Origin of the sequence: Ensifer sp. 22460 (genome assembly GCF_052044935.1) — a bacterium.
Lineage (GTDB): Bacteria > Pseudomonadota > Alphaproteobacteria > Rhizobiales > Rhizobiaceae > Ensifer.
This window is the reverse complement of record NZ_JBQENZ010000029.1, coordinates 1-56,384: the sequence shown is the minus strand read 5'-3', so window position 1 is coordinate 56,384 and position 56,384 is coordinate 1. Positions and strand designations below refer to the sequence as shown.

Here is a 56,384-nt window from a genome sequence, read left to right as displayed (position 1 = left end):
CGAGCACCAGCGGTTGGCCATGGCGCAGGGCGAACTTTCCATCCGAGATCGAGAAGTTACCGCCGGCACTGCGCAGCAGCCATCCGCCTTCGGTCTTCTCGGTGGCGACGTCGATGAAGTTCATGTTCGGCGTGCCGATGAAGCCGGCGACGAAGAGGGTGCGCGGGCGCTCGTAGATTTCGGCGGGTGTGCCGACCTGCTCGATCGCGCCGCCCTTCATCAGGACGATCCGGTCGGCAAGCGTCATCGCCTCCAGCTGGTCGTGGGTTACGTAGATCGTCGTGGTCTTCAGCTTCTGGTGCAGCCGTGCGATCTCAACGCGCATGTGGTTGCGAAGCTTGGCGTCGAGATTGGAAAGCGGTTCGTCGAAGAGGAAGACGCGCGGCGTTTTGATCATGGCGCGGGCGATGGCGACACGTTGCTGCTGGCCGCCCGACAATTCGGTCGGCTTGCGCGCAAGATAGGGATCGAGCCCCAGCGTCGCAGCCACAGCACGGATGCGCGTGTCGATCTCCGCCTTCGGCACCTTCATTCGCTTCAGTCCGAAGGCGATGTTGTCGTAGATCGTCATGTGCGGGTAGAGCGCGTAGTTCTGGAAAACCATGGCGACGCCGCGGTCGCGTGGCGGCAGGTCGTTGACCGTCCGCCCGCCGATCGACACGGTGCCGCCGGATATGTCTTCAAGACCGGCGATCATGCGCAGAAGTGTGGACTTGCCGCAGCCCGAAGGACCGAGAAACACGATGAACTCGTGATCGGCCACATCGAGGTTGAAATCCCTGATGACGTCGACGGCGCCATATTGCTTGTCGACGTTGGAGCAGACGATGTTCGCCATGGCTCAATCCTTCCCGCTGTCCATGAGGATCTGCAGCTTGATGTCGGTCGGCCGGGCTGATGCGGCTCGCTCGAAGGCTTTGATGCTGTCTTCGAACCGGAACGTGTCTGTGATCAGCGGCTTCAAGTCGACCTTGCCCGATGCGATCAGTTGCAGCGCACGGTCGAAGATATTGGCGTAGCGGAACACCGTTTCGATGCGGACCTCCTTCGAGATCGCGCCCGGCACGTCGAACTGGACGGCTTCGACCGGCAGACCGACCAGCACGATGGCGCCGCCCGGTCGAACGAGATCGAAGATCCCCGAAAAGGCTTTGGCACTGCCGCTTGCTTCGAACACGATGTCAGCGCCCCAGCCGCCGGTCTCGGTGGCGATGACGTCGGCAAAGGCGCGATCAGCGATGTTGACCGGGATGATGCCCGGATATTGGGCGGCGATCGCCAGCTTCTCGGCGCTGAAATCGGAGATGAAGACGCGGCTGCAGCCACCGGCAAGGGCTGCAAGCGCCACCATGATGCCGATCGGACCGCAGCCGATGACAGCGGCGATATCGCCGGGCGCGATGCGGGCGCGGGCTGCCGCCTGCATGCCGATGGCGAAAGGTTCGACCATCGCACCTTCGGCAAAGGAGACGTTATCCGGCAGCTTGTAGGTGAAGGCTGCGGGATGGACGACGAAGGGGGCGAGCACGCCGTGCACCGGCGGCGTCGCCCAGAAACGCACCTTGGGGTCGACATTGTAGATGCCGAGCTTTGAGGCGCGAGAGCTGAGATCGGGAACACCCGGCTCCATGCAGACGCGGTCGCCGACTTGAAGCCCTTCGACATTGCTGCCGACCGCGATGACGGTGCCGGCCGCCTCGTGGCCGAGCACCATCGGTTCGCGCACGACATAGGGGCCGATGGCGCCGTGGGTGTAATAGTGCACATCGCTGCCGCAGACGCCGACCGTGTGGATGGCGATCTTGACGTCATCCGGGCCGAGTTCCAGCGGGAGATCGATCTCCCTGAGCGCGAGCTTGCCTTTTTGCTCGAGGACCAACGCTTGCATGAAGGATTTCCTTGTTTTTACTGTGTCTTGCGCTTGAAGGCGCTGTTGAGCATGCCGCTTAGGACCCCGATGAAGAGCAGCGGTGGAATGGAGAGCAGCACGACGGAGGCGTTGAGGATGCCCCAGGGCACGTCACGGCCGAGCTGGGTCAGTTCCGAGGCGACGATCGGCAGCGTCTTGGCGTCCGACGTCGTCAGCATCAGTGCGATCAGGAACTCGTTCCAGACGAGCACGAAGGCAAAGGCGACGGCGCCAATTAGCGAGCGGAGTGCGATCGGCAGCGCAATCAGGAAGAAGATCGCATAGGGACCGTAGCCATCGACGCGGGCCGCTTCCTCGACTTCCTTCGGCACCCGGGCAAAGGCCGGGACGCTGAGCCAGATAATGGTCGCGAGCGTCAGCAGCGAATAGGTGACGATCATCGACAGACGCGTGTCGTAAAGCCCGAAGTCGAGCCAGATGACCATCAGCGGAATGGCGATCGCCACCGGCGGCAGGAAACGCAGGGACAGCACGAAGAACTGGATGTCGCGGGACCAGCGGTTTGGATAACGCGCGATCGCATAGGCAGCGGGTAGGCCGAGCGCGGCACCGATCAGAACCGCAGCGCCCGATATCAGCAGCGAGTTGACGAGGCCGGCAAAGACGCTTTCACGGCCGAGCACATAGGCGAAGTTGTCGAGTGTCGGCTCGAAGATGAAGAGCGGCGTCGGCGTGACGATGTCGACGCGGTTCTTGAAGGCGTTGAGCGCCGTCCAGAACATCGGAAAGACGGCGGAGAAGGCGGCAAGGCCGAGGATCAGCCGACCGATGAGGCGGCCAAGGGTATGTGCGGTCATCACTGGACCCTCTTCCAGATGAAGGTGAAGGCGATCGAGGTGGCGATCATCATCAGCACGGCCATGCTCGAGGCATAGGAAATGCGGCCGGACTCGATGAAGCCTTGCGAAAAGGCGTACATGTCGAGTGTCTCAGTCGCGATGCCGGGGCCGCCGCGGGTCATGACGTAGATCAGGTCGAAGGCGCGCAGCGACTCGATCATCTTGACGAAGGTGAGCGAGATCAGTGGCGCCTTCAGCATCGGCAGGGCGATGAAGGCGTAGATCTCCCAGGTGCGGGCGTGGTCGAGCCTTGCCGCCTCGAACGGCTGTGGCGGCAGCGTCTCCAGCAACTTCAGCACGATGACGGCGAAGAACAGGCCCCATTGCCAGACGTCGACGAGCGCGACGGTCGCAAGTGCGGTTGCGGGATTGGAGAGCAGGTCGAGCGGCTGGCCTGTGATCGCCTTGTAGGGATAGGTTGCTATACCATAGAGCGGATGAAAGGCGAACTTCCAGACGAAGGCGGCCGAAACGCGCGGCAGGATCACCGGCACAAGAAACAAGAGCGCCAGCAGATTGCGTGTGCGCGGCGAGACGCATTCGAACAGAAGGATGCCGAGGCCGACGGCGATCAATAGCGTCATTCCGACGGTCACCGCTTCCCAGGTCAGGGAGACGCCGATGGCGTTGATGAAACGGCGATCCGAGAGCAGGTCGATATAGTTGGCGAAGCCAATGAGGCTGCCGTCGGGGCGGCTAAGCTCGCGGTTCTGGAAGGAGATGTAGATCGCATAGGCCGTCGGCACGAGGGCGAGAACGGCGAGGATCCCCATGGCCGGGGTGAGGAACACCGCCGGCAGACTGTTTTTCTGCTTCATGTCATGACGTCCTACGGCTTGTCGCGCCGATGGTGCAGCGGTCCACCGGCGCGGCTTTTTGCCTGCCGATGGACCCTGGGAGGAACGGTGTTACTGGCTGCGGGCAACCAGGTCCTTGGCAAAGCCGTCGAGCTCGTCGAGGCCTTCCTTGATGTCGCTGCGCGTTCCGGTGATCAGCTCTTCCAGGATGATGCCCCAACGGTCGCCGAGATCAGGCCATTGCGGGCTCTGCCAGAAATTGACGGCAGTGACCTTGCCGGTGTCGGCGAGCGCCTGGCCGAGATCGGGGCCGTAGAGCTCGGCGAATTTCGGGCTGGTCATGATGCTGGTGCGGTTGAGCTCGCTGAACTGATTGGCCTCGAGCCGCCGCGCCTCGTTTTCCTTGGAGGTCGCCCACGCGATGAACAGACCGGCGCATGTCTTGGAGGCCTCGTCCTTGTTGGCCTTAGTGCCGATCGCCAGACCGTGGCCGTAGCCGCCGCCCGTCAGCGGTGCCGGAGGCGGCAGGTAGCCGACCTTGCCCGCCACCTTCGAGGATTTCGGATCGATCGCCATGCCGACGAGCGGGGTGGATTCGATGAGCATCGCCACCTGGCCGGAGGTGAAGGCGCCGACTGCCTCGTCCCAGCCGCCGGTCTGGCTGCCCGGTGCCGAGTACTTGAACAGTTCGAGATAGGTCTCGGTCGCCTTGACTGCCTGTTCGTCGTCGAAGACCGGCGTCTTGCCGTCGAACCAGTTGCCGCCGAACCCCTTGAAGAATGGCATCCAGCGCCAGACATTGGCGCCCGAGCCGCGCTGGCCGCGCAGTGCCGTGCCATAGATGCCCTGGTCCGGTTGATTGAGCTTCTTCACCGCGGCGATGTATTCGTCGAGCGTCTTCGGCGGCGCGATGCCGGCCGCTTCGAGCAGGTCCTTGCGGTAGACCATGAGGTCGCCGCCGCCGGTGATCGGCGCAAACCAGACCTTGCCGTCATAGGTCGCGACCTTCTGCCGGCCGGGATCGAAATCGGCATAGTCGTAGTCCGCAGGATAGTAGTCCATCAGCGGTGCGACCCAGCCGGCGGACGCAAAGAGCGCAACATTGGCCTCGTCGATGTAGTAGACGTTGTACTTGCCGATGGTCGAGGCGTCGGCCTTTGTCTTGGCGCGCCGGTCGTTTTCGTTGAGATAGTCGATTTCGAAGGATGCGCCGCCGGAGAGCTTCTCGAATTCGGACTTGTAGTCCTCGAGCAGCGTCAGGCCGTCGCGCGGCTGGGCGAGCACCTTGATCGTGCCCGAGCATTCGGCGGCGACCGCGACATTCGTCAGGCCGGTGGAAAGTAGGCATGCGAAGGCGATGCTCGAAACGAGCGTCTTGGTTTTTTTCATGTGAAGGACCTCCCCAAGGTCTTTGCGATACGCGCCGGAAACTCCTCAGTTCCAACGCACTCTTCCGGGTAGCGAACCGTTTCGCTGCCCACGATGATAGGCGCAATGATCCACCGAGCTAGCGCGCTCGATGCGGCCAATCTGTACTTTCTTGCGAGATTCTACCCATGATAAGCTATTTGCAGCGCAGCAAACGCAAGGATTCATCGTCTACATTCGGGAGCTGGCCCTAAAGGCGTGCGGGACGGCGCTGTCCCGTCAGCCGCCGATAAGCTGACGGCGTCATCTTGTGCTGCCGCAGGAAGGTGCGGTTGAAGTTGGAGATGTTGAGGTAGCCGACTTCGAAGCAGATGTCGGTGATCGGCATGTCGGTTTCGGCCAAAAGCTTGCACGCCTGCCAGATGCGCAGCTTGTTGACGTGATCGGTGAAGGTGTTGCCGGTGTTCTTCTTGAAGAAGCGGGAAAAGGCCGTTTCGCTCATGCCGGCGCGCCTGGCGAGATCGGCCAGGTGGATATCGGTCGCAATGTTCTCGTAGATGAAGGCCAGAGCGCCGCGGAGCACGTCGAGCGATTGCTGGTCGAGCTCCGGCGCGAATTCCGGCGAGGAGAGCAGTTCGTATTCCTCGGTGCTGACGAGAAGATTGAGCAGCTGGATGAACAGTGAGAAGCGAGAGAACCCCTGAAGGTTGCCCATGCGCTCGATCAGTTCGGCGCCTTGTGCCCGGGTCTCTCCATGAAACACCAGGCCGCGTTCGGCGCGAGCAAAGAAGGCCTCCAGCTCAGCGAATTCAGGCAAGGCGTCGGTGATCTCGCGCATGCGATCCGGATGGAACTGGATGACGATATCGCGACCTTGGATGATTTCGTCGGGCTCGGTGACCGTCACCCAGTCATGCGGAAGATTGCTGCCGATGACGGTGACGTAGCCGGGGCCGAACTGGCCGATGTGATCGCCCACGAAGGCGAGGCCCGAGGCTTTCCGGATGAGATGGATCTCGATCTCCGGATGGAAATTCCAGACGTTGCGCTCCCAGGGGTAATCGTCGAGACGCCAGAGAAACGTCTCGTTGACGCCGGTCACGATGTGCTCGAAGGTCGGCGGGTTGGTCGCAAGCGAAGCGGGCTTGGCCGGCGCGCGCCGGGAGCTTCGCGCCGTACTCATTGCCCGGTCCTCGTTCGCCCGGTCCTTCTTGGAACAGTACCGATCGTTCGTCTCCCCTTGGAGAGGTCTTTCCTAGGCGCGCTCCGCCCAGATCTTCGCCAGTTCGACGAGCGTTTTCACGCTCCGCTCCATGTCCTGCCGGCTCACCCATTCGAGCGGCGAGTGGAAGGCGTGACCGCCGGCAAAAAGGTTGGCCGAAGGCAGGCCCATGAACGACAGCCGCGAGCCGTCCGTGCCGCCGCGGATGCTGCCGCGCACCGGCTGCATGCCGGCGCGCCGGATCGCCTCGACGGCGTTCTCGACGATTTCCGGATGGCGATCGAGCACGGCCTTCATGTTGCGATACTGTTCCTTGACCTCCAAGCTGTAGGTCGAACCGGGATAGGACGTCATGACGTCCCTGACGATCGCTTCGAGCATCGCCTCCTTCTTGGCCAGCCCAGCCTCGTCGAAATCGCGCACGATGAAGCCAAGCTGCGCCTTGTCCATCGAGCCGGTCACACCGGTCGGATGCACGAAGCCCTCACGGCCCTCGGTGCCTTCGGGAGACAAGTCTCGTGGCAGCCGGATAATGATGTTGCCGGCGATCTTGATGGCGTTCTCCATCTTGTCCTTCGCGAAACCGGGATGGATGGCAACGCCGTGGATGATAATCTCGACGCCATCGGCGGAAAAGGTCTCATCCTCGATATGCCCGGCTGTCTCACCGTCGACGGTATAGGCAATTTCGGCACCGAGCTTTTTAAGGTCGACCTTGTCGACGCCGCGGCCGATCTCCTCGTCGGTGGTGAACAGCAGCTTGATCGTGCCGTGCTTGATATCGGGGTTGTCGACGAGCATCTGCGCCGCCGTGACGATCTCGGCAAGGCCGGCCTTGTCGTCGGCGCCGAGCAGCGTCGTGCCGTCTGTCGTGACGATGTCGTTGCCGATCTGGTCGTTCAGAGCCGGATGATCGGCGACGCGGATGACCTGCTGCGGGTCGCCCTTTAGCCGGATGTCACCGCCCTGGTAATTGCTGAGGATCTGCGGTTTGACGTTGGTGCCGGTGAAGTCAGGGGCCGTGTCCATATGCGAGCACCAGCAGATGACCGGCACAGGCTTGTCCACATTCGAAGGAATGGTGGCGTAGACATAACCGTTTTCGTCGAGATGCGCGTCGGAAAGACCGATCGCGAGCAATTCCTCGACAAGCACGCGGCCGAGGTTCTTCTGCTTCTCCGTGGAAGGCTGGGTCTTCGACTTCGGGTCGGATTGAGTGTCGATGACGACATAACGGAGGAAGCGGTCGAGAACGGTATCGGTCATGAGCGGGATCCAATGCTGGTGGGCGTGGATTCGCTATACTCCCAGACCGGGACGAGGGCCAGACCGGGAGTAGGGAAAGTGCGTGGCCGCCCATCCTTGAGGACGGCCACGTCTGCTCGCCGGATATCAGCCTCTTGAAGCACGCGCATTAGCAGCGCTACATCAGTACGTCTTGCCGGCCTGTCCCTCGGGTGCTGCCTCGTTCTTGGTTCCTTTAAACTCCGCGGCCAGCTTGGATGTCGCAGCGACCAGCAGGCTGACGTCGTTACCGACCGCGACGAAGGTTGCGCCAAGTTCAAGGTAGCGGCGTGCGAGCGCCTGGTCGGAGGTGAGAATGCCGGCCGCTTTTCCGCGCGACTGGATGCGCAGCAGCGCCGCTTCGACTGCCTCTTGTACTTCCGGCGCGCCGGGCTTGCCGAGGAAACCCATATCGGCAGCAAGGTCGGCCGGGCCGATGAAGATACCGTCGACGCCATCGATCGTGGCGATCTCGTCGAGGGCGGCAAGGCCGGCGCGGCTTTCGATCTGCAGCAGCAGGCAGATCTCGTCATTGGCCGTCTGCAGGTAATCCGGGATGCGGTTGAAGGCGGACGCCCGCGCAAGGGCCGCGCCGACACCGCGCACACCGTGGGGCGGATAGCGCACGGCGCGCACCAGCGCGCGAGCCTGTTCGGCGCTTTCGACCATCGGTATCAGCAGCGTCTGTGCGCCGATATCGAGGATCTGCTTGATCATCCAGGTTTCGCCGATCGGCGGCCGGACGATGGCGTGGCTTGGCGAGGCTGCGAGCGCCTGAAGCTGTGCCGCCAGAAGCGGCACGTCGTTCGGGGCGTGCTCGGCATCGAGCAGCAGCCAGTCGAAGCCGGCGCCGCCACAGACCTCCGCGGTATAGGGATTGGCGAGCGCCAGCCAGAGCCCGATCTGCGTGCGTTTCTCGGCGAGAGCCTGTTTGAACGGATTGCGGGGAGCGGGCATGGTCGTTCCTATTCGAAGAAGCAGCTGACCGTGCCGGATGGTCCGAAATCGGCGACGATGGTATCGCCATGGCGGGCCTCGACCGGGCGGATGAAGGAGCCGGCAAGCACGATCTGGCCGGCCTCGAGCCGGTCCCCGTAAAGCGAGAGACGATTGGCGAGCCAGGCGATGCCGCGGGCCGGATGGTTGAGCACGCCAGCGCCGAGCCCCGTCTCCTCCACCTCGGCGTTGCGCGAGACGATTGCGCCCATCCAGCGCATGTCGACAGCGTCGGGCCGCATCTGCCGGCCGCCGAGCACGATGCCGGCATTGGCGGCGTTATCGGAGATGGTATCGACGATAGTGCGTGCCTTCTTGGTTTGCGGATCGACGCGCAGGATGCGGGTGTCGAGGATTTCGAGCGCCGGCGTCACGTAATCCGTCGCATTCAGCACGTCGAAAACCGTGACGTTGGGGCCGGTAAGCGGCGCCTTCATCACGAACGCGATCTCGGCCTCGATGCGCGGCTGGATGAAGCGGGTGCCGGGGATGCGCGCACCGTCCTCGAATAGCATGTCGTCGAACAGCACGCCGGAATCGGGAATGTCGATGTTGAGCGCATATTGCATCGCCTTCGAGGTGAGGCCGATCTTCCAGCCGATCACCCGGCGCCCTGCGGCAATCTTATGCTTCACCCAGGCGGCCTGCACCGCATAGGCGTCATCCATGGTCATCTCAGGGTGCTTGAGCGAGAGCAGGCCGGTCTGGACACGCTCTCGTTCGGCGCTGTCGAGCGCGGTAGCCGCTGCCTCGATGTCGGTCTTGTTGAGCATAGGTCAGGCCTCGTCTGCGATCGGGTTGATGAGCGTGCCGATGCCTTCGGCCTCGACCTCGACAATATCGCCGGGCTTCAGCCAGATCGGCGGGTCGAAGCGGGCGCCCGCGCCGGTCGGCGTGCCGGTGACGATGACATCACCGGGAATCAGCGTCGTGAAGGTCGAGACGTAGTTGATGATCTTGCGGAAGGAGAAGATCATCCGGCTGGTGCGGTCCTGCTGCCGCACCTCGCCGTTCACCCGCGTTTCGAGCTTGATATCGGCAAGCTGGGCTTCATCGGTGAAGGGCACCAGCCAGGGGCCGATCGAGCCGGTTCGGTCGAAGTTCTTGCCCTGCGTGACGTTGAACTTGGCGTGGCGCACCCAGTCGCGGATCGTGCCCTCATTGCAGAGCGAAAGAGCCGCGATGTGGTCGAGTGCTGACGCCTCCGAAATACGACGGCCGCCCTTGCCGATGACGATGACGATCTCGCCTTCATAATCGAGCTGCGGGCTTTCCGGCGGGCGGATCAGCGGCTGCCCGTGCCCGGTAAACGAGCGCGGGAAGCGGATGAACAGCGACGGGTTGGAGGGGGCCGCCTGGCCGTCTTTGTACTCTTCGTTGCGGTCGGGGAAGTTGACGCCGACGCAGATGATTTTTTCCGGCGCCGGCACCGGGATCTCAAAGCGGATGTCATCGAGCGAAATGTCTGCCGGCAGCCCGCCTGCCTCGTCGGCAAGGCGAACGAGCGCGCTTGCTTCGATCACCTCGCGCAACGTCGGCCAGGTCGACGCATATCGCTTGGAAAGATCGATCAAACCACTTCCGGAAACGAGGCCGTAGCCCCGTCTTTCGCCGGCTGAAAAGGTGACAAGTCGGGGGTGGGTCATAGGGCGGCTTTCGTTCCGTTCCGATGTTTGTTCAGCGCACCGGCGACTTCGGTGATGACCTGGTAGGCGGTGTCGGCATCCTTTTCCGTCATGTCGAACTGACCAGCCTGGAACCGGATCGCAACGTGGCCGTCGACACGGGTTTGCGTCAGGTAGATGCGGCCATCGTCATTGATCGCATTGACGAGAGCAATGTTGTGGGCGTCCGGATCTCCGGTAGTGCGATGGCGGAAAGAGAACAGCGACAGCATGGGTTGAGTGACGATCTCGAAGTCCCTGTGTTCGGCGAGCCGCTCCGCGAGCTGCTCGGACCAGCGCACGTGATTGCGGATCATCGTCTGCAGACCGGCGAGCCCGTGGAACCGCAAGAGGAACCAGAGTTTCAGCGCCCGGAAGCGCCGGCCAAGCGGGATCGTCCATTCCGAATAGTTGATGATGCCGTCGCGGCCATGGGTCTTCAGATATTCCGGCTGGATCGCCAGCGTCTTCACCAGATCATCGGGGCTGCGGATGAAATGCGCCGAGCAGTCGAACTGGGCGCCCAGCCATTTGTGCGGGTTGAAGACGATCGAATCCGCCGTCTCGACGCCGGCCCAGAGTTCGCGAAACTCTTCACAGATCATCGCGGCCCCGGCCCAGGCGGCGTCGACATGGACGTAAAGACCATGGGCATGCGCCACCCGCACCACCTCGGCGATGTCGTCGCAGGCGCCCGTACTCGTCCCGCCGGTGCAGGCGATCACGCCCGCCGGCAACAGGCCCGCCGCCTTGTCCCTGAGGATGGCTGCTTCCAGCGCGCTCACATCCATCGTGCGTCGCGACCCCTTGGCCGGGATGCGTACGAGATTTTCCTCGCCGATGCCCGACACCCAGATCGCCCGGTCGATCGACGTGTGAACCTGATCGGAGGAATAGATGCGAAGTTGCTTCTGGCCGGGGAGGCCTTTCTTGTTGCCCTGCCAGCCGAGCGCCTTCTCGCGCATGACAAGGACGGCCGAGAGCGTCGCCGAGGAGGCCGAATCCTGGATCACGCCGGAAAAGCCCTCCGGCAGGCCGATCGCCTGTCGCAGCCAGTCGAGCACTTTCGTTTCGAGCTCGGTCGCCGCCGGCGAGGTTTGCCAGAGCATGCACTGCGCCGCCATGGCGGTGACCAGATATTCGGCGACGACCGAGACCGGTGCGGCATTCGCCGGGAAATAGGCGAAGAAGCGCGGATGCTGCCAATGGGTCATGCCGGGCAGGATGATCTTCTCGAAGTCCTCGAAGATCGCTTGCATGTCCTCGCCCGTCTGCGGCGGCCGCGACGGTATCTGGGCGGCAATTGCACCCGGCGCCGTCTGGGCCCGCACCGGCCGGTCGCGCAACGATGCGCGATAGTCGGCACCCCATTGCGCTGCCTTCAGCGACCATTCGCCGAAACTCTTCTGATCCATCTGCTTCCTCCCGTCCTGCTCTCTTGGCCCTACCCGATCCCTGTTGCCAACTGTCAGGGCGCGATGATCGGTTGCGCCTTGAGGATCGAGTCCCGGATATCGGCTCCGGCAAAGACGCTGCCTTCCTCGAACCAGGATTTCGGCGCCGGCGCGCCCCAGAGCGTCTGGCGCTGCGGGTCCTTCAGGTCCCATTTGATCGGCTCGAGATCCGGGTCGACCGTCTGGTAGTCCGAGCAATAGATCTCGATGCGGTGGCCGTCCGGATCGCGCACATAGAGGAAGAAGGCATTGGAGATGCCGTGTCGGCCGGGGCCGCGCTCGATATTGGCGAGCCAGCCGGAGGTCGACATCAGGTCGAGCAGGTCGATGATGTTGAGCGGCGTCGGCACCCAGAAGGCGGTATGATGCAGGCGCGGTCCGCGGCCATTGGTAAAGGCGATGTCGTGCACGCCGCCCTTGCGATGGGTCCAGGCGGCCCAGAGCCGTCCAGTCTCCTCGTCGGCGGTGTATTCCGTCACCCGGAAGCCGATCTCGTTGTAGAAGGCGACGGCCTCGTCGACATCCGGCGAGAAGCAGTTGAAATGATCGATGCGCAACGGCTTCACGCCGCGATAAAGCGCATACTTCTGGTGGATCGGCGGCAGGCGGTCCATCTTCGAATAGAATTCGAGCGGGATGCCCTGGGGGTCGCGGGTGCGGAAGGTCCGCGACTGGTAGGGGCGTTCGATCCACTCGACAGGCAGGCCCTTGGCCCCAAAGAAATGCGCGGCCTTTTCGAGGTCCTCCTCGCCATAGACCTTGAACCCCAGGTCGCGGGCCTCGGCAGTCGCCGCCTTCTTCAGGATAATGCAATGGTGGCCGCGCTCCTCCATGGCGCGCAGATAGATCGTGTCCGCCGTCTCGTCGGTGACCTGCAGGCCAAGCACGTCCACATAGAAGGCGCGCGATTTGGCGAGGTCCGTAACGGCGAGCTCCACATGGCTCAGCCGCACGATGTTGAAGGGCGGGTAGAGGTTCGGTTTCGGCAAGGGCATTGATGTCTCCTCCAGATTTTTCTGCCAGCGCGCTCAGCCGCCGAGCTTGGCGATCGCATGCGCCGAGCTGGCAAAGGCGATGTTCTTGGTTTCCATGTAAAAATCGAACGACCAGTCGCCGCCGTCGCGGCCGATGCCCGAGCTCTTGACGCCGCCGAAGGGCGTCGGCAGGTGGCGCACGTTCTCCGAATTTACCCAGATCATCCCGGCTTCGAGGTGATCGGTAAAGCGGAAGGCGCGGGTGACGTCGGAGGTCCAGAGATAGCCGGTCAGGCCATATTGTACGTCGTTGGCCAGCGCCAGCGCGTCCGCCTCGTCCTTGAACGGGATCGCCGTCAGCACCGGCCCGAAGATCTCTTCCTGCGCAATGCGCATGGTATTGTTGGCGCCGGTGAAAAGCGTCGGGGTGACATAGCAGCCACCGCCCGGACCGACGAACTTCTCGCCGCCAGCTGCAACAGTAGCACCTTCCTCGCGGCCGATGCGAATGTATTCGAGCACCTTCTTCTCGTGCACCGGATGGATGAGCGGGCCGACGACGGTTTCCGGATCGAGCGGATGACCGACCTTGATGCGCTTCGCCTTTTCGGCGACGAGCGCGGTGAAGCGCTCGTAGATGCTGTCCTCGACCAGCAGGCGCGAAGACGAGGTGCAGCGTTCGCCGTTTAGCGAGTAGATCATGAAGACCGCCGCATCGGCGGCGCGTTCGAGATCGGCATCGGCAAAGACGATCACCGGGTTCTTGCCGCCGAGTTCGAAATGAACCCGCTTCAGCGTCTCGGCACCCTGCTTCATGATCATCGAGCCGGTGCGGCTCTCGCCGACGAAGCCGATCGCCTTGATATCGGGGTGCTCGGTGAGCGCCCGTCCGGCATCCTCGCCGAAGCCGTTGACGAGGTTCCATACGCCCTTCGGCAGGCCCGCTTCTTCGGCGATCTCGACCAGCAGCCGCGCCGTCAGCGGCGAGAATTCCGCCGGCTTGTGCACGACCGTGCAGCCGGCGGCAAGCGCAGGCGCAATCTTCCAGGTCGACAGCATGAACGGCGTGTTCCAGGGGGTGATGATACCGACCGGGCCGATAGGCACGCGTGTCGTCATGTTGATCTGATTGCCACCACGCAGCACCTTGCCGTCGCGCGCTTCAGGCGCCCGGTCGGCGAAAAAGCGGAAGTTCTCGGCACCGCGCAACGCCGCCTTGGCCATGAATTTCAGCGATTGTCCGGTGTCCATGCACTCGACAAAGGCGATCTCTTCGGCGCGGGCAACGATCGCGTCGGCAATCTTGTGAAGCAATTTCTTACGCGTTTCGCCGGGCATAGCGGCCCATTCGGCGAAAGCAGCCTTCGCGGCCTTTGCCGCCCGGTCGATGTCCGAGGCCTTGCCGCGGGCGATTTTTGCGAGCGGTTTCAGATCAACCGGCGAGATCGTCTCGAAGGTCTCGCCGTCAAGTGCCGGAACGGCTTCGCCGTTGATATGGTTCAGCACACCATCGCTGCGGAAGCGGGCGAGGTAGTGTTCCGCCTTGGCGAGGTTTTCATCGAGCTTGGACATGGTGTTCTCCGATGCTGGCGCAGACTTTCGCCGCGCGCTGCTGTGCTTTGGGGAGGGGCTGCGCCTAGCCTTTGGTGGCGCGCAGCCGCGGGTGAATGGCGTTCTTTTTCCAGCTCAGATCCGGGTCGATCTCCCGGATCTCCAGGCTGAGAGCGAAATGCGGCGCCTCGAAAAGCATCGCGAGTTCATCGCCGACGGCCTTGAAAATGGCTTCCCCAGTCGCCTTCTTCTCGGCTTCGCTGCGGCCGCGACCGATGCGGAAGGACAGGTCGATGAAGCCATTTTCCGGCAAAAGGTCGGCGATCGCATAATCGGCGCTGCGGATCGTGCGCACCCTGATGGCGCCGAGCTCGAAAAGGCCGGTGCCGAGGATCGTCTTGTGGACGGTCCGGCAAAGCCGGGCGAAGTCGACGCGCTCGTCGAGATTGCCCGAGTATTCGATTGTCAGGTGCGGCATCTTTCCTCCCGATGCGCTCTCATATATTTAACACGTTAACAAAATTGATGGCGGTGTCAAGAAGCTCGAAGTCTCTGTTCGCGCCTGCCAATTGCAGAACGAAAGAAAATGTCCGATAGAACGCTCATGAGCCGCGAGAAAACCACTGCTGACCTTGGCCACGACGCCCTTTTGCCGCACAACACCCGCCGTTCGCTCCCGATTGCCCTGTTGCGGGCACGCGAAGCGGTCATGGCGCATTTCCGGCCGATGCTGGCGCGCCACGACATCACCGAGCAGCAATGGCGGGTGATCCGTATCCTGGCGGAAGCCGGCCGGGTCGATGCGTCGGAAATGGCCGACAAGGCCTTCATCCTGGCGCCGAGCCTCACTCGCATCATCCGCTCGCTCGAGGAGCGCGGCCTGATCACCAAGCACAAGGATGCCGACGACGGCCGGCGCGTCCTGCTGGAGATTGCACCCGAGGGCATGCGGGTGATCGCCGACGTCAGCCCCGAGAGCCGGGCGATCTACGAGGACCTCGAGACCCGCTACGGCCGCGAGCGCGTCGAAGTCCTGCTCGACATGCTTGACGAACTGGCCAGCCTCAACGACTGAGCGTTTTTGGCTCTCGGTCATCATGTGAAGCCCAGCTCCTTTGCGAGTGCTAGTGCCTCGTCGGCATAGCGCAGGACACGCTCGCGGGCGCCCGGCAGTTCCGGCCGCGCCGAGAGCCAGCCGATATAGGTGAGACTGCGAAGCACGAGGAACAGCGGCAGGCTGGACAGCGTCTCGGCGCTGAGTGCGCGCCGACTGCGATAGCCGGCAATCAAGGCCGTCTCTACCATCCCGTAAGCCGGCTCGCGCCGATTCTTCAGCAGGGTGGTGGCAATGTCGAAAAGGCGAAAGCCGTAACCCGCATCGTCGAAATCGATGAATTTGACCCCCGCCTCGCCGACCAGCACATTTTCTCGAACGAGGTCCGCATGGATCAACCCGAAATCCTTAGCCGGAGTCGGTAGAGTTGCGAGGTGTCGCCTGAGGTCGCCGCGCAACGCCGAAAGGGCCGTGGCTTGCGCTGACGACAGGCCCTCGCACTCCCAGAAGCGCCCCCAGAGCGGACGTTCTCCAAGCAAGCTGTCCTCGTCCCAGGCCGGACGCCAAAAGCCACCGGGTGGCGTCCAGCCGTCGGCGAGGTTGTGCATCTCGGCCATGGAGGCGCCGAGCGCCGAGAAGATCTCGACGAGCCTCTCGGGTGAGTGGGACAGCGGTTTACCGCTTTCGCCCAACGGCTCTCCGTCCATCCAGTTGATCACATCGGCATGCTGTGCGGCAAACGCGCCACCTTCAGGCAGGGCGACAAGCAAGCGCCCGTCCGTCGTCGCGATCGGTTGCGGCACCGCGAGACCGCTGTTGCCGAGTGCTGCCATCCATTGCAGTTCCGAGTGCAGTGCCGCCGCACTGTGATAGCCGGCGCGGTGCAGCCGCAGCGCCGCCGGGCGACCATCGGCCAGGTGGACGCGAAACACCGCGTTTTCCCGGTACTTCAGCAACTCCGGCTCTTGGCCAGCAATGCCCCAATGGGCAAGTGCCTGGCGCGCCCGGTTGTCGAGCGCGTCACGAAAGGGTTTGGGCAGGTCCGCAGACATCAGCCGCTCACAGACCGGAAAGCACGTCGTCGAGCGTCGACAGCATGAAATCCGCATTTTCGCGGGTAAACGGCATCGGCGGACGGATCTTGGTCGTGCACTGGTGGATGCCGAGCTTGCCCATCAGCACGCCGCGTTCGCACATGTCGTTGATCACCTTGGTCGCGATTGTACTCGCGGGCGTCTTCTCAGCGCGATCGGTGACGAGCTCCGCACCGAAGAACAGTCCGCTGCCTCTGATGTCGCCGATCATTCCATGTTTGTCCGCAAGCCGCGCGAGGCCGGCCTTGGCATAGGCGCCGACTTGGGCGGCGTTCTCGATGAGGTTTTCGTCTGCGATCACATCGAGCACGGTCATGGCCGCCGCGCAGGAGACCGGATTGCCGCCGAAGGTGTTGAAGTAGCGGAACGCCTTGCGGAAGGCGTTGAGCGTTTCGGCGCCCGCCACGACGCCGCCGATCGGGTGGCCGTTGCCCATCGGCTTTCCGAGCGTGACGACATCGGGAACGATGCCCGCCTTCTGGTGCCCCCACATATGGCCGCCGGTTCGGCCGAAGCCCGGCTGCACTTCGTCGGCGATCAGGAGCCCGCCTGCCTTTCTGACGGCGGCGACGGCGCCGTCGAGAAAGCCGGAGGGCAGTTCCGGAAATCCTTCGTTGGCGAAGAAGGGATCGATGATCAGCGCGGAGAAGCCGTGCGGGCTTTGCTGCAGCGAGGCGATCGCTTCCTCGACCTTGGCGGTGAAGGCCGCGGCAAAGGCGGCGCCCGGCTCGCCGCCAAGCGGCCGGTAGCTGTCGGGCGCCGGCACGTGGCGGACATGGCCGCCGAAGCCGCCGACCGGCGGCATCCGGGTCGAAAGCTGAGAAACGGCGGCGGTATTGCCGTGATAAGTGTGGTCGGTGGCGATCACCCCGGTCTTGCCGGTCACGGCCTGGGCCATGCGCAGCGCCACGTCGTTCGCCTCGCTGCCGGTGCAGGTCAGAATCGCCGTGTCGAGGCTGTTGTCGAAGGTGGCGGTCAGACGCTCGACATATTCGAGAATGCCTTCATGCAGATAGCGGGTGTGGGTGTTGAGGGTTGAGGCCTGCCGGGCGATCGCCTCGGTCACCCGCGGATGGCAATGGCCGACATGCGGTACGTTGTTGTAGCAGTCTAGGTAGCGGCGGCCGTCAGCATCAAAAAGCCAGATGCCTTCGCCACGCACGAGATGCACCGGCTCCTCGTAGAACAGCGACATGTTGCGCCCGAGCAGCCGCTCGCGGCGCGCAATCAGGTCCCGGTTGTCGCCCATCGCGCTAGCCCCGTACTGCGGTCAGGCCGGCGTCGAGGGCCGTGAGGATGCGGGCGACGTCGCCTGCGGTCACGATCAGCGGCGGCGACAGGATGACGTTGGCGCCGGATGTGCGCACCATGACGCCGGCATCATAGGTCACGTCCTGAACCTTCTGGACGACATCCTTTGCGGCACCGGCCTTCTTCTCCCTGTCCGAGACGAGTTCGATCGCGCACATCAGCCCCTTGCCGCGCACGTCGCCAATCAGTTCATGCCGGGCCTTCAGCGCTTCGAGGCCGGCGATCAGCTCATCGCCGCGTGCCCCAGCATTGGCTGCGACGTTGTGCTTACGGGTTTCCTTCAGGGTTGCGAGTGCTGCCGCAGCACCCACCGGATGGCCGGAATAGGTGTAGCCATGGCCGATCGAACCGGCAGCCGTCTTGTTGCTTTCGAAAGCCTCGGCAACCTTGTCCGAGATCATCACGGCGCCGAAGGGATAGTAGCCATTGGTGATCGCCTTGGCGGTCGACATGAAATCCGGCTTCACGCCAAAGAGACGCGAGCCGGTCCAGGCACCGGTGCGGCCGAACGCGGTGATCACCTCGTCGGCGATGAGAAGAATGCCGTGGCGGTCGCAGATCTCGCGCATCAGCGGCATGAAGGTTTCGTGCGGCACGATCACGCCACCCGCACCAAGCACCGGCTCCATGATCAGCGCCGCGATCGTGTCGGCCCCCTGGAAGGCGATCTCGTCTTCGAAGAGCCGCGCGATCGCCTTGGCGATAACGGCGCCATCGGTCGTGTCGAAGGGGTTGCGATAGGTATAGGGCGCTGGCAGATGATAGACGCCCGGCAGCAGCGGCTCGTAGTTGCGGCGGAAATTGGCGTTGCCATTGACCGAGGCGCCGCCGAAATGGGTGCCGTGATAGCCCTTCTTCAGCGCGACGAATTTGGTGCGCTCGGGCTGGCCGTTGAGCTTGTGGTACTGGCGGGCAAGCCGCAGGCAGGTCTCGACGGAATCCGAACCGCCGGAGGTGAAGAAGGAGCGGCTGAGGCCATCCTCGCGGAACCATTCGGCGAGTTCGTAGGAAAGCTCGATCAGCGGCGAATTGGTGGTGCCGCGAAAGGTCGAATAGTAGGGCAGCTCGTCGAGCTGGCGGCGGATCGCCTCCTTCACCGGTTCGCAGGAATAGCCGAGATTGACGTTCCAGAGGCCGCCGACCGCATCGAGCACCTTCTTACCATGGATGTCGACGATCTCGACGCCTTCGCCGGCATTGATGATGCGCGGTGGCGTTGCCTGCATCTCGGCCGGATGCGCCATCGGATGCCAGAGATGGCGGGCGTTGTTCTCGATGAGGAAGTTGGTTTCGCGCATGGTCATGCTCCTGTCAGTTCAAGGCCGAGCATTTGAAGCGCTCTGGCATAGCTTTCTGCGGGTCGGGTGACGTCGAAATGGACGTGAGGCAGGCCGACGGCCCGCGCACCCTCGATGTTCTTCAACTGGTCATCCGCGAAGACGCAGGCTTCGCGCGGCAAATTGAGCTGGCTCAGCACCAGCTCGTAGGCACGCGGGTCCGGTTTCAGGATATTGGTGTAGGTGGCGTCGACGATCGTCTCGAAGAGCTCGATCAGCGGGAAGCGCTTACGGAACGCGACGCCATAGAAGAGGTCGAGTTCATTGGAGAGGATCGCGAGCCGAATGCCGGCCTTATGGGCGGCGACGATCGCGTCGCGCGTCTCGGGCCGGAGCACCAGTTCCGGTTCCGCCCCACGCGCCCGCTGCACGAAGGTTTTCATGTCGCTCCAGTCTTCGCCAAGCAGGCGGCCGACTTCGCGGGTGCGTTCCGTCCAGTAGTCCCGTTCGGTGATTTCGCGCCGCTGCATGGCGGCCCAGAGCGGGTCGGTTGCGGGGTCGAAGGGACCGCGCCACGTAAGAGTGCCGGGCGCGAGCCCGAGCGCACGTTCGGTGATGTCGTGGGTTTCGAACAGCGTGCGGGTGACGACGCCGCCGAAGTCGAGGATCAGCGCCTTGTCGGTCATGGTGTTCGTCATGGCCGGCCCTCGGGCACGATGCCGCGCGCCACCCAGTCGTCGAAGATCGCAAGCGCGGCTTGCGAGAACGCCGGCGCATTGATGTGGCTGTCGACCTCGTGCAGGGCGACGCCTGAGGGGATCTGCCGGCGCATCTCCTCGATGAAAGCATCGAGTGCGTCCGGTTCGTAGAGCGGCTCGTCGGGCTGGTCCCATTCCTGGATCCCCTTGAGCGGCAAGATGAAAGCGACTTCCGCGCTGATGCCGGCAAGCTTGCCGCCGATGACGCGGGCGATCTCGCGCCGCCCCTCCGACGAGGTGGTCACCGAGCCGAGCAGCCGGTTGTGGGCGTGATAGGGGCGGTCGGCAAAGGCTTGCGGAACCGGTTGCCAGGCCGGCAGGTCGACCATGTCGACGGCGCCTGGCGCGACGATCTGTGGGATTCCGGCACGTCCGGCATTCTCCAGCCGGTCGGGCCCTGATGTGACGACAGTTCCGTGGTGATGGTTGCTGACCTCCTGAATGCAGAAGTCGAAAACCGCGGTAAAGCCCTTCTCAGCCGCGATCGCCTCGAAGGCGCGGCCGCCCATGCCGGTCGAATGGAAGACAGCGACGTCATAGCCGCGGCGTTCGAGTTCGGGCTTCAGGTATTTCATGTATTTGAGGCAGCTCGACCCGAGCGAGGTCATGCCAATCAGCGGCCGCGTCTTGTCCGGCCTGGTGCCGAAACGTGCGGCACCAACGACCGCGCCACAGGCCTGGGAGAGAACCGAGCGGCAGATGCCGTTGAGGCCGTAGAGGCCGCCGGCCCACAGGATCATCATCAGGTCGGGCGCAATGCGCTCGGGCGGCAGCAGGTGCGAATAGGCGATGGTCGAGACGATGAATTTCGGCACGCCGAGCGGCAGGGCCGCGGCGACGTCGAGGGCGAGATCCGTGCCCATCGAGCCGCCGAGGATGATGACGCCATCGGCCTGCCCGGCCTCGTAGAGCGAACGGGTGAGGGCGGCCGCCCCCTCTGCCATCAGCGCCATGGCGCTGTGTTCGTCGCCGCTGGCGGCGATTGCCGCGATGGTGACGCCGGCTGCTTTGGCGATGTCGTGACGGGAGTATTCAGGCACATAGGGCGGATCACCGAGAATGCTGACGTCCATCATCACAGGCATGCCGCCGGCTTCGCGGATGACGGACGCCATGAACTGGAGTTCGTCGCATTTGGTGTCTCCCGTACCCACGACCAGGATATTGGGGAGACGGTTCATGGCATTCATCAGCCGGCCCTCCTTGCCAGCGGATCGGCAGCAACCTGCTCCAACCCGAACAGTCTTTCGGAAATGCGTCTCGCCGCCGCCATCGCGGCGCGCCCCATCTTTTCCACCGTCTCCTTGTCGGCCCGCGTTGCGGGGGCTGCGATGGCGATCGCGCCGACCGGTGTGCTGCCTGGCGCGCGGATCGGTGCAGCTACACTGACGACGCCGGTTTCGAGCCCGTGATGGCAGATCGAGTAGCCGCGCCGGAGGGTCTCGCCCAGGGTCTGGCGCAGGACTGCGGGGTCCGTCTGCGTCTGATCGGTAAAGGCCTTGAGCGGCGCCGACAGGGCCGCGTCGATGTCCTTCGGCGGGCAGAAGGCAAGGAAGCCAAGACCGGACGCGGTCGCGTGGAAAGGCAGGATGCTGCCGACATCGACGATGACGCGGTGGGCCCGCTGCGAGTCCTCCACGTGAACAGTCGAAAGGCGGCCGGCGGTGTATTCAGAAAGGTGAACGGTCTCGCCCGCTAGGCTCGCAAGCTCCCGGGCGAAGGGGATCGCCACGCTCAGATAGGGGAAGCGCGCCTCACGGATACGGGCAAGCCGCACAGGCGCTCCGCCCAGACGATAGCGCCGGGTCTCCGCGTCCTGCTCGACAAAGCCGTGCTTTTCCAGTTCGACGAGAAAGCGTCGGGCAGTTGCCTTGTCGAGCCCGCAATGCCGCGCGATATCGCTGAGACCTGCTTCCTTCTCGAGCCGCGAGATCGCGTCAAGCAAAGTCAGGGCCTTACCGATGGTGCTCATCCATTCCTCCGTCGTTGAGCGCCGTCGCAAGTCATCTCTGCCTGTTCCCTTTCATGGGGCGGTGCGTCCGCTCTCGTGGTTTGTCTCTGGCCGAGATACTTAACATGCGAAATAACTTGACAGGGCCGAACGCTTTTTGCAAGTCTATATTTGAAGCTAAGGTTCATATATTGAACCGAAAGACTTGCGCGGCCAAGACAAAAACAAATCCCCGCGCTTCAAGTTCGCTTCAGGGAGCTGCCGCCGGAGAGAAGGACCGGAGGCGAAAAGGCGTTCGCGCCAACCAGGGGAGCCTAGTACTATGGACAATCCATCTTCGCCCGTGACCGGAGCGAACCAGTTGCGCAAGAACGCCCTTGGCGTCGGCGCGGTCACCTTTCTTGTCGTCTCGGCGGCAGCACCTTTGACGGCCGTCGCCGGCGGCGTTCCGTTGTCGATGCTGCTTGGAAACGGTGCCGGCATTCCCGGCACCTTCCTGCTCGTCACGTTGATCCTGCTGTTGTTTTCCATCGGCTACGTCGCCATGGCGCGGCATATCCGCAATGCCGGCGCCTTCTACGCCTATACGGCCCAGGGCCTTGGCGGGTTGATGGGCGGTGCCGCGGCGATGATCGCGATCCTCGCCTATAACGCCATGCAGATCGGCGTATTCGGCCTGTTCGGGGCGGCGACGGCCGGGCTCTTCGCCGGTCTGGGGGTCGATCTACCCTGGTGGGTCTGGACGTTCGTGGGCATCGCCGCCGTCGGCGTTCTCGGCTATCGCCGCGTCGACCTCTCCGCCAAGGTGCTGACGGTTCTGGTCATCCTTGAATATCTCGTGGTGCTGGTCATCGATGTCGCGATCCTCGCCAAGGGCGGCGACAGCGGGCTGACGGCGGTCTCGTTTACGCCCACGGCCATTCTGTCCGGCTCGCCATCGATCGGCATTCTCTTCTGCTTTGCCGCCTTCATCGGCTTCGAGGCGACGACGATTTACAGCGAGGAGGCCCGCGATCCGGCAAGGACGGTGCCGCGCGCGACCTATATCTCGGTGCTGATTATCGGCGTCTTCTACATGTTCACCTCCTGGCTGATGGTGAATGCGGCCGGTGCCGACAAGCTGGTGCCGGAACTGCAGGGCCTTGCCGATCCGACCACCTTCCTCTTCGGCCTTGCCGAGCGTTATGCTGGCGGTTGGTTGCCGCCGCTGATGAACTTGCTCTTCGTCACCAGCCTGTTCGCCGGCGTGCTGGCGTTCCACAACGGTGTTGCCCGTTATCTCTACGTCGCCGGCCGCGAACGGCTGCTGCCCGCCTCGATCGGCGTCACCCACCCGGTCTACCACAGCCCCCATGTCGGCTCGCTGATCCAGACCGTCATCGCCGTCCTCGTCGTGGCACTCTTTGCGGCGACGGGTCAGGATCCGGTTCTGGCGCTGTTCTCGTGGCTGACGAATGTCGGCACGCTCGCCGTCATGACGCTGATGGCCTTCACCGCCTTCGCGATCGTCGCCTTCTTCAGCCGCAATCCCGGCCTCGAACGGAACCCGCTGGTGACTAAGGTTATCCCCGTCGTCACCGGCCTGATCCTCGTTGCCGTTATCATCGCGATCGCGGTCAATTTCGGTGACCTGGCGGGCGCCACCGGCATGCTCGCCGTGTTCCTGCCGGGCCTTGTCGTGATCTTCGGTGTTATCGGTCTGGCGCTTGCGGCATCGCTGAAGTCGGGCAATCCGATCGAGTTCGCCCGCCTTGGCGCAGGCCAGGAGATCTGATCGCTGGCATGCAGTTTCCGGAATGACGCCAAGCGGCTTCCGTCCGGAACTGCGTATCACCTAAGAAGGGATGGCGGACCCTCCGCCGTCCCGGCAATGCAAACGGGACCAGACATCATGCAGGACAAGATCGACCAATTGCGTAGCCTCGCCGTCGAGGGCCAAAAGCTGTTCATCAACGGCCACTGGCAGGAGAGCTTGTCCGGCGAAACGCTCGACGTCGTCTCGCCGATCGACGGCAGCCACCTGACGACGATAGCAGACGCGGGCGCATCCGACGTCGACGCGGCGGTCCGTGCCGCGCGCGCCGTTTTCGAAAAAGGAAGCTGGTCGAAGGCGGCTCCGGCGTTCCGCAAGAAGGTGCTGACGCGCATTGCCGAAATCATCGAAGCGCAGGCGCTGGAGCTTGCGGTCCTTGGCGTGCGCGACAATGGCACCGAAATTTCGATGGCGCTGAAGGCCGAGCCTGGCAGCGCCGCCGGAACCTTCCGCTACTATGCCGAGGCGCTCGACAAGGTCTATGGCGAAATCGCGCCGACCGCCGACAACATTCTCGGCCTCGTGCATCGCGAACCGATCGGCGTGGTCGCCGCGATCGTTCCCTGGAATTTCCCTTTGATGATCGGCGCCTGGAAGATCGCGCCGGCGCTCGCCGCCGGCAATTCCGTGGTGCTGAAGCCGGCGGAGGGCGCCTCGCTCAGCTTGCTCAGGCTCGCCGAAATCTGCGCCGAAGCCGGCCTGCCGGAGGGCGTTCTGAATGTTGTGACCGGCCGGGGTGCGACGACGGGTGAGGCTATCGGGCTGCATGGCGATATCGACGTGCTCGCCTTCACCGGCTCGGGCGGTGTCGGCCGCCGGCTGCTCGAATATTCGGCGCGCTCGAACTTGAAACGCGTCTATCTCGAACTCGGCGGCAAGTCGCCGAACGTCGTCTTCGCCGATGCGCCGGATCTCGATCAGGCCGCGCGCATCTCGGCCTATGGCATCTTCCGCAACTCCGGCCAGGTCTGTGTTGCCGGTTCACGGCTGCTGGTCGAGCGCTCCATTCACGAAGCCTTCGCGGAGAAGGTGGCAGCGATCGCGGCAGGTATGAAGGTTGGCGATCCGCTGCTTCTTTCGACCGAGGCTGGAGCGATTTCGAGCAGCGTCCAGCTGAACAAGAACCTCGATTTCGTCCGTGAAGCGGAAGTGGAAGGCGCGCGCCTGCGTTGGGGCGGCAAGCGCATCCTCGAAGAGACTGGCGGCTATTACATGCAGCCGACCGTCTTCGACATTCAGCCTGAAATGAAGCTGGCGAAGGAAGAGATCTTCGGGCCGGTACTTGCAATCATTCCCTTCGACGACGATGCCGACGCACTCCGGATCGCCAATGCGACGGACTACGGGCTGGCTTCCGCAGTCTGGACCGCAAACCTGTCGCGCGCGCACCGGATGGTGCGCGGCATCCGCGCCGGCGTCGTGCACGTCAATACCTATGGCGGCGCCGACAACACGGTGCCGCTCGGCGGCGTCAGGCAATCGGGCAACGGCCACGACAAGTCGTTGCACGCGCTGGACAAATACACCGATCTGAAGACCGCCTGGATTCAGCTCTGACCGGGCTTGCAGGGACCGGGGCCGGACGACCGCGCGTGTCTGTCGGGACCGTGCTATCCGAAGGCGAGTTCGAGATTTTGCCGGTCTCGCGCCACGACATGGCATTTGGTCTCGAAACCCTCGCCGGCGACGACCAGAACCAGCTCCGGTGGTATGCCGGCCGAATTCGAAACCGTGACCGCAGCGCCATCGGCACCAAGCGACCGGATAGTGCACTCTATCTTTGAATGCCTGTCGTCGAAAAGAATGGTGCCAGCTTTCAGTACGCGCTGACGAGGACCCAGCGGATAGCCGACTTCGAGACTGCTCCACTCGACGCAGCGGTTCCGTCCGCTGGCCTTGGCGAGATACATTGCCGCGTCCGCCTGGGCGAGCAATGTACCGATCTCCCTGCTCTTGAGCGATAGCGCCGATGTGCCGAAGCTCGCGGTGACTGCAAGCTGACCAAAGTCTCCGTGGATTGTTTGAGCGGCAATCGCTGCCCGCAGCTTTTCCGCTGCGGCGAGTGCGCCGTTCGCGTCGACGTGCGGCAGCATGATGGCGAACTCCTCGCCGCCGAGCCGCCCGAACAGATCGCTTGCCCGCAGATTGGACTGGCAGACGGCGCTCACGGCCTTCAAGACCTCGTCTCCTGCCGCATGCCCGTGCGTGTCGTTGACCCGCTTGAAGTGGTCGACGTCGAGGACGATGCACGACACGTCGTGCTGGTGCCTTATGGCGAGCGAAATCAGCTTGTCCGCCTCCTCGCGGAAGGCGCGGCGCGTCAACGTGCCGGTGAGCCCATCCGTCGCGGCCGACCGGAGCAAATCGATCCGGTCCATCGCCACGCCCGCCAGTTCGGTCAGGATCGTCAGGTCTTTGTCGGTGAAGTGTCTCGGCGCGCGGTCGATCGCGCATACGGTCCCGACCGTATGACCGTCCCGCGTCTTGAATGGAACGCCTGCGTAGAACCGAACATGTTCCGGGCCGGTGACGGCGGGATGTCGCGAAAACCGCGGATCCTGCGTGGCGTCGTGCACGACAAGTGGTTCCTCGGAGGCGACAACATATCGGCAGAAAGTGTCTTCCCGGGGAACTTCGTCTAATGCGGGCCCCGAGCAGGCCTTGTACCATTGTCGATGTGCGTCGACCAAAGAGATGATGCCGATGTCGATGGCGAAGATCTGCTTTATCAGCCGCACGATCCGTTCAAGGCCCAGATCCTTCGGCGTGTCGAGAATGTCGAGATGTCCAAGGGCGGTCAGGCGATCGAATTCCCTGCCTTTCGCGTCCGTCGTCGGCCGCCCGGCTGGCTCAGCAACCACCATTCCGTTTTCCTTTCTCATTGCGCGCCAAGCAAATAGAGCGCTTTACGGAAAAAACAAAAGGCACTGAACAGCACGTGGATGTGGATTGCCTCGGCTCTTTGGCGAAACGTCCATCAATGGGCCGTGTTCATGTAGGCGGGGCGAGATCCCGCCTACGCCTAGCCGCCGAAACTTCCGAGCTGCGTCGGCACATGCACGTAGTTGCGATCGAAATAGAGCAGCGCATTGCCGTCGCTGCGCGAGCGGATGCCGACGACCCGGCCGATGAGGATGTGGTGCGTTCCAAGCAGCCGCGCCTCGGCGAGTTCGCAGTCGAGCGAGACGATGGCGTCTTTGACCGCGAAGCTGCCGGATTGCATCTCGACCCAGTCGGCCGCGGCATAGCGGGCCGCCATATCCTGCGTCGCGCCGGCGAAGTGGCCGGCGAGATCCCTATGGTCGTGGCTGAGCACGTTGACGCAGAAGCGCCGGTTGTCGATGAAAAGGCCGCATTGGGTGGAGTTGCGATTCATGCAGACGAGCAGCGTCGGCGGCTCGTCGGTCACTGAGCACATGGCGGTGGCGGTGAACCCGCCGCGTCCGGCGGGTCCGTTGGTGGTGATGACGTTGACCGGCGCGCAGACCCGCGCCATGGCGTTGCGAAACTCCGTCTTCGAAACGAGCGGTTCCATGACGGGCCTCATTCGGCGGCGTTGCGCAGAGCGGCCGCATCGTCGAGCGGCGGCAGCCAGGTGCTGCCGGTCCAGCCGTTCTCGTCATAGTCCGCCATGCACTGGTCGACGAGCGCTTCCATCTCCTTGAGACGCCCGCCGCGTTCGGCCCCTTTCAAGACTTGCAGCCGAACCTCTTCAGGCGCGCCGGCATAGTTGAGTTCGTAGAGCGCGTGGCGTCCGCCGAACTCCGTGCCAGTCGCGTCCCAGAGCAGTTTCATGATCTTGATGCGCTCGATGTGCCCCATATCGTTCGAACCACGGACATATTGCGCCAGGTAGCGGTCGATCTCGGGATTGCCGAAGTCACGCACGGAGGACGGCAGGTAGATCAGCCCCGAGGCAATCACCTTGCGGATCGTCTCGACGACACGCGGATAGGCCTCCGACATGAAGGTTCGATAGGAAAGCGCGGCTTCCAGATTGGGAAGCACGGCGCCGTCGGCCCAAGGAATGGGATTGTGGGCCATGGCATTGGAGAAGCTCCAGAACATGTGGCGGAGCGCGATCACCTCGCCGAGTGCTGCCTGATTGCCGCGGAAGGCGTCGCCGCCGGTGGCGCGCAGCGCCTTGGCAAGCAGGCCTGCCAGGAAGTCGAGTTTCACGGCGAAACGGGTGCAGCCCTGGAAGCAGTAGCCGTGCATGAAGCCGGAAGCCGGGTGGAAGGAGAGGATCTTGGCAGCATCGCGCAAGACCAGGACGTCCTCCCACGGCACGAAGACGTTGTCGAGCACCAGGATCGCATCGTTCTCGTCGAAGCGCGACGACAGCGGATAGTCGAAGGGATGGCCGACGGTGTTGGCTGTCTGCTCGTAGGAAACCCGGCAGAACATCTTGATCCCGGGCGCGTTCATCGGAACGATGAACATCACCGAGAGCGAGGGATCCTCCGTTACCGTCGCCGAACTTTGCGCCAGGAAATTGTAGTGCGTCAGTGCCGAGGAGGTCGCGACCACCTTGGCACCTGAGACGTAGATGCCGGCGTCCGTTTCCTTGGTGATGTGGACGAAGACGTCCTTGACCGCGTCCGCCGGCTTGTGCCGATCGATCGGCGGATTGACGATCGCGTGGTTCATGAAGAGCGCCGCTTCCTGGGCGCGTTTATGCCAGGCGAGCGCGTTGTCCTTGAACGGGCCATACCAATTGGCATTGGCGCCGAGCGTGTTCATCAGCGCCGCCTTGTAGTCGGCGGTGCGGCCCATCCAGCCATAGGACATGCGTGCCCATTCGGCGATCGCGCCCTGCTGGGCGGCAAGATCGGCGGAGGAGCGGGCGACGCGGAAATATTTGTGGGTGTAGCCGCCGGAGCCCGTGTCGGTCGGCGCCGTCAGGATGTCCCTCTTTGCCGGATCATGCAGCGCGTCATAGAGCCTGGCGAGCGACCGGGCGGAATTGCGCATCGCCGGATGGCTGGTCACGTCCTTGATCCGTTCGCCGTTGATATAGACCTCGCGGCCGTCGCGCAGGCTTTCCAGATATTCGGCGCCGGTGAAGGGCCGCGTCCTGTCGGCGCGGAAATCCTCTGCTCTCATTCTCTCCTCCTTGAGTTTCGTCAAGGCTAGGCGTTGAAATCATTGGCCGCCATGGACAGAATGGCAAAATGACTTGTACTTTTTTCGGTGGGCCATGACCGACGCCATTCCGAGTTTCTTCGTCTACGGTGAACCGGAGCAACAACTCGAACCTGGATTTTTCCATGTCGAGACGGTCATGGCGCGGCGTAACCTGCACCAGGGGCAGGTCAAGGCGCATAAACATGACCAGATGGGGCAGATCACCTTCTGGATGAGCGGCCGCGGCACCTATTTCATCGACGACAGGCCATTGGACTTTTTGGCACCGGCCGTCAGCTTCGTGCCGAGCGGCATCGTGCATGGTTTTTCCGTCGATCCTGAGACGAGTGACGCGGTCGTCGTCTCGGTCGCCGATGGCGCGCTGCTCTCGATCCGGGAGAACACCACGCTTCCTGTTGATGCGCCGGTCATGATCCGTGGCGACGGCGAGGACCGGGGCTGGCGCCGTCTTGCCGAACTGCTCGATATCGTTGCCGACGAATATGCCGGCGGTGCGCCCGGCACCCAACAGATGCTCGTCTCGCTGGTCGCCGCCGTCCTCACCCAGATCGCCCGTCTGGCATCCGCCACGCCATCTCCGGCCCAGCCGTCGCAGGCGATGCTGGCGGCTCAGCTGCGCCGGCTTATCGATCTGCACTTCCGGGAAAACTGGAGCGTCGCGCAATACACCGACGCGCTGGCAACGACACCGCATCTCATCGCCAAGGCGAGCAGGGACGCCTTCGGCATGCAGGTCAAGGAGCTGATCAACGAGCGGCGCCTGCTCGAGGCCAAGCGCCTGCTGCTCTTCACCGTGCGGCCGCTCGAGGACATCGCCTATGAGATCGGCTTTGCCGATGCCGCCTATTTCTCGCGCTTCTTTCGGTTGCGCGTGGGCGAGGCGCCGAGCGACTGGCGCCGCGCGCGGGTGAGCTCGTCAGGAGCCGGCTAAGATTGCCGGTCCCGAAAAGATAACGCATTGCCGCATTGGTCGCCGACTATCGGCCGTAGTTCCGCATCACCTCGATCAGCGGCTCATGCCGGATCGCCTGGATCTTGAAGCGATCATGGGCGGTGCCGCCGGAATCTTCCGCCGCGATCATCGCGTTGACCACCGCTTCCTCGACGCTGTCGACAGTCGCGAGATAGACCGGGTCGAGCAGGTCGTCGTTGACGATCTCCAGCGAGAGGCGCGGCGGCGCCTTGTGCGCCATCGGCTGGGTATTGGCCGTGGAGAAGGCAAGGAAGATGTCGCCGGAATTGTTGCCACCCGGAGTACCATTGCGGCCGATGCCGATCGCCGCCCGTCGCGCCAGCCGCTTCAACTGGTGCGGCGCCATCGGCAGGTCGGTGGCGATCACGACGATGATCGAGCCGCGCTCCTGCATCTGGCTTTGCGGCGTGCCGTCGCGCATGTGCTCGCCGACCGGAACGCCACGGATCGTCAGCCAGTCGCGCTGGCCGTGATTGGCCTGCACCAGCGTGCCGATCGTATAGTCGCGACCGCCGAATTCGACGACGCGGGATGCGGTGCCGGTGCCGCCCTTGAAGCCATAGGCGATCATGCCGGTGCCGCCACCGCAATTGCCCTCCTGCACCGGGCCCGAGGTGGCGCTGTCGAGTGCCGCGCGCACATCTGTCTCGGTGATCGGCTGGCCGTTGATGTCGTTCAGAACGCCGTCATAGGTCTCCGCCACGACCGGCATCAACCATAGAAAGTCGTCGCTGTCGTAGGTCGACCGGTAGCGCTCCAGCATCCACTTGATGGTGGCGTGATGGGTCATGCCGACGGCGTGGGTGTTGGTGATCATGACCGGCCCGAGGAAGAAGCCGCCGTCCTCGATCCAGTGGGTGCCGGTCATCTCGCCGTTGCCGTTGAAGCGATGCACCCCAGCGTAGACCGGGACGGGGGTGGCCGAAGCGGCATGCGGCAGGATGGCGGTGACGCCGGTGCGGACAGGACGCTTGCGGCCCGGGCGCGGCGTCTCTTCCGCGATCGTGCGGAAGCCGACGGTTATGCCTTCGACGTCGGTGATGGCGTTGAAGCGGCCGGTGCGGCCGGAAAAGGGCAGCCCGATATCGCGGGCGCGAGCGGTGGGCGAGGCGGGAGTTTTATCGTTCATGATCATTTCTGCCGGGAGCGAAGGTAAAGGCCGAGCGAGGCGACGACGAAGGAGAGGGAGAGCATCATCACGGCAATCGCGTTGATCTCCGGTTTGATGCCGCGCCGAAGCATGGAGAAGATGAACATCGGCAGCGTAGTGACGTCGACGCCGGCGATGAAATAGGTGATGACGAGATCGTCCATCGAGATGATGAAGGCGAGCAGCGCGCCGCCGACGATTGCCGGAAAGAGCTGCGGCAGCACCACCCGGCGAAAGGTCATCCATTCATTGGCGCCGAGATCGGCGGACGCGTGCTCCAGCGTCCGGTCCATGCCGGCAAGTCGGGCCGAGACGACGATGAAGACGTAGGAGATCAGGAAGGTGCACTGGCCGATGATGATCGTCGTCAGCCCCAGCCGGATGCCGGAATTGACGAAGAAGATCAGAAGCGCGATGCCGAGCACGATATCCGGCATCAGCATCGGCATGAACATCACCACGCGGTAGAAGCGCTGGCCGACGAATTCGAAGCGATAGAGGCCGATGGCGATCGCCGTGCCGAAGATGGTCGCAATGGCTGTCGTAGAGGCGGCGATCACCAGACTGTTCCAGACCGCCTGCAGCAGTTGGCCCGTCGATTCGATGTAGAGAGCGCTTTCGGAGACCTTGGTCTTGAAGCCAAGAACCTGGGCGTACCATTCGGTGGTGAAGCCCGTCCAGGTCATCATGTGCACCGGATTGGCGTTGAACGAATAGACGGCGATGACGACGAGCGGAATGTAGATGAAGGCGAAGAAGAGGCCGGTATAGGCGAGCAGGCTACCGGTAAAGAGGGTTCGAGCGATCTTCATGGATCACCTCACCGTGCCAGCGCAGCGGCGGCGCTGCGCCGACCGGAAAGAACCACATGGGCGATCATCATGATCAGCATGACGGTCATCACCATCATCGCCAGTGCGGCGCCGAAGGGCCAGTTGCGGGCCGCGAGGAACTGCTGTTCGATCAGGTTGCCGAACATCATCACCTTGGCGCCGCCGAGCACCGCCGGCACGACGAAGTTGCCAAGCGCTGGAATGAAAACGATGACCGCGCCGCCGGCAATGCCGGGAGCGGTCAGGGGCAGGATGATGCGCCAGAAGGTGCGCAGCGGCCCGGCGCCGAGATCGAGCGAGGCGCGCACCAGCGTCCAGTCAAGTTTCTCGACGCTGGCATAAACAGGCATGAACATAAAGGGAATGAACACATAGGTCATGCCGAGGATGATCGCGCCCCTGGTGTAGATCAGGTCGAGCGGCCGCTCGATCAGCCCCGTTGACAGAAGCATCTCGTTGACGAGGCCGGTCTGGCGCAGGATCAACACCCAGACGAAGAGCCGCACGATCAGGCTGGTGAAGAAAGGCAGCGTGATCAGGAACAGGCAGAAATTCTTCCAGCGCTCGGAAAGCCGGGCGATGCAGAAGGCGGCGGGATAGCAGACCAGAAGGGTCGCGAGCACCGTCAGGGCCGCGATCTCGACCGAGCGCAGGAAGATCGCGATGTAGATCGGATCGAACTCCTCGAACATCGGATCGGCAAAACCGAGGATGCGACCGAAGTTATGCGGGTAGAAGGTCCACTCCACCCCACCATAGAGGCCGGGCGCGAGAAGGCTGGTGACGACCATGATCGCGAGCGGCCCGAGGAAGAAGACGGCAAGGAAGGCCGAGACGGGTCCGAGCAAAACGGCGAGCTGAAAGCGGCGGCGGCTGGCGATCGACATCTCACGCACCCCCGGCATTGGCACCGATGAGGTGCACGGCAGCAGGGTCATAGGCAAGGCGCGCCTTGCGTGTCCGTTCGACCGTGCCGACGAGATTGCGCCGATTGGCGGGAACTTCCGCAATCACCTTGCGTCCCTCGGCAGTGCGGCCGAACAGCTCGAAGGTGGAGCCGACAAAAACGATCTGGTCGAGATCGACGTCGATCGTCGGAAAGGGGGCGTTTTCCTCCGCAAGGAAGAACTGTTCCGGCCGGATCAACGCCGTCGCTTTGGTCGAAATTTTCTTGTCGCAGGGCTGGTGGCGGATCGCCATGCCATCCGCCGTCATCAGCCGGTCGCCGTCGAGCGTGCCCTCGAACAGGTTGCTGGCGCCGATGAAGGTGGCGACGAAGGTGTTGACCGGGTGGTCGTAGATGGCGCGCGGCGTATCGAGCTGCTGGATGCGGCCACCGGAGAGCACGGCGACGCGATCCGACATCGTCAGCGCTTCCTGCTGGTCGTGGGTGACGAAGATGAAGGAGATGCCGAGCTCGTTCTGCAGCGTCTTCAGTTCGATCTGCATCGCCTGACGCAGGTTCTTGTCGAGCGCCGACAGCGGTTCGTCGAGCAGCAAGAGTTTCGGCCGGGCGATGATGGCGCGGGCCAGCGCCACGCGCTGTTGCTGGCCGCCGGAGAGCTGGCGCGGGCTGCGGCCTTCCATGCCTTCCAGTCCTACCATCTTCAAGGCGGCGGAGACCTTTTCACGGCGCGCCGGCTTGGCGACGCCCGCGACTTCCAGCGAATAGGCGACGTTTTCGCCGACCGTCATGTGCGGAAACAGCGCATAGTTCTGGAAGACCGTGTTGACCGGGCGGCGGTAGGGCGGCCGGTCGGTGATGTCCTCGCCGTCGATGAGGATCGAGCCGCCGTCGAGTTCGACGAAACCGCTGATCGCCTGCAGCAGCGTGGTCTTGCCGCAGCCGGAAGGCCCGAGCAAGGTCAGGAATTCGTTGCGGCGGACGTCGAGATCGATGCTGTCGAGAGCGGTCACGATGCCGCCTTCCGGAGTGGTGAAGGCCTTGCTCGCCTCCACCAGCCGGACGATGGAATTCTGCATACTTCTGTTCCCCAAAATGTTATGCAAATAACGCTTGTGCGTTTCAGATATATGGATACCATTTGCCTATCGGAGTCAACGGCCACCAGAAGCCGTGATCCGGAAGCGGCCGGCAAGGGCCGTAGAGGGGCCGAACGGCCATGACCATCAGAGGAGAATGATGATGACAATGACGAATGGGGTGACGTGTGAAGGCAAGAGGCCTTTCGCCACCCGCGCACGTGGCGTGGCCGTTTTGCTGACGACACTTTCCGCTCTGTTCGGCACCGCCGAAGCGGCCGAGCTCAACATCTACAACTGGGGCGAATACATCAATCCGGCTGTCCTCAAGAAGTTCGAGGAAGAGACCCAGATCAAGGTCAACCTCTCCACCTATTCCTCGAACGAGGAGATGCTGGCGAAGATCCAGGGTGGGGCCACGGGTTACGACATCGTCTTCCCGTCGGTCCACATGCAGGACATCATGGCCAAGCTCGACCTGCTCGAAAAGACGGACATCAACGACTACGAGGGCTTCAAGAATATCGACCCGACCTTCCTTCGGGCCAAGAGCGATCCGAAGGGCGAGTATTGCCTACCTTACGCCTTCGGCTCGGTCGGCATCCTCTATAACCGCAAGCTGCTCGGCAAGGACGTGACCGGCTGGCGCGACCTGGTCGAGACGGTGAAGGCGAAGGGGCTGAAGTTCACGCTGCTCGACGACATGCGCGAGGTGCTTTCGGTGGGGCTGATCCTCAACGGTCACAAGGTCAATTCCACCGACCCGGCGGAATTGCAGCAGGCTGCCGATACGATCATCGCGATGAAGCCCGACGTTGCCGCCTTTACATATGACACCCGCCCGATGGTCGCCGCCGGCGATGTCGCGGCTGGTCACTTCTTCGTCGGCTCGATGGTCGATGTCTTCGCCAACCCCAAGGACCTCGGCTATGTGATCCCCGAGGAAGGAGCGACGATGTACCAGGAGGATATCTGCGTCCTGAAATCTGCCCCCAACAAGGACAACGCCATCAAGTTCCTGCAGTTCTATACGCGCCCGGAGGTCGCGGCGCTCAATATCGAGCAGCAGACCAACGGGACGGCCAACGTACCGGCGCGGCAATTGACCCCCGAGCAGATCAAGAACAGCAAGGAAATCAACCCGCCTTCGGAGACGATGCAGAAGCTGCAGATCTTCGAAGACCTCGGCCCCGGCGTGCGCCAGCTCGACCGGGTCTGGACGAAGGTGAAGACGGCGCAATAAAGACGCAATGCGACGACAGGAGCGGATGCGGCGGTTTGTTACCCGGCATCCGCTTCAAAAGCACTGCGTATTTCCTTACCTCCTGGCTGAGGATAAACATGCAGCAATTCAAAGTGCTCCAGCGACCTTTTTCCGTCTGATAAGACCGGTGGCGCTGTAGAATGGGAGGGGACGTGGCACCGCGCATCCTGAAGCTGCTGCGCAGCGACGAGATGAGACGCTCGAAGTCGGACAAGCTCATCGCCAACTACATCGAGCGCAACCTCGCCGAAATTCCTTTCGAGACGGCGCGCTCGATCGCGACCCGTCTCGAAGTGTCGCCGATGACTGTTGGGCGCTATCTTCGGCGTTTAGGTTTTGATGGTCTCGACCAGCTGAAACACGAACTCAGGCGTGACGGCTCCAACAATCCCGCCTGGCAGGTCAAGGGCTCGGTCGGCCGGTTGCGGGAGGATAACCGCGAAGGCAAGCTGCTCGCCGGCCTGATCCAGCAGCAGGTCGACAATCTCGGCATGATCTACGAGCTGACGACCGCCCCGGAATGGCAGCAGACGATCGACGCCCTGATTGCTGCGAGCGAAGTCTATGTCGCCGCCTATCAGAACGTTCGCGGCATCGCGCAATATTTCGCCAGCCAACTGTCCTATACCCGGCCGCGCGTGCAGTTCGTCGACGGACTCAACGGCACCTATGCCGAGCTGCTCGATGGCTCGGTCGAGGGGCGTGTGCTGTTCCTTCACGACGTGCGCCGCTTCGCCGCCAAGGCGCGGCCGCTCGCCGAGGAGGCCCGCCGCGCCGGCGTCAAGGTCATCCTCTATACCGACGAGTTCTGCCCCTGGGCACCTGAGGTCTCCGATATCTGCCTCATTGTGCCCGGGTCGCACGGTCCGCTGTGGGACGGGGCGGCGACAACCGTCGCGGTCATGGACCTGCTCTTGAGCAACATCATTGTCGTGCTCGGCGATGATGTCGGTGAGCGCGTCGCCCAGCTGACCCGGCTGCAGAACATCTTCGGCGATTTCGAGGACTAGAGCGCCGTGCGTTCGTTTGAACGCCCAAAGGACGCTCTAGCACTTTGATTCTAGAGCATCTTTCTGCCTCAAATGATTCCACTTGAGGGCAGGATGCTCGAGGCAGCGATACCAGGAAAAGTGTGCAGCGGTTTTCTGTCCGGAATCGGGTCCAAAAATCGAAGTCTCCGTTCAGCCCTGGGTCGCCTGCGGGATGTAATCCCGCGCAATATCGATCGATGTCGGGCGCCCATCGAGAAAGAGCTCACCGATGCGCGGCGCCGTCCGGGCGATGACCTTGCCAGCCTTGATCACGAACAACCGGTTTGGCTTCAGCCGCAGGGCCTCGCTGACATCGGCCGCCTGCAAGAGGACCAGATCGGCCTTGAAGCCCACCTCCAGCCCATAGCCCTCAAGGCCCATGGTTTTCGCCGAGTTCACGGTGATCGCGTCGAAGATCCTGCGCTTGTCCTCGATGCCGCCCATCTGCGTCACATGAACAGCCATATGGGCCACTTCCAGCATGTCGCCCGACCCCATCGAGTACCAGGGATCCATGACGCAGTCGTGCCCGAAGGCGACGTTGATTCCTGCCGCCATCAGTTCCCTGACCCGCGTCATGCCGCGCCGCTTCGGATAGGTGTCGTGGCGCCCCTGCAGCATGATGTTGATCAGCGGATTGGGGATCACGTTGATCTTCGCTTCCACCATCAGCGGGATGAGCTTGGAAACATAGTAGTTGTCCATCGAGTGCATCGAAGTGAGATGCGAGCCCGCAACGCGTCCCTGCAATCCGAAGCGCACGGTCTCGGCCGCCAGCGTCTCGATGTGGCGCGACAGCGGGTCATCGGTCTCGTCGCAATGCATGTCGACGGGCAGGCCGCGCTCGGCAGCGATGCGGCAGAGCGCCTCCACCGAGCGTGCGCCATCCTCCATCGTCCGCTCAAAATGGGGAATGCCGCCGACGATATCGACGCCCATGTCGAGCGCACGCTCAAGCGATGCGACGCCATCGGGCGCGCGGTAGTAGCCATCCTGCGGGAAGGCAACGAGCTGCAGGTCGATATAGGGCGCGACCTTCTGCCTGACCTCGAGCAGCGCTTCGGCCGTGACCAGCCGAGGATCCGACGTGTCCACATGGCTGCGGATGGCGAGAAGCCCCTGGCTGACGGCGAGATCGCAATAACGCAGCGCCCGCTCGACCAGCGCCTCCTTGGTCAAGGTTGGGCGCAACTCGCCCCAGAGCGCGATGCCCTCAAGCAGCGTGCCGGAGACGTTCATCCGTGGCAGGCCGAGCGACAGCGTTGCGTCCATGTGGAAATGCGGATCGCAGAAGGGTGGGCTCAGCAACCGGCCGGTGGCGTCGATCTCTTCGCCTGCGGTCGCGGCAAGGTTCGGCTCGATTGCGGCGATCTTTCCGCCCACAACACCGACATCAATGCCCTGGCGTCCGTCCGGAAGGTTGGCGTTGCGGATGATCAGGTCGAACATGGCTGGCTTCTCCAGATGTCAGCGCCGCTTGTGGACCAAGCTGGCATGCCTACGATCCGAAGCTCTTGCGATAGGCGGCCGGCGACGTGCCGAATCGACGAACGAAGGAACGACGGAAGGCGATATCGTCATGGAAGCCGATATCCGTGGCAATCTTTTTGAGTGGAATGCCGGTGTCTTCGGCAAGCCTGCGCCCCGCCTCCAGCCGCATGCTCTCCACATAGTCGGCGGGCGTCATGCCCACCTCCTGTTTGAACTGCCTGGAGAAGTTTCGCTCGCTCATGCCGACGCGCCGGGCAACCGCTGCGACGCCGAGGTCGGCAGAGAGATTGTCGGCAATAAAATCCTGAGCCGCACGAATGGGTGTCTTCTGTGCAAGCTGGCCGGCGAGTAGGGTGCTGAACTGGGTCTGGCCGCCGGGCCGCTTGAGAAAGACAACGAGTTCACGCGCGACCTTCAAAGCGATGTCCAGGCCGAGATCTTTCTCGACGATGGCAAGCGCCAGGTCGATGCCGGCCGTTACGCCGGCTGAGGTCCAGACGTTGCCGTCCATGGTGAAAATGCGGTTGGGCTCGAGTTTCACCTCTGGGAAGCGCTTGCCGAATTCCGCCGCTTGCGACCAATGCGTCGTCGCCCACCTGCCGTTTAAGAGGCCCGCCTCGCCGAGCACGAAGGCGCCGGAGCACACCGATCCGAAACGGCTGGCGCGAGCCGATGCTTCCTTCACCCAGGGGAGAAGCGATGCCGGCAGTGGCCGTTCATGAATGAGCGGATCCCCGGCCACAAGCAATGTATCGATGTCGGAAAAACCTTCCTCCAGCGACCGATCCGGCAGCAGCGTCAACCCGGAAGATCCGCGCACCGGACTGCCGGACGCGCTGACGACCTCCACGGAATAATGGTCGGTGCCGCTCTGACGGTTGGCCTCCGCAAACACGTCCGAGGGCCCGATGACGTCGAGAAGCTGCACGCCCTGCATGGCGACGATGGCGATCTTGTGAACGGCCATTAACGAACCTCGAACAATCTGCCGGTCAGGACGATGCTGACCGTACGATAGAAGACGACAGCGATGGCGCCGGCAAGAAACAGGAAGAACAGTCCCGCCAGGCCGGTCAGGATAGCGCTCCCGGCAGAAGCGGCATACCGGAAGAAGGCGATCGACAGGGCAGCAAGCGGAAAGCTGATGGCCCACCAGGTGACGCTAAAGGTAACATGGGAGCGGAACACCATCGGCGACAGGACGAGCATGAGAAACAGGGCAAAGTAGAATAGGACCGTGGCGAAGAGATCGACCGAACCCGTGACGTTAGTATAGGCGAGGAAGCCGACGGCAAAGGGGGCGACGAGAACCATGAGGGACGGCCGAGCCAGCGCCGGAAGCGGATCTTCGTGGCGCAACCGCGAGAAGATGAGCGCGATAAAGACCGCGGCGATGACGCTGCCGACCGAAAAGGCAAGCATATTGACTTCATGCGCCCAGGAGAACGGCATGGCGTGGCCGGTAACGGCGATATCAAGGGTGGCGACGCCGGGGATGAGTAGCGGCGGCAGGGTGGTATCGCGCGACTGCTGCCGGCCGAGGAAGCCTCTGGCGACGACATAGGCGAGGGCGAAGGTCAGCGCAGACGCGATGGTCCAGACGACCTCTGACAGCAGCGGGCTGTAAAGGTTCAGAAAGGCAGACTGCAGAAGCAGGCCGATTGCGACGGTCGCAAAGAAGTTGCTTTGAACCGGATGGGCGAATTCAGCGGCGACCAAGCCAGGGTGCCGGCGCCATTTGATGGCATAGCCCAGGGCAAGGCTCAGAAAGATCGAGGTACCGAGCCAGCCGACATATTCCCCGGGAAGGGCCGGCAGTCCGATCGTCCTGGTGGCTTCGCGCCAGGCGAGGCTCAGGCCCGTGATGCCCATTACCGATGCGAACAGGTTGATCGGAAGCTGCGAGATCGACCGCTTGGTCAGCGGCGTGCTGTTCGAGAGATCTATGGATTGAACGGTCATTGGCTTGTTCCTGTCCGAAAGAGTGCTGACAGGATTAAAACACGCTACACCTTTGTCTTGAATGATGCAAACAGTACGATTTCGGACTGGCTGCGTATGTTTCCGGCCAAGGATCGCTCAGTATCGCCGCCAGGTCGGTTGCCGACCACCGCGGCCGGGTCACGGTGCCCCGTAGCTGCGCCAGAGAACATAGAGGCTGACGGAAAAGATGATGGCGCGGATAATCTGCGTCAGCGTATCGCGCTGGGTCGCAAGCCGGGTGGAGACAAAGGTGCCGACGATTCCGCCCAAAATGCCGCCGGCGATGAAGTAGCCGGCGATGCGCCAGTCCACCAAACCCGAGGAAGCGTAGTTGATCGCGGTCGTCAGGCCGAAGGTGCCGACGGCAAGCAACGACGTGCCGACCGCATTGATGAGCGGCATGCCGGTTGCAAGCAGGAGGCCGGGGACGATCAGGAAACCGCCGCCGATGCCGAAGAAACCGGAGCAGGTACCGGTCAAAAGCGCCGTCACTCCGGTCTTGCCGTGCGTCCCGATCGAAAGCGATTGCGGCGTGGCCGCCGTGTCGCACTTTACCTTTTTCATGGCGAAGCTGACGAACATCATCACCAGCCCGAACAGGAACAGTAGGCGCTGGCCGTCGACCAGTTTGCCGAGGCTGGAGCCAAGATAGGCGCCGAGCGAGCCGGCCACCGTGAAAATCAGAGCGCACCGCCACCAGAGGTGGCCGCGAAGCGCATGGCTGATGAGGTTGAGATAGGCGTTTGCGGAAACGGCGAGCGCTCCGGTGCCGAGCGCCGTATGTACGTCGCGAATGCCGACCACATAGATGAGGAGCGGGGTTGCCAGGATCGAGCCGCCGCCACCGATCAGGCCGAGCGTGAAGCCGGTGAGCGAGCCGGAGCCGATCGCGAGCAGCATTTGCTGGAAAGGATCCGCCACGATGCCTCTACCCCCAGACCGAACCGGGAAGGGCGTCGAGCGGGATTTTCAGGTAGCGCCGGCCATTGTCTTCGGTGGCCGGGAGCTCGCCGCCGCGGACATTCACCTGCAGCGCATGCAGAATGAGTTTCGGCATCGGCAAGGTACGGTCGCGCGCCTCGCGCAAGCCGACGAAATCGGTCTCGGACTTGCCGGCGACATGGGGGTTTTTGGCCTTCTGCTCCGCGACCGTGCTTTCCCAGCGCGCCTCGCGGCCTCCTGCGCAATAGTCGTGGCCGGTGAAGAGCCGAGTCTCATCCGGCAGTGCCAGGATCGCCTGGATCGAGCGCCAGAGGTCGGCAGCGCTTCCGCCGGGAAAATCGGCACGGGCCGAGCCGCTATCGGGCATGAACAGCGTGTCGTGAATGAAGGCTGCGTCGCCGATCACATAGCTGATCGACGCGAGCGTGTGGCCGGGCGAATGCAGGACGCGAGCCTTGAGCTCGCCGATCCGGAACGTCTCGCCGTCAGTAAACAGCCGGTCCCACTGCGAGCCGTCGCAGGCGAAATCCGGCCAGTTATAGATCGCTTTCCAGATCCGCTGCACGCCCTTCACGTGTTCGCCGATCGCCGTCGGCGCTCCCGTCCGGGCCTTGAGATAGCGCGCCGCCGAGAAATGGTCGGCATGAGGGTGGGTGTCGAGGATCCATTCGACGGTCAGGCCTTTGGCCGCGACATGGTCGATGATCGCGTCGGCATTCCGCGTGGCGGTCGAGCCCGACTTCTCGTCGAAATCGAGCACCGGGTCGATGATCGCGCATTTGCCCGTCGCCGGATCGGCAACAACATACTGGATGCTGCCGGTGCGGGCGTCGTAAAAGCCGGTCACATCGGGCTTATGCATAGGCGAGCGCCTCTTCAGCCGTTGCGCACGGGAAGAAGATGGCGCGAGCGGGGTCAAAATCGTAATCGGCTTCGAAGGTGGGCGCGTCCGCCGCCAGCTGGGCGACGCAATCGAGGATGAACTTCACCTTTTCGTCCGAAAGCAGGACGCTGAAGTTCAGCCGTGTGAACCCGGGCTTCTCGATCTCTTCGCCGGCGAGGATCGCCTGTCGGATCTGTTCGGAGTGTTCGGCATCGATCGACAGTAGCCGGTGTACGTAGGGCCCGGCACAGGCGCAGCCGCCGCGTGCCTGGATGCCGAAGCGATCGCTGAGCATGCGAGTAACGAGCTGCTGGTGGACATAGCCGCCCTTGCCGTTCCTGATGCGGAAGGAGAAGATCGGCAGGCGATCCGGTTCCTTAAGGCCGAGCAGCTCCAGCTGCGGGACGGTCTTCCAGGCGGCAAAGGCCTGTTGGGCCAGCGCGCGGTTGCGCCTTTCCATTTCTTCAAGACCGATCGCATGCTTGACGATGAAGGCGAGGGCTGCGCGGATGTCGCCGACGACATTCGGTGTTCCCGCTTCTTCGCGTGCTTCGAGATTGCCGCTGTAGTCGTGGGTATCAGGCGAAACGAACTTCACGGTGCCGCCACCCGGCCAGGTCGGTTTGTCGGTCACGACGCCGTCGCGGCGAACGATCAGGATGCCGGAGGCGCCCGGACCGCCGATGAACTTGTGCGGCGAGACGACAATGGCGTCGATCTCGAAACCGGCAGGCGACATGGAAATCGGAATGTAAGGACCGGCGCCGGCATAGTCCCAGATCATCTTCGCGCCGGCCGCCTTGACCATCCGGGTGATCGCCGCGACGTCGCTGGTGATGCCGGTGATGTTCGAACCGGCGGACAGGGCGCAGATGGTCAGATCAGGCGCACCGGCGTTGAGCGCTTGGGCAAGCTCGGCAAGGTCCGGCCCGCCCGCCTGGCATTCGGCCAGTTCGACGATCTCAGCACCGCTTTCACGCCATGGCAGGATGTTGGAGTGGTGCTCGTAGGGCCCGATGATGACGCGGACTTCTTTGCCTGCCGCTACGGCTTCGGCAACGCCGAACAGCTTGACCAACCGGTTGATGCCCGAAGTGGCGCCGGAACCGGTGAATATCACGGCGTGGTCGGCAGTCGCGCCACAGAATTCGCCGATCAGCGCGCGCGCTTCCCGCCGCAACCGGGTCATGAAGCCGCCGCAATAGGAGGCTTCCGTGTGGCTGTTGGCGTAATAGGGCAGGACTTCGTCGAGCACGAAGCTTTCGATCACCCGCAGTGCCCGGCCGGAAGCGACATAGTCGGCATAGACGAGCGGCTTCGTGCCGTATGGGCCGACGATCTGCGCCTTCGCGCCGACGAGATCGTCGCGAAGATCGGCAATCACGCCCGGGCGGTTCAAAGCCTGGCGGAACTTGGCAAGCGGGCTAAGCTCCTCACAGGAGTGGCGGTGAACTGTTGGAACGATCATCTCGCTGACCTCCCTTGGAGCGAACATTGACAGCGATTATATTCCCCTTCATGGTCAAAAAATTCACCTATCTTCCTGCGCCAGCCGCGCTGTATTGTGTCAAATGATCGAAGAATCATCAAAAATAGATAGTTTTGATCTGAAGATCATGACGTTGCTGCAAAAGGATTCGAGCCTCTCGCAGCGTGAGTTGGCCGAGCGGGTCGGGTTATCGCAAAATGCCTGCTGGCGGCGCCTTCAGCGTCTGCAGTCGATCGGCATGATCCGGGGTTCGCACTGCGACATCGATCTCAGTGCTCTGGGCCTGGATCTGACGGTGATCGTGATGATCCGCACACGCCATCACTCCAAGGAATGGAGCGACGGCTTCCGGCAGCATGTCGAGCGACTGCCGGAAGTGATCGACTTCTACAGGATCGGCGGGGACTGGGACTATCTAATCAAGGTGGTGACCCGGGGCATGGGCGGCTACGACGCCTTTTATCAGAAGCTCATCACCAACTTCGATCTCGCCACGGTCACGGGCTTCTTTTCCATGGAGGCGATCATCAACAATCGCCCGGTGGATCTCAGCCGGTTGAAGTAAGGCGCCGGGCTCCGGCGCCCCATTTTGTGGTCACATCACGCCGAAGCGCTCGAAGGCCTCGACCGTGCTCATGCCGCCCTCGATCGCGAGGCGCACCTTGCTTTCGGTTTCGGCCTTTTCCAGCGCCAGCGCGATTGCTTCCCGTTCCGCCTCGCGCGGGATGACGAGCACGCCGTCACGGTCGCCGAAGAGGATATCGCCCGGCCGGATGCGGATGCCGCCGATCTCGATCGGGATACCGTAGTCGACGACCTTGCCGCGCGGCCCCTGGTCCTGCGCATAGGATCCGTAGCAGAAAGTCGGAAAGTCGAGCGCAAGAATGCCGGCGCTGTCGCGGCAATAGCCGTCGCAGATCGCGCCGGCGGCTTTTAGTTTCATTGCACGGGTCGACATCAGCTCGCCCCAGACGGCGTAACGTGGCGAGGAGCCGGAACAGACATAGATCTCTTTGGGTTTCAGGCTATCGAGCGCGTGGAACATCAGGCCGAACGGTTTCGAGCTGAATTCCGAATGGCCGCTCGCCTCGGCGGTTGCGAAGAAATCGGCTTCGAGTACGGGCATCGCCCGCCCGACGGCGACCATGTCGTCGCGGAGTGCCCGGATCTGCGGCGGCAGGAACTGGTGTTGCAGCCCCATCGTGTCGAGGATGTCGCCGACCACGGCCGTGAACAGACGGCTGCGCATGGCGGTAAACAGTTCGGTATCGTCTTCAAAACGTGTCATTTCTCTTCCCTCAAGCCATGTGTGCCATGGCGGTAGCGATGCCCTGCATCACGCCTCTGATTTCCGCGAGGCCCTTCAACCGGCCGATCAGCGAATAGCCGGGGTTGATCCGCTCCTTGCCGATGTCGTCGGCCAGGAGGTGCCCGTGATCCGGGCGAAGCGGGATTTGCCAGTCGGCGCGGCCTTCCTGTAGCCGACGCTCCTGTTCCTGCATCAGCGCAAGGATCACTGCCGGCATGTCGCTCGATCCGCCGAGATGATCGGCCTCGTAAAAGGAGCCGTCCTCCTCCCGCTGGACATTGCGCAGGTGGGCAAAGTGAATGCGTGGGCCGAATTCACGAACCATGGCTGGCAGATCATTGTCGGTGCGCGTGCCATAGGATCCGGTGCAGAAGGTGATGCCGTTGGCTTGGCTGTCGACGGCGGCGAGGATGCGCCTTACATCCGCGGCCGTCGAAACGATGCGCGGCAGGCCATAGAGCGAAAAGGCCGGATCATCGGGGTGGATGCAAAGCCGGATACCGACCTCCTCCGCCACCGGAACGATCTCCTTGAGGAAGCGCGCCAGGTTGGCATGTAGGGCGTCTGCCGTCACGCCGTCATACTCGGCAAGGGCGGCCAGAAAGCTCGCCCGATTGAACTGCCGCTCGGTTGCCGGCAGGCCGGCAATGAGATTGCGTTCGATCCGGTCGATCTTCGCCTGGTCCATCTGATCGAAACACTGGCGGGCGGCGAAAATCTGCCGTTCGGAGTAACTATCCGCGACGCGCGGCCGCTTCAGCACGAAGAGATCGTAGGCGGCAAAGTCGACCGCGTCGAAGCGCAGCGCATAGCCGCCATTCGCCAACGGCTGCATCAGCTCGGTGCGCGTCCAGTCGACCACCGGCATGAAGTTGTAGCAGACAGTCGTGATACCCGCGCGCGCCAGCGCTCGCAGCGTGTCCTTGTACCAGCCGATGTAGCGGGCGCTGTCGGCGGTCGCGAGCTTGATCGAGTTGTGAACCGGGATGCTCTCGACGACACTCCAGCGCATACCGGCGGCTTCAATCAGCGCCTTTTGGGCAAGGATCGCTTCATCCGACCAGGGCGATCCGTCATAGATATGATGCAGCGCCGAGACGATCCCTGTGGCCCCCGCCTGCCGGATATGGCTGAGCGGCACCGGATCATTTGGCCCATACCAGCGAAAACACTCTTCCATCAGTCTCATGCAGAACTCCTACCCCGCGTCAGTGGCTATTGTTGGACCACGCCTGTCAATAATGTCCGATTGGTCCAACAATTCAAGCCTTATGGACGCAATTTCGGACGATGTCGGTAACTTTGCGCGAAATTTGAGAGATTGCGCTTGACTGAACGCGCAAACTGGACCAACAAATAGAGCATCGCAGGGAGGATGGCCGGTGAGCAGTTCTGTACGAGAAGAGGCGTTGTCGGGTGTGGAGCCCGTCGAGCCAGGCAAGACCTCGGCCGTGGACCGGCTGGTCGAGCAGATCCGCGACATGATCTCCGAGCGCGGTCTCGGTATCGGCGATGCGCTTCCGACCGAGCGCGATCTTGGCGAACAATTCCAGGCCGGGCGCAACACGGTGCGGGAGGCGCTGCAGGTGCTGCGCGCCTATGGCATGGTCGAGACGCGACCGAAGGTTGGCGCCGTTATCAGCGGCGGCCACGGCGAGGCGATCCGCCGGCTCTTTGCTTTTCACAACGGCATCTCGCCGGACTCTTTCCGCGACCTGCAGGGCTTCCGCCGCATCATCGAGACGGGTGTCGGCGAGCACATCATCCTGACGGCTGCTGACGCCGATTTCGACCGGCTGGATGCGATCAACGCGCGGATCCTAGAAGCGGACAGCGTCGAGGAAGCGGCGCAGTGCGACTACCAGTTCCATCAGGCGATCGTGGAGCTATCCGGCAATCGCACGACGGTCGCCGCCTACCACATGCTGCGCTCGGTGATCGAGGAGGTCATGCGGCTCGGCAAGGCGGAGCGCCCGGTGCATGCGGCGACTTTCGAGGCCCATGCCGAGATCATCAGGGCGCTGAGGGCCCGCGACCGCATCGCCTACGTCTACCTGATGAGCCGCCACCTGGAGTTCGGCATCCGCTTCGTCGATGCCGTGCCCGGCGGCCAGCCGTCGCGATGAGCACATAGAGATTTTCGCCTGGACCGCTCCCCAAATGGGCGGTGCTGGCATCCGTTTGCCGGATCCACTCGCCCGTTGGTCCGGCGGCACGAACAGGGCACTTGGGAGGAGAACCGACATGAACAATTCGAAACGTCACATTCTGGCGCTTGCAGCATTGCTTGCCACCGTCAGCCTTGCGCCGGGTGCGGCACATGCCGGCGGCAAGGCGATTGCCGGCATCGTATTCCAGCAGGACCAGTATTTCCGCGGCATCCAGATCGGGATGGAAAAGGCGGCCGAAGCCGCCGGCGACGAACTTCTGGCCGGCAACAGCGACAGCAAGCTGGAGAAGGAAGCCCAGCTCATCGACACCTACATCGCCCGGGGCGTGAACTCGATCGTCGTGGCGCCGCTTTCGGCGGACGCTTCGGTACCGGCGCTGAAGAAGGCGCGTGACGCCGGCATCACGGTCGTCACCTACGGCACCTCGGCCAATGGCGACGTCGCACAGGCGACGGTGACGAGCTCGGATCGCGATATCGGCATCGGCACCGGCAAGGCCGCGACCGATTTCTTAAAGACGCTCGGCAATGGCGAGAAGGTCAAGATCGGCACGCTCGCCTTCAAGGCGCTGCTGCCTGAGCAATCGAATGCCCGCGTCGATGGTTTCCTGAGTGTCGTCAAGGATCAGGTGGACATCGTCGCGCAACAGGACGCCTGGCTCGCCGAAAAGGCACTGGCCGTCGCCAGCGACATGCTGACGGCCAATCCCGATATCCGGGTGATCTATGCGGCCAACGAAGGCGGCACCATCGGTGCGGTGCAGGCGGTCAAGAAGGCGGGTCTTGAAGGCAAGGTCTTCGTCTTCGGCACCGACGGTTCCGAGCAGCTCGCCAACATGCTCTTGAACTCCGACAACGTGCTGCAGGCGACGACGGCGCAGCAGCCGCTCGAGGTCGGCAAGCAGGCAATCGAAGCCGCGCAGAACCTGCTCGACGGCAAGAAGATAGAGACCAAGGTCAACGTGCCCGTTCTGCCTCTGACACGCGTCAACGCTGAAGGGGTCGCTGCCTACAAGGAAGGCCTGAAGGCCCTGAAGTAAGAGCCTAAAAGTGAACCGAGCGGCGGGCATCGCCGCCGCTCCTTCGCCGCCGACAGCAGGAAAACCGCATGAGCTATCCGCAACTAAGGTCAGCCGCGTTGCAAGGGGTGCAGGGACGGCTGGACTTTCGGACCGTGACCAAGCGTTACGGCCCGACTGTCGCCCTCTCCGAATTCACCCACAGCTTCGCACCCGGCCAGGTGCATGCCCTCATGGGCAAGAACGGCTCGGGCAAGTCGACGCTGGTCAAGCTTCTCGCCGGCGTGACCGAGCCGACATCGGGCACGATCAGCGTCAATGGCGAGGACCGCCACTTCACCTCGCCGCACGACGCCTTTGCCGCCGGCATTGTCACCGTGCACCAGGAGCTCTCGCTGGTGCCGGAGCTCTCTGTCGGCGAGAACATCTTTCTCGGTCGGCTGCCGCACCGCCGCCGCGCCGGTTTCAGCGTCGTCGACTGGGCGGGCCTGCACAAGCGCGCCGGTGAGTTGCTGGCCGACATGGGGCTTGCGATCGATTCCCGCCAACCGGTCTCCGCACTCAGCGTCGGCCAGCAGCAGGTGGTCGAGATCGTCAAGGCAATGTCCTTCAACCCGTCTATCCTGCTTCTGGACGAGCCGACCTCGGCGCTGGCTTCCCGCGAAGTCAAACAGCTCTTCGCGCTGATCGAGCGGCTGCGCGCCCGTGGCGTGACGATGATCTACATCACCCACCGCATGAGCGAACTCTTCGAAATCGCCGACACTTGCACGGTGATCCGCGACGGCCACTATATCGGCTCGGTCGCGATGAAGGAGACGACGCCATCTGCAATTGTCGGCATGATGTTCGGCGATGCGGCGCGCGCCACACGTCCGCCGCGGCGAACGCTTGACCGCGCCAAACCCGTGCTCGAGGTCCGCAATCTCAGTCGGGCCGGACATTTTCAGGATGTCTCCTTCGAGCTCTATCCCGGCGAGATCCTCGGCATCGCCGGTCTGCTCGGTGCCGGCCGCACCGAACTCATGCGGGCGATTTTTGGGGCCGACCGGATCGACGGCGGTTCGGTCACGTTCGACGGTCGCGACATGACCGGTGCCAGCCCGCGCGACATGCGCAAGGCCGGCCTCGGCTACACGCCGGAAAACCGCAAGGAAGTCGGCCTCGTGCAATCGCTTTCGACGGCCGACAATCTCTGTATGGCAAGCCTCGGTCCGATCTCGCGCAACGGTTTCATCTCGCGCGGGCGCGAGCAGCCGCATGTCCGTCGCCAGATCGCCGATCTGCACATCAAGTGCGGCGATCCGGAACTGCCGGTGTCGTCGCTTTCCGGCGGCAACCAGCAGAAGGTGGTGATCGGCAAATGGTTGAATCGGCAGCCCTCGGTGATGTTCTTCGACGAGCCGAGCCGCGGCGTCGACGTCCAGGCCAAGCGGCAGATCTTCGACATCATCTGGCAGCAGGCGGCTGACGGTCTCGCCAGCATCTTCGTCTCGACGGAACTCGAGGAAGTGCTCGAAGTCGCCGACCGCATCCTCGTCATGCACCACGGCGCTGTCGTCGCCGAGGTGGATCCGACGAAAACCGACCTTACCGAACTTTACGGTCTGTGCATGGAAGGGGCCAAGCAATGACACTTGTGAGCCAAACGACCGAAGCTGGTGGCCAGAACACGCCGCTCAAGTTCCTCAAAACCTACCCGATGGAGATCATTCTCGCGGCGCTGGTGATCTTTCTGATCCTGGTCGCGCCCGGCTTCGCCTCTACCGGCAATGTGCTGAACGTGCTGCGCACGGTCTCGATGCTCGGCATCATCGCCTTCGGCATGACCGCCGTGATCATCAGCGGCGAAATCGACCTTTCGGTCGGAGCCGGTGCCGCGCTCGCCGGCTGCATCGTCGCCTGGTTCGCCGACCGCTTCGCCGGTGTCTTCGGCGACTGGGGTGCGGTCACGGTCGGTTTTGGCGTGGCGCTGTTGCTCGGCTTCACGCTCGGCTACCTCACCGGTCGCTTCCGGCAATGGTTCAACGTGCCGACCTTCATCACCACGCTCGCGCTCTTCGCGGCGCTGCGCGGTGTCGCCAACCTGATCACCGGCGGCTTCCCGATGTCGTCCTTCCCGCTGGGCTTCGATTTCCTCGGCGGCGGCTATCTCTTCGGCATTCCGTTCCCGGTCTATATCTTCGCGCTGACCTTTGCCGCCATGCACTTCCTGATGAAGTACACGAGCTTCGGCCGCGAGGTTTATGCCGTCGGCGGCAATATGGAGGCGGCCCGTCTTTCCGGCATCGACATCTGGAAGGTGAAGGCGCTGACGCTCGGCCTCACCGGCGCGCTGACGGCCGTCTCCGGCACGCTGATCGCCTCGCAGATCGGGGCCGGAACCGGGACGACCGCGACCGGCATGGAACTTGACGTGATCGCGGCCGTCATAATCGGCGGCACGTCGCTTTTCGGCGGCAAGGGCCGCATCTGGTGCACGCTGATCGGCGTTCTCTTCCTTGGCTGCATCTCCAACGGCATGACGTTGATGAATGTCAGCGAATATTGGCAATACGTCGTGCGCGGCGGCATCATCCTCGGCGCCGTGCTTCTCAACCAGGTCCTGGAACGGGTGCGTTGAGACCGGAGTGGGGTGCCAGCATCCCGCTCCAACTTACGAGTTTCGCGGAGACAATCATGACTGAATTCAAGGGAAAAATCGCGCTGGTCACCGGCACTTCGGGGATCGGCCTCGCTTCGGCAATCCGTCTCGCTTCGTCGGGCGCGACCGTGATTGCCTGCGGCAACGACATCAATACCAACGAAGCCTTCGACCGCATCGCCAGGGAACGCGAGCTGCCGATGTCGACGCGGCTGACGGACGTTTCCGTCGAGGCCGAGGTGGAAGCAGCGGTGCGCGAAGCGGTGCTGCGCCATGGTGGCCTCGATATCATCGTCAATGCTGCGGCCGTGCACCCCTATGGCACGGTTCTCGATACCAGCGCCGAGACCTTCGCGCGCTGCCTCTCGGTCAATGTCGGTTCGATCTACCTGACCGGCCGCTTCGGCATTCCGGAAATGATGAAGCGCGGCGGCGGCGCCATCGTCAACATCTCCTCGGTGCAGGGCCATGCCTGCCAGCAGAACGTCGCGGCCTATGTCGCCTCCAAGGGCGCGATCCATGCACTGACCCGTGCCATGGCGCTCGATCACGCGGCGGCGAAGGTCCGGGTGAATTCGGTGAGCCCCGGCTCGGTGCGCACGCCGCTGCTTTCGCTTGCTGCCCGCACCTATGGCGGCGAGGGCGTCAGCGAAGCGGAAGCCTTCGCCCGCTTCGGTGCCGCGCATCCGATCGGCCGCATCGGCGAGCCGGAGGAGGTGGCCGAACTCGTCGCCTATCTCGCCTCCGACCGCGCCGCTTTCGTCACCGGTTCGGATTTCCGCATCGACGGCGGCCTCACTGCCGGTATCGGCGTCAAGTAATCAGACAGGAATTGATAAGATGAAGATCGGCCTCGGGCTTTACCGGGAACAGCTCACCCCGGACAATTTTCAGTTTGCGCAGCAGGCAGGTGCGACCCATGTGGTCGCGCATCTGACCAACTATTTCGCCGGCAAGGATCCTAAGATCGACAGCGGCGACCAGGGCGGCTGGGGCGATTGCTCTGGCGATCGGCTCTGGTCTTTCGAAGAACTGTCGGCGCTGGTGAAGGATGTGCGCGCCGGCGGCCTGGAGGTGGCAGCGATCGAGAACTTCTCGCCGCGCTTCTGGTCGGACGTGCTTTTGGACGGGCCTGAACGCGCCCAGCAGATCGAGGGGCTGAAGCAGCTCATCCGCGACGCCGGCCGCGCCGGCATTCCCTGCATAGGCTATAACTTCTCGCTTGCCGGCGTCTATGGCTGGACGCGTGGCCCCTATGCCCGCGGTGGTGCCGAATCCGTCGGCTTCGGCGTCGAGAACAACATTGCACCCAGCCCTGACGCGCCGATTCCCGACGGCATGGTCTGGAACATGCGCTATCGCCGTGGTGTCGCGGGTGCCGCTTCGGTCTCCGTCAGTTCGGCGGAGCTCTGGGATCGGCTTGCCCATTTCTTGAAGGAAGTCGTCCCGGTCGCCGAGGAGGCGGGTGTGGTGCTCGGCGCCCATCCGGATGATCCGCCGGCGGAGGAGTTGCGCGGCACTGCGCGGCTCGTCAATCGGCCAGAAAAATACGACCGGCTGATGGCGATCGTCGACTCGCCGTCGAACGGGCTGGAACTCTGCCTCGGCTCGCTGCAAGAGATGCCGGGCGGCGATATCTACGAACATGTGCGCCGCTTCGCCCGCTCCGGCCGCATCGGCTACATCCACTTCCGCAACGTGCGCGGAAAGATGCCGCGCTATGTCGAAACCTTCGTCGACGAGGGTGATATCGACATGGCCGAGATCATCCGCATCCTGCGCGACGAAAACTACCAGGGCGTGATGATCCCCGATCATACGCCGGCCATGACCTGCGGCGCCTCCTGGCACGCGGGCAAGGCCTTTGCGCTCGGTTACATGAAGGCGCTGGTGCAGAACGCCGAGGCGCTCGGGCCGTCGCGGTCGATCTCCACGTGCGTGGCGGCGGAATAGGAGGCGGCGATGGCCCGTGAGCTGATCTGTGTCGCGCCCGTTGGCGACCGTTGCGGCGAGGGAGCCGTCTGGTCGGCCACGGAAGCGGCACTCTACTGGACCGACATCAATCGGTTCCTCATCCATCGCTACGACGAGGCGATGCGCGCAGTTAGAACTTGGCTGTTCGAGGAGCCGGTGGTCGCGATCTCGCTGACGCAGGAAGATGGCCGGCTGCTCGTCGCACTCGGCTCGAAGCTGATCTGGTGGTGGCCGCAGACGGATCGGCGTGAGGATCACGGCTTCGTCCTGCCCGGCGCGCCGCGGGTGCGCCTCAATGACGGTCGCACTGATCCGGCCGGAAATTTCTGGGTCGGATCGATGAAGAACAATGTCCTGCCCGATGGTCAGCTTGGCGAGGTTGGGCCGGGGGAGGGTATTCTCTACCGGATCGCGCGCGATGGGGCCGTTACCGAATGGCGGCACGGCCTCGGTATCTCCAACACGCTCTGCTGGAGCCCGGATCGAGGAACCTTCTACTTCGCCGATACGCTGGCAAACGAGATCTATGCCTTCGACTATGATGCCGGGGCCGGCGCGATATCCGGCGAACGGCATTTTTTCACCGGCTTCGATCGCGGCTCGCCCGACGGTTCGGCAATCGACAGCGAGGGGTATCTCTGGAACTGCCGCTATGGCGGCCGTTGCATAGCCCGGATTGCGCCCGACGGCAGCCTTGCCGAGGTGATCGACATGCCGGTCACCAACATCACCACCTGCACCTTCGGCGGCGCGGACCTCAAAACGCTTTACATCACCACGGCCGGCTCGGGACCGGGCGAACGCCTTGCCGGCAGCCTCTACGCCATGCGGGTCGAGGTCGCGGGCCTTCCGGAGAACCGCTACGGGATAGCGACCAAGTGAGCGCGATGACGACGAGACGTGCGCTTGCCTGGGCGCATGGGTGCCTGTCGGTGCAGTCGCTCGGCGGCATGTTCGGCCCAGTGCTGTTCCTCTTGCCGGACGGGCGACAGGTCAGTCCCTTGCATGTCGCGCCCTGGGGCAATGATCCGAAGCGTGGGACCTTGCCCGAGATCTTGCAGGAGCTTCGCGGCGAGTGGCCCTGCGTTCCCTTCGGCAGCGACGCCGAGCGGTCGCTCCCCGCAGGCTGGTCCGCAACAGGCGAGAGCTTCGACGGCGCCGGCGTGCCGCATGGTCACAGCTCGAATGTCCAGTGGATCTGGGGCGACTGCGACGACCGACAGATCACCATGGAATGCCACTATCCCGAGGATCACCCGATCCGCTTGCTTCGCCGGCATATCGTGCCGGATTCGAAGGCGGCTGCCGTCGACCTCACGCTGGAAATCGAGGGCCGGCGTCCGTGCCGCCTTCCGATCGGTCTGCATCCGACGTTCCGGCTGTCGCCGCGGCCGGGTTCGGTCGTTATCGAGCCGGGCAGCTACGATTGGGTCTGGAGTTTTCCTGGCGATGTCGAGCCGGGTGCGGCGCTATTTGCGCTCAATCGGCGTTGGTCCTCGCTCAAGAGCGTTGAGACCCGCGACGGTGCGGCTCATGATGCGGCACAGGTGCCGCTTGTCGAAGACACCGAGGACCTGCTTCAGCTCTCGGGCATCGACGGCAGTCTCGCGCTCCATTACCGCGACGAGGGCTTTCGCGCGCGGCTGTCGTGGCAGAAGGAGCACTTTCCAAGCCTCCTGCTCTGGTACAGCAATCGCGGCCGCAAGGCCTATCCCTGGGACGCGCGGCATGTGGCGCTTGGCGTCGAGCCGATCGCTTCCGCCTTCGATCTCGGGCCGGCAATCTCTACCGGCGCCAATGCCCTGGCGTCTTCCGGCATCGCGACCGCAATCGCCTTCGAGCCCGACCAGACCTTCACCACCCACTACCGGCTTTCCGTCGAAGCCGCTCCCATGGGCTGAGCCGACGCGCTCGCCGAAACGTTGCAATTGAAAGGCCAAGAGAATGAAACTGCTGCGTCTCATCATCGACGGCTCCGCTGTGCCCTGCATTCTCGATGGCGAGGGCAGGGCGCGGGATGTCTCCTCGCTCGTGCAGGACTTCACGGCAGAAACCCTGACAGCTGTCATGGTGGCGCTGTCTGGCATTGATCTATCGGCCCTACCCGTGATGCCGGTGATCGACGCCGATATCCTGCCGCCGGTCGCAAGGCCGGGCACGATCTGGTGCGTCGGGCTCAACTACTCCGACCACGCGGAAGAGGCGGGTCTGACGGTGCCGGCTGAACCGATCCTTTTCAACAAGGCGGCCGGAACCTATTGCGGTCCGAACGCGCCGCTTCTTCATTCTGAAAAAATGTCGAAGCTCGACTGGGAGGTCGAACTCGGCATCGTCATCGGCAAACGGGCGCTCAATGTATCCCGCGCCGACGCAATGGAGCATGTCTTCGGCTACTCCGTCGTCAACGATGTCTCCGAACGCGCCTGGCAGATGGAGCGCGGCGGCCAGTGGGTGAAAGGCAAGAGCTTCCCGAACTTCTGCCCGACGGGCCCCTGGCTCGTGACCCGAGACGAAATGCCGGACCCGCAGGCGCTTTCGATGTGGCTCGACGTCAACGGCGAACGCATGCAGTCAGGCACGACCGCGCGCATGATCTTCGACGTCGCAACCATCGTCTCCTACATGAGCGAGTTCTGCGTGCTGGAGCCCGGCGATCTCATCTGCACCGGCACGCCGCCCGGCGTCGGCATGGGCAAAAGGCCGCCGCGTTATCTGAAGCCCGGTGATGTGGTGGAACTCGGCATCGACGGCCTCGGTCGCCAGCGTCAGATCGTTCAGTCCCTCTAGATCGATACGGAAAGGCCTGACCATGAATGGAAATACGGGACGATTGGCGGGGCGTTTGGCCATGGTCACCGCCGCCGGCCAGGGCATCGGCCGCGCCGTCGCCGAGCGGTTGATGGCCGAGGGTGCGGAGGTCCACGCCAGCGACATCAATGCCGACCTGCTCTCCACCCTCGACGGCGCCAGGACGACGAGGCTTGATGCGACGGACCACGCGGCAGTGGCCGCCTACTTCGCAGCCTTGGCCCGGGTCGATATCCTCGTGCATGCGGTCGGCTACGTGCACCAGGGCACGATCGAGGAGTGCTCGGCCGAGGACTGGCGTCGCTCGGTCAACATCACGCTCGACAGCGCCTATAACGTCATTGCCGGCGCGATCCCGAAGATGAAGGCCCATGGCGGCAGCATCATCACCATCGGTTCGGTCGCCTCCTCGATCAAGGGCTTCCCTCGGCGAGCAGCTTACGGTGCCGCCAAGGGCGGCGTCATCGGGCTCACCAAGGCCGTTGCCGCCGACTACGTCTCAGAGGGCATTCGCTGCAATTCGGTCTGCCCGGGAACCGTCGCCTCGCCGTCGCTGGAAGAGCGTATCGGCGAACTCGGTGAAAAACTCGGAAGCCGGGACGAGGCCCACAAGTCCTTCATTAGCCGGCAACCGGCCGGGCGCTTCGGCACGGTCGAGGAGGTCGCTGCGATCTGTGCCTTTCTGGCTTCCGACGAGGCGGCCTTCATCACCGGGCAGGCAATCAATATCGACGGTGGCATTACGATCTGAGCGTTGCCTTCGTTCAAGTCCGCCAAATGCAAAACACCTCCGAATGTTCTCCGGAGGTGTTCGTTTTCGTACCGTCGAATGGCATCGGTTTGACGCCATTCGAGATCGTTTGTCGATCAGGCCGACAGTGCCTTGAACGCGGCGAGGATGGCATCGCCCATTTCCGTCGTGCCGACCTTCTTCGCACCCTCGGCCATGATGTCGCCGGTGCGGATGCCCTGGTCGAGCACCGCGGCGATCGCCTTTTCCAGATTGTCGGCTTCCGTCACCAGGTTGAAGGAATAACGCAGGCACATGGCAAAGGAGGCGATCATCGCGATCGGGTTGGCAATGCCCTTGCCGGCAATGTCGGGGGCCGAGCCATGCACCGGCTCGTAGAGCGCCTTGCGCTTGCCGGTCACCGCATCCGGGGCACCGAGCGAGGCCGACGGCAGCATGCCGAGCGAGCCGGTCAGCATGGCGGCGACGTCCGACAGCATGTCGCCGAACAGGTTGTCGGTGACGATGACGTCGAACTGCTTGGGCTGGCGCACCAGCTGCATGCCGCCGGCATCGGCCAGCATGTGCTCGAGCTGCACGTCAGAATATTTCGCCTTGTGGGTCTCGGTCACCACCTGGTTCCACAAGACGCCCGACTTCATGACGTTGCGCTTTTCCATCGAGCAGACGCGGTTCTGCCGCGTGCGCGCCAGTTCGAAGGCGACGCCGGCGATGCGTTCGATCTCGTAGGTGTCGTAGACCTGGGTGTCGATGCCACGCTTCTGGCCGTTGCCGAGATCGATGATTTCCTTCGGTTCACCGAAATAGACGCCACCGGTCAGTTCGCGCACGATCAGGATGTCGAGGCCTTCGACGAGTTCCGGTTTCAGCGACGAGGCGGCAGCCAGCGCCGGGTAGCAGATCGCCGGGCGCAGGTTGGCGAACAGTTCGAGATCCTTGCGCAGGCGCAGCAGGCCGGCTTCCGGACGCACCTCGTAGGGCACCGCATCCCACTTCGGGCCACCGACGGCGCCAAACAGCACCGCATCGGCGGCCAGCGCCTTCTTCATGTCCGCTTCCGAGATCGCCTGGCCATGGGCGTCATAGGCCGAACCGCCGACCAGGCCCTCGTCGGTCACGAAGCCGGCTGAAAGCTCGGCATTCATGTAGGCGATGATTTTGCGGACTTCCGCCATGGCTTCCGGGCCGATGCCGTCGCCGGG

53 protein-coding genes (1 of these 53 running past the window's edge) are annotated in these 56,384 nt (G+C 63.2%); 17 read left to right on the top strand and 36 right to left on the bottom strand.

What is annotated here, in order from left to right; translation table 11 throughout:
• The 14 genes from ACTJKM_RS28915 to ACTJKM_RS28850 all read right to left on the bottom strand — a co-directional run.
• Positions 1-838 carry the 5' portion of an ABC transporter ATP-binding protein gene (locus tag ACTJKM_RS28915; protein WP_440661454.1) on the bottom strand. Its footprint begins 245 nt before the window's first position, so only the first 838 of its 1,083 coding nucleotides appear in the window; its start codon is at positions 836-838; its stop codon lies beyond the left edge, outside the window.
• Positions 839-841: 3 nt separating this feature from the next.
• The gene (locus ACTJKM_RS28910; protein ID WP_058327620.1) at positions 842-1,888 is read right to left on the bottom strand and encodes an NAD(P)-dependent alcohol dehydrogenase; all 1,047 of its coding nucleotides are present in this window, start codon (positions 1,886-1,888) and stop codon (positions 842-844) included.
• Between the two features lie 17 nt (positions 1,889-1,905).
• Positions 1,906-2,727, bottom strand: coding sequence for a carbohydrate ABC transporter permease (locus ACTJKM_RS28905; protein WP_058322702.1), 822 nt, complete (start codon positions 2,725-2,727; stop codon positions 1,906-1,908).
• Positions 2,727-3,587 carry a carbohydrate ABC transporter permease gene (locus ACTJKM_RS28900; protein ID WP_058327621.1) on the bottom strand — a complete coding sequence of 287 codons (861 nt, stop codon included), beginning with the start codon at positions 3,585-3,587 and terminating at the stop codon, positions 2,727-2,729. Before ACTJKM_RS28900 ends, ACTJKM_RS28905 begins: the two co-directional genes overlap by 1 nt.
• A gap of 90 nt (positions 3,588-3,677) precedes the next feature.
• Positions 3,678-4,955 carry an ABC transporter substrate-binding protein gene (locus ACTJKM_RS28895; RefSeq protein ID WP_082663546.1) on the bottom strand — a complete coding sequence of 426 codons (1,278 nt, stop codon included), beginning with the start codon at positions 4,953-4,955 and terminating at the stop codon, positions 3,678-3,680.
• Between the two features lie 229 nt (positions 4,956-5,184).
• Positions 5,185-6,117 carry a helix-turn-helix domain-containing protein gene (locus ACTJKM_RS28890; protein WP_058327622.1) on the bottom strand — a complete coding sequence of 311 codons (933 nt, stop codon included), beginning with the start codon at positions 6,115-6,117 and terminating at the stop codon, positions 5,185-5,187.
• A gap of 72 nt (positions 6,118-6,189) precedes the next feature.
• Positions 6,190-7,422: a peptidase T gene (gene pepT / locus ACTJKM_RS28885; protein ID WP_440661452.1), complete on the bottom strand. Its 1,233-nt coding sequence runs from the start codon at positions 7,420-7,422 to the stop codon at positions 6,190-6,192.
• A 162-nt stretch (positions 7,423-7,584) separates the two neighbouring features.
• Entirely contained in the window at positions 7,585-8,397 is an 813-nt protein-coding gene (gene hpaI / locus ACTJKM_RS28880) for a 4-hydroxy-2-oxoheptanedioate aldolase (protein WP_113513323.1), read from the bottom strand.
• 8 nt (positions 8,398-8,405) lie between these two features.
• A complete protein-coding gene (gene hpaH / locus ACTJKM_RS28875) occupies positions 8,406-9,209 on the bottom strand; it encodes a 2-oxo-hept-4-ene-1,7-dioate hydratase (RefSeq protein WP_058327625.1) in 804 nt (267 codons plus the stop codon).
• 3 nt (positions 9,210-9,212) lie between these two features.
• Positions 9,213-10,082: a fumarylacetoacetate hydrolase family protein gene (locus ACTJKM_RS28870; RefSeq protein WP_058327626.1), complete on the bottom strand. Its 870-nt coding sequence runs from the start codon at positions 10,080-10,082 to the stop codon at positions 9,213-9,215.
• Positions 10,079-11,515, bottom strand: coding sequence for a pyridoxal phosphate-dependent decarboxylase family protein (locus ACTJKM_RS28865; RefSeq protein WP_440661451.1), 1,437 nt, complete (start codon positions 11,513-11,515; stop codon positions 10,079-10,081). Before ACTJKM_RS28865 ends, ACTJKM_RS28870 begins: the two co-directional genes overlap by 4 nt.
• 53 nt (positions 11,516-11,568) lie before the next feature.
• Positions 11,569-12,549 carry a 3,4-dihydroxyphenylacetate 2,3-dioxygenase gene (gene hpaD, locus ACTJKM_RS28860; protein ID WP_058327628.1) on the bottom strand — a complete coding sequence of 327 codons (981 nt, stop codon included), beginning with the start codon at positions 12,547-12,549 and terminating at the stop codon, positions 11,569-11,571.
• 33 nt (positions 12,550-12,582) lie between these two features.
• Positions 12,583-14,100 (bottom strand): 5-carboxymethyl-2-hydroxymuconate semialdehyde dehydrogenase, encoded by a 1,518-nt coding sequence (gene hpaE, locus ACTJKM_RS28855; RefSeq protein WP_113513331.1) that lies wholly within the window; start codon positions 14,098-14,100, stop codon positions 12,583-12,585.
• Between the two features lie 64 nt (positions 14,101-14,164).
• Positions 14,165-14,557, bottom strand: coding sequence for a 5-carboxymethyl-2-hydroxymuconate Delta-isomerase (locus tag ACTJKM_RS28850; RefSeq protein WP_440661448.1), 393 nt, complete (start codon positions 14,555-14,557; stop codon positions 14,165-14,167).
• A gap of 108 nt (positions 14,558-14,665) precedes the next feature.
• On the opposite strand from ACTJKM_RS28850, the gene hpaR reads away from it, so the two are divergent.
• Positions 14,666-15,154 carry a homoprotocatechuate degradation operon regulator HpaR gene (gene hpaR, locus ACTJKM_RS28845; protein ID WP_058322713.1) on the top strand — a complete coding sequence of 163 codons (489 nt, stop codon included), beginning with the start codon at positions 14,666-14,668 and terminating at the stop codon, positions 15,152-15,154.
• Positions 15,155-15,174: 20 nt separating this feature from the next.
• Here hpaR and ACTJKM_RS28840 read toward each other — a convergent pair whose 3' ends face one another.
• The 6 genes from ACTJKM_RS28840 to ACTJKM_RS28815 are packed head-to-tail and all read right to left on the bottom strand — an operon-like array spanning position 15,175 to position 21,545.
• A complete protein-coding gene (locus tag ACTJKM_RS28840) occupies positions 15,175-16,185 on the bottom strand; it encodes a phosphotransferase enzyme family protein (protein WP_058327632.1) in 1,011 nt (336 codons plus the stop codon).
• Between the two features lie 7 nt (positions 16,186-16,192).
• Positions 16,193-17,476 carry an aspartate aminotransferase family protein gene (locus ACTJKM_RS28835; protein ID WP_440661447.1) on the bottom strand — a complete coding sequence of 428 codons (1,284 nt, stop codon included), beginning with the start codon at positions 17,474-17,476 and terminating at the stop codon, positions 16,193-16,195.
• Positions 17,477-17,480: 4 nt separating this feature from the next.
• Positions 17,481-18,836, bottom strand: a complete 1,356-nt coding sequence (locus tag ACTJKM_RS28830) for an aspartate aminotransferase family protein (protein WP_113513335.1) — start codon at positions 18,834-18,836, stop codon at positions 17,481-17,483.
• A gap of 2 nt (positions 18,837-18,838) precedes the next feature.
• On the bottom strand, positions 18,839-19,513 hold the full coding sequence (locus tag ACTJKM_RS28825) for an HAD family hydrolase (RefSeq protein ID WP_440661446.1): 675 nt from the start codon (positions 19,511-19,513) through the stop codon (positions 18,839-18,841).
• Positions 19,510-20,763: a Tm-1-like ATP-binding domain-containing protein gene (locus tag ACTJKM_RS28820; protein WP_058327635.1), complete on the bottom strand. Its 1,254-nt coding sequence runs from the start codon at positions 20,761-20,763 to the stop codon at positions 19,510-19,512. Before ACTJKM_RS28820 ends, ACTJKM_RS28825 begins: the two co-directional genes overlap by 4 nt.
• Positions 20,763-21,545, bottom strand: coding sequence for an IclR family transcriptional regulator (locus tag ACTJKM_RS28815; protein WP_058327636.1), 783 nt, complete (start codon positions 21,543-21,545; stop codon positions 20,763-20,765). Before ACTJKM_RS28815 ends, ACTJKM_RS28820 begins: the two co-directional genes overlap by 1 nt.
• 301 nt (positions 21,546-21,846) lie before the next feature.
• Here ACTJKM_RS28815 and ACTJKM_RS28810 point away from each other — a divergent pair, with 301 nt between their 5' ends.
• Positions 21,847-23,298, top strand: a complete 1,452-nt coding sequence (locus ACTJKM_RS28810; RefSeq protein WP_058327637.1) for an APC family permease — start codon at positions 21,847-21,849, stop codon at positions 23,296-23,298.
• A 117-nt stretch (positions 23,299-23,415) separates the two neighbouring features.
• A complete protein-coding gene (locus ACTJKM_RS28805; RefSeq protein ID WP_082663549.1) occupies positions 23,416-24,894 on the top strand; it encodes an aldehyde dehydrogenase in 1,479 nt (492 codons plus the stop codon).
• Between the two features lie 53 nt (positions 24,895-24,947).
• Here the strand turns inward: ACTJKM_RS28805 and ACTJKM_RS28800 are convergent, their stop codons facing one another.
• The 3 genes from ACTJKM_RS28800 to ACTJKM_RS28790 all read right to left on the bottom strand — a co-directional run bounded on the left by ACTJKM_RS28800 (position 24,948) and on the right by ACTJKM_RS28790 (position 28,443).
• Positions 24,948-26,201 carry a sensor domain-containing diguanylate cyclase gene (locus ACTJKM_RS28800; protein WP_058327639.1) on the bottom strand — a complete coding sequence of 418 codons (1,254 nt, stop codon included), beginning with the start codon at positions 26,199-26,201 and terminating at the stop codon, positions 24,948-24,950.
• Between the two features lie 158 nt (positions 26,202-26,359).
• Positions 26,360-26,872 carry a flavin reductase gene (locus tag ACTJKM_RS28795; RefSeq protein ID WP_057251219.1) on the bottom strand — a complete coding sequence of 171 codons (513 nt, stop codon included), beginning with the start codon at positions 26,870-26,872 and terminating at the stop codon, positions 26,360-26,362.
• Positions 26,873-26,880: 8 nt separating this feature from the next.
• A complete protein-coding gene (locus tag ACTJKM_RS28790; RefSeq protein WP_058322721.1) occupies positions 26,881-28,443 on the bottom strand; it encodes a 4-hydroxyphenylacetate 3-hydroxylase N-terminal domain-containing protein in 1,563 nt (520 codons plus the stop codon).
• A gap of 94 nt (positions 28,444-28,537) precedes the next feature.
• Here ACTJKM_RS28790 and ACTJKM_RS28785 point away from each other — a divergent pair, with 94 nt between their 5' ends.
• Positions 28,538-29,416, top strand: coding sequence for a helix-turn-helix domain-containing protein (locus ACTJKM_RS28785; RefSeq protein ID WP_058327640.1), 879 nt, complete (start codon positions 28,538-28,540; stop codon positions 29,414-29,416).
• 46 nt (positions 29,417-29,462) lie between these two features.
• Here ACTJKM_RS28785 and ACTJKM_RS28780 read toward each other — a convergent pair whose 3' ends face one another.
• The 4 genes from ACTJKM_RS28780 to ACTJKM_RS28765 are packed head-to-tail and all read right to left on the bottom strand — an operon-like array spanning position 29,463 to position 33,424.
• Complete coding sequence (locus ACTJKM_RS28780; protein ID WP_058327641.1) at positions 29,463-30,587, bottom strand: DmpA family aminopeptidase; 1,125 nt, start codon at positions 30,585-30,587, stop codon at positions 29,463-29,465.
• Between the two features lie 2 nt (positions 30,588-30,589).
• A complete protein-coding gene (locus tag ACTJKM_RS28775) occupies positions 30,590-31,420 on the bottom strand; it encodes an ABC transporter permease (RefSeq protein ID WP_440661443.1) in 831 nt (276 codons plus the stop codon).
• A gap of 8 nt (positions 31,421-31,428) precedes the next feature.
• Positions 31,429-32,328: an ABC transporter permease gene (locus ACTJKM_RS28770; RefSeq protein ID WP_057251214.1), complete on the bottom strand. Its 900-nt coding sequence runs from the start codon at positions 32,326-32,328 to the stop codon at positions 31,429-31,431.
• A gap of 1 nt (position 32,329) precedes the next feature.
• Positions 32,330-33,424 carry an ABC transporter ATP-binding protein gene (locus ACTJKM_RS28765; protein WP_440661442.1) on the bottom strand — a complete coding sequence of 365 codons (1,095 nt, stop codon included), beginning with the start codon at positions 33,422-33,424 and terminating at the stop codon, positions 32,330-32,332.
• Positions 33,425-33,593: 169 nt separating this feature from the next.
• Here ACTJKM_RS28765 and ACTJKM_RS28760 point away from each other — a divergent pair, with 169 nt between their 5' ends.
• Both ACTJKM_RS28760 and ACTJKM_RS28755 read left to right on the top strand, forming a co-directional pair.
• Entirely contained in the window at positions 33,594-34,667 is a 1,074-nt protein-coding gene (locus ACTJKM_RS28760; protein ID WP_440638761.1) for a polyamine ABC transporter substrate-binding protein, read from the top strand.
• Positions 34,668-34,840: 173 nt separating this feature from the next.
• Complete coding sequence (locus ACTJKM_RS28755) at positions 34,841-35,698, top strand: MurR/RpiR family transcriptional regulator (RefSeq protein WP_057251212.1); 858 nt, start codon at positions 34,841-34,843, stop codon at positions 35,696-35,698.
• A gap of 171 nt (positions 35,699-35,869) precedes the next feature.
• Here the strand turns inward: ACTJKM_RS28755 and ACTJKM_RS28750 are convergent, their stop codons facing one another.
• The 6 genes from ACTJKM_RS28750 to ACTJKM_RS28725 all read right to left on the bottom strand — a co-directional run bounded on the left by ACTJKM_RS28750 (position 35,870) and on the right by ACTJKM_RS28725 (position 42,486).
• A complete protein-coding gene (locus ACTJKM_RS28750; protein ID WP_058327643.1) occupies positions 35,870-37,168 on the bottom strand; it encodes an amidohydrolase family protein in 1,299 nt (432 codons plus the stop codon).
• A gap of 49 nt (positions 37,169-37,217) precedes the next feature.
• Complete coding sequence (locus ACTJKM_RS28745) at positions 37,218-38,177, bottom strand: GlxA family transcriptional regulator (RefSeq protein WP_440661440.1); 960 nt, start codon at positions 38,175-38,177, stop codon at positions 37,218-37,220.
• Positions 38,177-39,172: an SLAC1 anion channel family protein gene (locus tag ACTJKM_RS28740; RefSeq protein WP_058327645.1), complete on the bottom strand. Its 996-nt coding sequence runs from the start codon at positions 39,170-39,172 to the stop codon at positions 38,177-38,179. The genes ACTJKM_RS28745 and ACTJKM_RS28740 overlap by 1 nt, the downstream gene beginning before the upstream one ends.
• A gap of 159 nt (positions 39,173-39,331) precedes the next feature.
• Entirely contained in the window at positions 39,332-40,093 is a 762-nt protein-coding gene (locus tag ACTJKM_RS28735; RefSeq protein ID WP_440661469.1) for a sulfite exporter TauE/SafE family protein, read from the bottom strand.
• 28 nt (positions 40,094-40,121) lie between these two features.
• Positions 40,122-40,997, bottom strand: a complete 876-nt coding sequence (locus ACTJKM_RS28730; protein ID WP_058327646.1) for an MBL fold metallo-hydrolase — start codon at positions 40,995-40,997, stop codon at positions 40,122-40,124.
• Positions 40,990-42,486 carry an aminotransferase class V-fold PLP-dependent enzyme gene (locus tag ACTJKM_RS28725; RefSeq protein ID WP_113513346.1) on the bottom strand — a complete coding sequence of 499 codons (1,497 nt, stop codon included), beginning with the start codon at positions 42,484-42,486 and terminating at the stop codon, positions 40,990-40,992. Before ACTJKM_RS28725 ends, ACTJKM_RS28730 begins: the two co-directional genes overlap by 8 nt.
• 103 nt (positions 42,487-42,589) lie before the next feature.
• On the opposite strand from ACTJKM_RS28725, the gene ACTJKM_RS28720 reads away from it, so the two are divergent.
• Positions 42,590-43,072 carry an Lrp/AsnC family transcriptional regulator gene (locus ACTJKM_RS28720; protein WP_057251205.1) on the top strand — a complete coding sequence of 161 codons (483 nt, stop codon included), beginning with the start codon at positions 42,590-42,592 and terminating at the stop codon, positions 43,070-43,072.
• Positions 43,073-43,102: 30 nt separating this feature from the next.
• Here ACTJKM_RS28720 and ACTJKM_RS28715 read toward each other — a convergent pair whose 3' ends face one another.
• Both ACTJKM_RS28715 and uxuA read right to left on the bottom strand, forming a co-directional pair.
• A complete protein-coding gene (locus ACTJKM_RS28715) occupies positions 43,103-43,795 on the bottom strand; it encodes an RraA family protein (protein WP_440661438.1) in 693 nt (230 codons plus the stop codon).
• Positions 43,796-43,805: 10 nt separating this feature from the next.
• Positions 43,806-44,996, bottom strand: a complete 1,191-nt coding sequence (gene uxuA / locus ACTJKM_RS28710) for a mannonate dehydratase (RefSeq protein WP_058327648.1) — start codon at positions 44,994-44,996, stop codon at positions 43,806-43,808.
• A gap of 202 nt (positions 44,997-45,198) precedes the next feature.
• Between uxuA and ACTJKM_RS28705 the strand changes: the two genes are divergently transcribed.
• The 10 genes from ACTJKM_RS28705 (at position 45,199) to ACTJKM_RS28660 (ending at position 55,182) form a co-directional block, all read left to right on the top strand.
• A complete protein-coding gene (locus ACTJKM_RS28705; protein ID WP_058322732.1) occupies positions 45,199-45,942 on the top strand; it encodes a FadR/GntR family transcriptional regulator in 744 nt (247 codons plus the stop codon).
• A gap of 118 nt (positions 45,943-46,060) precedes the next feature.
• Complete coding sequence (locus ACTJKM_RS28700; protein ID WP_057251201.1) at positions 46,061-47,026, top strand: substrate-binding domain-containing protein; 966 nt, start codon at positions 46,061-46,063, stop codon at positions 47,024-47,026.
• A 68-nt stretch (positions 47,027-47,094) separates the two neighbouring features.
• Positions 47,095-48,639, top strand: coding sequence for a sugar ABC transporter ATP-binding protein (locus ACTJKM_RS28695; RefSeq protein ID WP_082640852.1), 1,545 nt, complete (start codon positions 47,095-47,097; stop codon positions 48,637-48,639).
• Complete coding sequence (locus tag ACTJKM_RS28690) at positions 48,636-49,628, top strand: ABC transporter permease (RefSeq protein WP_058322733.1); 993 nt, start codon at positions 48,636-48,638, stop codon at positions 49,626-49,628. The genes ACTJKM_RS28695 and ACTJKM_RS28690 overlap by 4 nt, the downstream gene beginning before the upstream one ends.
• A 56-nt stretch (positions 49,629-49,684) precedes the next feature.
• On the top strand, positions 49,685-50,470 hold the full coding sequence (locus ACTJKM_RS28685; RefSeq protein WP_058327650.1) for an SDR family NAD(P)-dependent oxidoreductase: 786 nt from the start codon (positions 49,685-49,687) through the stop codon (positions 50,468-50,470).
• 19 nt (positions 50,471-50,489) lie between these two features.
• A complete protein-coding gene (locus ACTJKM_RS28680; protein WP_058327651.1) occupies positions 50,490-51,602 on the top strand; it encodes a mannonate dehydratase in 1,113 nt (370 codons plus the stop codon).
• A gap of 9 nt (positions 51,603-51,611) precedes the next feature.
• The gene (locus ACTJKM_RS28675) at positions 51,612-52,505 is read left to right on the top strand and encodes an SMP-30/gluconolactonase/LRE family protein (protein ID WP_113513350.1); all 894 of its coding nucleotides are present in this window, start codon (positions 51,612-51,614) and stop codon (positions 52,503-52,505) included.
• A 5-nt stretch (positions 52,506-52,510) separates the two neighbouring features.
• A complete protein-coding gene (locus ACTJKM_RS28670; RefSeq protein ID WP_058327652.1) occupies positions 52,511-53,524 on the top strand; it encodes a hypothetical protein in 1,014 nt (337 codons plus the stop codon).
• A 43-nt stretch (positions 53,525-53,567) separates the two neighbouring features.
• Positions 53,568-54,410, top strand: a complete 843-nt coding sequence (locus ACTJKM_RS28665) for a fumarylacetoacetate hydrolase family protein (RefSeq protein WP_058327653.1) — start codon at positions 53,568-53,570, stop codon at positions 54,408-54,410.
• A gap of 22 nt (positions 54,411-54,432) precedes the next feature.
• On the top strand, positions 54,433-55,182 hold the full coding sequence (locus ACTJKM_RS28660) for an SDR family oxidoreductase (protein ID WP_058322740.1): 750 nt from the start codon (positions 54,433-54,435) through the stop codon (positions 55,180-55,182).
• Between the two features lie 116 nt (positions 55,183-55,298).
• Here the strand turns inward: ACTJKM_RS28660 and leuB are convergent.
• On the bottom strand, positions 55,299-56,384 hold a 1,086-nt coding region (leuB, locus tag ACTJKM_RS28655), incomplete at its 5' end, for a 3-isopropylmalate dehydrogenase (protein ID WP_058326273.1).

Coding starts and splice junctions, on each gene's coding strand:
- ACTJKM_RS28805 (WP_082663549.1), top strand. CDS start 23,416: ATGCAGGACAAGATCGACCAATTGCGTAGCCTCGCCGTCGAGGGCCAA.
- ACTJKM_RS28795 (WP_057251219.1), bottom strand. CDS start 26,872: ATGGAACCGCTCGTTTCGAAGACGGAGTTTCGCAACGCCATGGCGCGG.
- ACTJKM_RS28695 (WP_082640852.1), top strand. CDS start 47,095: ATGAGCTATCCGCAACTAAGGTCAGCCGCGTTGCAAGGGGTGCAGGGA.
- ACTJKM_RS28715 (WP_440661438.1), bottom strand. CDS start 43,795: ATGACACGTTTTGAAGACGATACCGAACTGTTTACCGCCATGCGCAGC.
- hpaH (WP_058327625.1), bottom strand. CDS start 9,209: ATGCTCAACAAGACCGACATCGAGGCAGCGGCTACCGCGCTCGACAGC.
- ACTJKM_RS28895 (WP_082663546.1), bottom strand. CDS start 4,955: ATGAAAAAAACCAAGACGCTCGTTTCGAGCATCGCCTTCGCATGCCTA.
- ACTJKM_RS28690 (WP_058322733.1), top strand. CDS start 48,636: ATGACACTTGTGAGCCAAACGACCGAAGCTGGTGGCCAGAACACGCCG.
- ACTJKM_RS28850 (WP_440661448.1), bottom strand. CDS start 14,557: ATGCCGCACCTGACAATCGAATACTCGGGCAATCTCGACGAGCGCGTC.
- ACTJKM_RS28725 (WP_113513346.1), bottom strand. CDS start 42,486: ATGATCGTTCCAACAGTTCACCGCCACTCCTGTGAGGAGCTTAGCCCG.
- hpaI (WP_113513323.1), bottom strand. CDS start 8,397: ATGCCCGCTCCCCGCAATCCGTTCAAACAGGCTCTCGCCGAGAAACGC.
- ACTJKM_RS28910 (WP_058327620.1), bottom strand. CDS start 1,888: ATGCAAGCGTTGGTCCTCGAGCAAAAAGGCAAGCTCGCGCTCAGGGAG.
- ACTJKM_RS28720 (WP_057251205.1), top strand. CDS start 42,590: ATGATCGAAGAATCATCAAAAATAGATAGTTTTGATCTGAAGATCATG.
- ACTJKM_RS28775 (WP_440661443.1), bottom strand. CDS start 31,420: ATGAAGATCGCTCGAACCCTCTTTACCGGTAGCCTGCTCGCCTATACC.
- ACTJKM_RS28700 (WP_057251201.1), top strand. CDS start 46,061: ATGAACAATTCGAAACGTCACATTCTGGCGCTTGCAGCATTGCTTGCC.
- ACTJKM_RS28810 (WP_058327637.1), top strand. CDS start 21,847: ATGGACAATCCATCTTCGCCCGTGACCGGAGCGAACCAGTTGCGCAAG.
- ACTJKM_RS28750 (WP_058327643.1), bottom strand. CDS start 37,168: ATGTTCGACCTGATCATCCGCAACGCCAACCTTCCGGACGGACGCCAG.
- ACTJKM_RS28685 (WP_058327650.1), top strand. CDS start 49,685: ATGACTGAATTCAAGGGAAAAATCGCGCTGGTCACCGGCACTTCGGGG.
- ACTJKM_RS28785 (WP_058327640.1), top strand. CDS start 28,538: ATGACCGACGCCATTCCGAGTTTCTTCGTCTACGGTGAACCGGAGCAA.
- uxuA (WP_058327648.1), bottom strand. CDS start 44,996: ATGGAAGAGTGTTTTCGCTGGTATGGGCCAAATGATCCGGTGCCGCTC.
- ACTJKM_RS28675 (WP_113513350.1), top strand. CDS start 51,612: ATGGCCCGTGAGCTGATCTGTGTCGCGCCCGTTGGCGACCGTTGCGGC.
- hpaD (WP_058327628.1), bottom strand. CDS start 12,549: ATGCCCTTGCCGAAACCGAACCTCTACCCGCCCTTCAACATCGTGCGG.
- ACTJKM_RS28665 (WP_058327653.1), top strand. CDS start 53,568: ATGAAACTGCTGCGTCTCATCATCGACGGCTCCGCTGTGCCCTGCATT.
- ACTJKM_RS28765 (WP_440661442.1), bottom strand. CDS start 33,424: ATGCAGAATTCCATCGTCCGGCTGGTGGAGGCGAGCAAGGCCTTCACC.
- ACTJKM_RS28745 (WP_440661440.1), bottom strand. CDS start 38,177: ATGGCCGTTCACAAGATCGCCATCGTCGCCATGCAGGGCGTGCAGCTT.
- ACTJKM_RS28735 (WP_440661469.1), bottom strand. CDS start 40,093: ATGCTGCTCGCGATCGGCTCCGGCTCGCTCACCGGCTTCACGCTCGGC.
- ACTJKM_RS28900 (WP_058327621.1), bottom strand. CDS start 3,587: ATGAAGCAGAAAAACAGTCTGCCGGCGGTGTTCCTCACCCCGGCCATG.
- ACTJKM_RS28780 (WP_058327641.1), bottom strand. CDS start 30,587: ATGAACGATAAAACTCCCGCCTCGCCCACCGCTCGCGCCCGCGATATC.
- ACTJKM_RS28825 (WP_440661446.1), bottom strand. CDS start 19,513: ATGACGAACACCATGACCGACAAGGCGCTGATCCTCGACTTCGGCGGC.
- ACTJKM_RS28740 (WP_058327645.1), bottom strand. CDS start 39,172: ATGACCGTTCAATCCATAGATCTCTCGAACAGCACGCCGCTGACCAAG.
- ACTJKM_RS28870 (WP_058327626.1), bottom strand. CDS start 10,082: ATGACCCACCCCCGACTTGTCACCTTTTCAGCCGGCGAAAGACGGGGC.
- ACTJKM_RS28680 (WP_058327651.1), top strand. CDS start 50,490: ATGAAGATCGGCCTCGGGCTTTACCGGGAACAGCTCACCCCGGACAAT.
- ACTJKM_RS28730 (WP_058327646.1), bottom strand. CDS start 40,997: ATGCATAAGCCCGATGTGACCGGCTTTTACGACGCCCGCACCGGCAGC.
- ACTJKM_RS28660 (WP_058322740.1), top strand. CDS start 54,433: ATGAATGGAAATACGGGACGATTGGCGGGGCGTTTGGCCATGGTCACC.
- ACTJKM_RS28815 (WP_058327636.1), bottom strand. CDS start 21,545: ATGAGCACCATCGGTAAGGCCCTGACTTTGCTTGACGCGATCTCGCGG.
- ACTJKM_RS28890 (WP_058327622.1), bottom strand. CDS start 6,117: ATGAGTACGGCGCGAAGCTCCCGGCGCGCGCCGGCCAAGCCCGCTTCG.
- pepT (WP_440661452.1), bottom strand. CDS start 7,422: ATGACCGATACCGTTCTCGACCGCTTCCTCCGTTATGTCGTCATCGAC.
- ACTJKM_RS28770 (WP_057251214.1), bottom strand. CDS start 32,328: ATGTCGATCGCCAGCCGCCGCCGCTTTCAGCTCGCCGTTTTGCTCGGA.
- hpaR (WP_058322713.1), top strand. CDS start 14,666: ATGTCCGATAGAACGCTCATGAGCCGCGAGAAAACCACTGCTGACCTT.
- ACTJKM_RS28760 (WP_440638761.1), top strand. CDS start 33,594: ATGACGAATGGGGTGACGTGTGAAGGCAAGAGGCCTTTCGCCACCCGC.
- ACTJKM_RS28835 (WP_440661447.1), bottom strand. CDS start 17,476: ATGGGCGACAACCGGGACCTGATTGCGCGCCGCGAGCGGCTGCTCGGG.
- ACTJKM_RS28800 (WP_058327639.1), bottom strand. CDS start 26,201: ATGGTGGTTGCTGAGCCAGCCGGGCGGCCGACGACGGACGCGAAAGGC.
- ACTJKM_RS28790 (WP_058322721.1), bottom strand. CDS start 28,443: ATGAGAGCAGAGGATTTCCGCGCCGACAGGACGCGGCCCTTCACCGGC.
- ACTJKM_RS28840 (WP_058327632.1), bottom strand. CDS start 16,185: ATGTCTGCGGACCTGCCCAAACCCTTTCGTGACGCGCTCGACAACCGG.
- ACTJKM_RS28820 (WP_058327635.1), bottom strand. CDS start 20,763: ATGAATGCCATGAACCGTCTCCCCAATATCCTGGTCGTGGGTACGGGA.
- ACTJKM_RS28670 (WP_058327652.1), top strand. CDS start 52,511: ATGACGACGAGACGTGCGCTTGCCTGGGCGCATGGGTGCCTGTCGGTG.
- ACTJKM_RS28865 (WP_440661451.1), bottom strand. CDS start 11,515: ATGGATCAGAAGAGTTTCGGCGAATGGTCGCTGAAGGCAGCGCAATGG.
- hpaE (WP_113513331.1), bottom strand. CDS start 14,100: ATGTCCAAGCTCGATGAAAACCTCGCCAAGGCGGAACACTACCTCGCC.
- ACTJKM_RS28830 (WP_113513335.1), bottom strand. CDS start 18,836: ATGCGCGAAACCAACTTCCTCATCGAGAACAACGCCCGCCATCTCTGG.
- ACTJKM_RS28905 (WP_058322702.1), bottom strand. CDS start 2,727: ATGACCGCACATACCCTTGGCCGCCTCATCGGTCGGCTGATCCTCGGC.